Genomic DNA, 56,488 nt, shown 5'->3' on the forward strand with positions numbered 1-56,488 from the left:
GGAGGGGGTTGCGGGTGCCGTCGGGGCGTTCCTTGAGTACGCCGCGGTCGATGTAGTCCTGGACGGAGGCGACGTGGAGGCGCAGTCCATGTGCGCTCACCACATGGTCGCGGTAGTCGAGGACCTCGGGGAAGTTGTGTCCGGTGTCCACGTGGAGGAGGGAGAAGGGGATCGCGGCGGGGGTGAACGCCTTCAGTGCGAGGTGGAGCATGACGATGGAGTCCTTGCCGCCGGAGAAGAGGATCACCGGTCGTTCGAACTCGCCCGCCACCTCGCGGAAGATGTGGACCGCCTCGGACTCCAGCGCGTCCAGGTGCGACAGGGCGTACGGGGTGCCCGTGCCCTCCCCGTGCGCCGCCACGGTCGTCGTCATGCCAGTCCCTTCCCGCTCAGCAGGGCGTACACGGACGCCGCGGACTCCTGCACGCTCTGGTGCTGCGACTCGATCCGCAGATCGGGCGTCTCCGGCTCCTCGTACGGGTCGTCCACGCCGGTCAGCCCGGTCAGCTCACCCGCGGCCTGCTTGGCGTACAGACCCTTCACATCGCGTACGGAGCACACCTCGACCGGGGTCGCCACGTGCACCTCGACGTACGCGGTGCCGTTCTCCGCGTGGCGCTTGCGCACCGCGTCGCGGCTGTCCGCGTAGGGGGCGATCACCGGGACGAGCGCCTTGACGCCGTTGCGGGCCAGCAACTCGGCGACGAAGCCGATGCGCTGCACGTTGGTGTGCCGGTCCTCGCGGCTGAAGCCGAGGCCCGCCGAGATGAACTCGCGGATCTCGTCGCCGTCGAGCACCTCGACGCGGTGGCCCTCCTCGCGCAGCCGGCCGGCCAGCTCGTACGCGATGGTGGTCTTGCCGGCACTCGGCAGACCCGTGAGCCAGACGGTGGCTCCGGTCGTCACGTTGTTCTCCTGGTTCGTCGAAAGCCCGATGGCCGTCATCCGTGCAGTCCGCACTCGGTCTTGGCCCGCCCCGCCCAGCGGCCGGCGCGCGCGTCCTCGCCCTCCAGCACCCGGCGGGTGCAGGGGGCACAGCCGACGGAGGTGTAGCCGTCCATCAGCAGGGGGTTGGTCAGCACCCCGTGTTCGGCGACGTAGGCGTCCACGTCGTCCTGGGTCCAGCGGGCGATCGGGGAGATCTTGACCTTCTGCCGCTTCTCGTCCCAGCCGACGACCGGGGTTCCGGCCCGGGTCCTGGACTCGTCGCGGCGCAGCCCGGTCGCCCAGGCGGTGTAGTTCTTCAGGCCCCGCTCCAGCGGCAGCACCTTGCGGAGCCTGCAGCACAGGTCGGGGTCGCGGTCGTGCAGCCTGGGGCCGTACTCCGCGTCCTGCTCGGCGACCGTCTGGCGCGGGGTGAGGGTGATGACGTTGACGTCCATCACCGCCTCGACCGCGTCCCGGGTGCCGATGGTCTCCGGGAAGTGGTAGCCGGTGTCGAGGAAGACGACGTCCACGCCCTTCTGGACGCGGGACGCCAGATGGGCCACCACGGCGTCCTCCATGGAGGAGGTCACGCAGAAGCCCTTGCCGAAGGTGTCCACCGCCCACTGGAGGATCTCCAGGGCGGAGGCGTCTTCGAGGTCACGGCCGGCCTGCTCGGCCAGCGCCCTCAATTCGTCGGTGGTTCGCTCTTCCTGAGCGGTGGTCATATCTGTTCCCCTCCAGCTTCGGAGTGCTTCAGCCCCCGGGCGAGCAGCCCGAGGAACTTCAGCTGGAATGCGCGGTTGCAGGCGGCGCATTCCCAGGCGCCGTGGCCCTGCTCACCGGGACGCAGGTCCTCGTCACCGCAGTAGGGGCAGTAGAAGGGGGCGGCCCGCTCGCTCATGAGAGGGCCTCCTCGCCGGCGCGGGCGGCCCAGGCGGCGAACCGCTCGCCGTCCGCGCGCTCCGCCTGGAAGCGCCGCAGCACCCGCTCGACGTAGTCGGGCAGTTCGTCCGCGGTCACCTTGAGACCGCGCACCTTGCGGCCGAACCCGGCCTCCAGGCCGAGCGCGCCGCCCAGGTGCACCTGGTAGCCCTCGACCTGCTCGCCCTCGTCGTTGAGGACCAGCTGGCCCTTGAGACCGATGTCCGCGACCTGGATACGGGCGCAGGCGTTCGGGCAGCCGTTGAGGTTGATGGTGAGCGGCTCGTCGAACTCGGGCAGCCGGCGCTCCAGCTCGTCGATGAGCGAGCTGCCGCGCTGCTTGGTCTCGACGATGGCGAGCTTGCAGTACTCGATGCCGGTGCAGGCCATGGTGCCGCGCCGGAACGGGGACGGCTTGGCGGTCAGGTCCAGCGCCTCAAGGGCCTCGACCAGCGACTCGACCTGTGCCTCCACCACGTCGAGGATGATCATCTTCTGCTCGACGGTGGTCCGCACCCGGCCCGAGCCGTGCGCCTCGGCGAGGTCCGCGATCTTCGCCAGGGTGGCGCCGTCCACGCGGCCGACGCGCGGGGCGAACCCGACGTAGAAGTTGCCGTCCTGCTGCCGGTGCACGCCGACGTGGTCGCGCCAGCGCTGGACCGGCTCACCGGGGGCGGGGCCGTCCACGAGCTTCCGCTTGAGGTACTCGTCCTCCAGCACCTGGCGGAACTTCTCCGGGCCCCAGTCGGCGACCAGGAACTTCAGGCGGGCGCGGGTGCGCAGCCGCCGGTAGCCGTAGTCCCGGAAGATGCCGACGACGCCGGCCCAGACGTCCGGGACCTCGTTCAACGGCACCCAGGCGCCGAGCCGGACGCCGATCTTCGGGTTGGTGGACAGGCCGCCGCCGACCCACAGGTCGAAGCCGGGGCCGTGCTCGGGGTGCTCGACGCCGACGAACGCCACGTCGTTGATCTCGTGGACGACGTCCAGGAGCGGGGAGCCGGAGATCGCCGTCTTGAACTTGCGCGGCAGGTTGGAGAACTCCTTGCTCCCGATGTACCGCTCGTGGATCTCGTCGATCGCCCAGGTGCCGTCGATGATCTCGTCCTCGGCGATACCGGCCACCGGCGAGCCGATCACGACACGCGGGCAGTCGCCGCACGCCTCCGTGGTGGAGAGCCCGACCGCCTCAAGACGGTTCCAGATCTCGGGCACGTCCTCGATCCGGATCCAGTGCAGCTGGATGTTCTGCCGGTCGGTGATGTCCGCGCTGCCCCGCGCGAACTCCTGCGAGATCTCGCCGATCACCCGCAACTGCCGCGTGCTGAGCCGGCCGCCGTCGATCCGCACCCGCAGCATGAAGTACTTGTCGTCCAGCTCCTCCGGCTCCAGGACGGCGGTCTTGCCACCGTCGATGCCGGGCTTGCGCTGGGTGTACAGGCCCCACCAGCGCATACGTCCGCGCAGATCGTTGGGGTCGATCGAGTCGAAGCCGCGCTTGGAGTAGATCGTCTCAATGCGTGTCCGCACATTGAGACCGTCGTCGTCCTTCTTGAACTGTTCGTTGCCGTTGAGCGGGGTGTGGTGACCCATGGCCCACTGCCCCTCGCCGCGGTGACGGCTCACCTTGCGGCGCGGCGCGGAGGCAGCGGGGTTCTGAGGGGTGGCGGCCATGGCGATATACGTCCTTCGGACAGGTGGGAGGCTCTGACCTGCGCCTGCGGGCGCATACGGGCACAGGCGCGCAACATTGCGCGGGGAGAGGTCTGGACAGGGCGGCGCGGCGGTGCTGTGCTCTCAGCCCGCCGGACAGATGGCGCTGGACATGCGGCCGAGATCGACGTGGCGTCGACTCACCAAGGCAATTCCAGTTCCAGACATGACGGAAGCGTGTCACGCGGATCTCCGGGCAGTCCACCATCGTCCGCGATTCGGACTCATCTATTCCGAATAATGAGACGGAGTGTTGTGGGTCACGCCCCGTCTCACGCGGTGGTGTGCGCCCCGGGCCACGGTCCGGGCGCCGAGACGTCCGGTTCCTCCGCGACTTTGGTGTCGAACAGCCGGAAACCCCGCCGCTGATAGTTCGCCATCGCGTGCTCGCCGTCCAGACTGCACGTGTGCAGCCACACCCGCTTCGTCGGCGGCCGCTCCGCCCACCGCTCCGCCAGGTCCCAGGCGCGCGCGGCGCCGTACGAGAGCAGGTGACCGCCGATGCGGCGCCCCCGGAACGCCGGGATCAGACCGAAGTAGACGATCTCCACGACCCCGTCGTCCTGCGGGTCGAGCTCCACATAGCCCGCCGGGGTGCCCCGGTCGTACGCGACCCAGGTCTCCACGCCCGGCCGCGCCAGGTGCTGCTGCCAGCGGGCGTGGCTCCAGCCCAGCCGGTCGGTCCATCGGATGTCACCGCCGACCGAGGCGTACAGGAAGCGGCTGAACTCGGGGGAGGGGACCTCGGCGCGGACGATCCCGACCGTGTCGCCGTCCGGGACGGCGGCGGGCCGGAGGTCGGCCGGGGAGGTCTGCTCCAGGGACCAGGTGGTCACGACGATGCTGCTCATGGGGCCAGGCAATCATCCCGGTCCCGGACATGTCGACAGCCGTTATCCGAAGGACGCGTCGATCGAGCGCAGCGGGACCGAGAACAGCATGCGGTCGCTGACCGACCACACCTCTCCGGTGTCCGGCGCGTAGGAGAGCGATCCGGTGCCCTCGGCCCAGCAGCGGTGCGAGGCGTCCGAGCCGCAGTCGGCCGCCCGCGCGCCCTTGGCGTCCTGGCGCCACAGGCTGCCGTGCCCGTCCATGGCGCCGGGCAGGTGCCCGACGTACCACGCGGAGTCCGTCGCGCCCGGCGGCCGGTACGACAGGACACCCCGGATCTCCGAGGCCCCGGTCCGGTACGCCTCGACCGCGTCGGCCCGGCCGAAGGTGTCCGTGGCGAGCAGTCCGCCGCGCCCCGGATCCTTGTCGAACGCGTACCGCCACAGCCGGGCGTGCTGGTCACTGCCGGCGGACGTCCACTCGCCGAGGACCAGGCTGTCCGGGGCCGTCCCCCGGTCCACCGAGAGCGCGCTCGGACAGGGCGGCCCGGTCGGGGAGCAGGCCCCGTCGGTGAACCGGTACGAGCCGACGGCCGGCATCACGTACCGGAAGCCGTCGGCCGACCAGCCGCCGCGCACCCGGCCGATCGCCCCGGTCAGCACCGAGGTCCGCTGGATGCGGTTCAGGTCGTAGACGTAGAGCGCTTCGGCACTGCCCTGGACGGTGGTGACCAGGAGCTTGTCCTGGTACCAGGCCATGCCGGAGATCTGCGAGGTCAGGCCCCGGTAGGTGCTGCCGTCGGCGCTGGGCACGGTCAGCAGGACCCAGGAGTAGGAGGGGTGGGCGGGGGCGTTCGCGTTGATCACCGCGATCCTGGCCAGGCCCCGGGAGGCGGCGGGGCCGCTGCCGGTGCTGTGCGTCCAGCCGGCCAGGACGACGCGGTTGGCGCCCCACAGGCCGTCGTCGTCCGCCTCCGAGGAGGTGGTCACCGAGGCCGGCTGCCAGTCGTCGGTGAGGGTGTCGGCGGGGTCCCAGCAGTACGCCTCGGTGGCGGCCGGGGTGACCGGCAGCGAGTCCCGGTCGTCGGAGCCGCAGTCGGCCGCCTCGCGCAGGGTGTGGTCGGACTCGGCCAGCACGTCGGTGACCCCGACCGTGCCGCCCATCGCCGAGGCGAGCCGGTCCAGCGAGCGGCGCGGTACGAGGCGTTCCTGGAGCTGGAGCCGGGCGGTGTCGGCGGTGGAGGTCAGTGGCTTCAGCGCGCCGGGGTTCTCGGCGACGGTGGCCTGCGAGGCGCTGACGATCGTGGCCGTCGCGGTGAGCGCCAGCGCGGTCCCGGCCAGGGCGGCGCGCAGCGCCACACCCCGTCTGCGCCGCCGGTGTCTGCCGCGATGCTTCATGTGTCCTCCCGAGGCGGGCCAACTGCGCCTGATGGTCCCAGCGTTGATCAAGGAGCAGGTGGGGAGGCCCGTACTCGGATGCTACGGCAGCCGGAGTCGCCGTGCGTCGAAGTCCGCGCAAATATGCGGAAGATACCTCCTCGGATGACCCGGATGCCCGGATGCGTTGCATACGTTCGGGAACTGGGACGTTCAGCGGGGGCGAGGCGCCCGGCCCGCCGTCACGGCCGGGGCCGTCGAGTGCGGCAGCAGGTCGCTCGGGTCGTCGGGGAGCACCACCTCGATCTCGGCGTCCTCCCTGAAGCGGTACGGCCGGTGTTCGAGAAGTGCCCCGAGATACCGCCGTATCCTGGACATCTCAGCGCGTACGGTCACGGTCCGCGAGGCGTCCCCGAAGATGTCCTCGGCCAGCCCGGCCGCGCTGCGCCCGGCGCGCCCCACCGCCAGCAGGTACAGCAACTCGGCGTGCCGGGGACTGAGTTCACGGGACCACGAGCCCGTGCCGGCGCCGACCGTCACCGAGGGCCGGCGCGGCCGGGCCAGGTCGAGCACGAGCCGGCCCCCGCCCACCGGCGCCGGTTCGTCCACCGCCCGCAGCAGCCAGCCCCCGGCCAGCGGCTCCACCGCGCACAGCCCGAGCGCGGGCAGCCACCGGCGGCCCGGCGACAGCGACTTGGGCAGCGTGAGCCGCCGTGGATACGGCACGCCGGTGACCGCCGCGGTCCAGCCGTCGGCGTCCACCACCAGCGCCCGCCCGCCGAGCCGGGCCAGCACCGGGGCCGCGACCGCCCGCAGCGACTCCAGCGCGTCCAGATGCAGCTCCCGCAGCCGGGCCTCGGCGAGCTTCGCCACCGAGTTCACCCAGGCCAGGGTGGCCGGATGCATCGTCTCCAGCGGGCCGCTGACGTCCACCACACCGAGCAGGCTGCCGTCCCGGGGGTCGGTGATCGGGGCGCCGGAACACGTCCAGGCGACGTGTGAGCGCGCGAAGTGCTCGGCGGCGAACACCTGCACGGGCCTGCGCACCACCGCCGGGGTGCCGACCCCGTTGGTTCCGACGACGTCTTCGCGCCAGTCCGCGCCGAGTTCGAGGCCGAGCCCGTCCGCCTTGCGCAGCACCGGAGAGGATCCCTCCCGCCACAGCACCCGGCCGTCGGCATCGGCCACCACCATGATGTGCCGGCCGGTGTCCGCGACCGGAAGCAGCCCCTCGCGCAGCACCGGCAGTACGTCCTTGAGCGGTGACTCCTCGCGTCTGCGCCGGACTTCGTCGGCGGACAGCAGCCCCGAACGGAAGTCGTGGTCGGGGTCGACGCCGCTGCGCAGCATGCGCCCCCAGGACTGTTCGATCACCGGCCGGGGCGCCAGTCGCCCAGGCTGTCCGGAGAGTCTGGCCTCGCGTACCTCGTTCAGTACCCGCGCCGCCTGCGCCGCGTCCTTCGCGGCGAGTCGCGCCAGGTCCATCGGCGGGTTCCCCACTGAGGTCCTCCCGGATACGCCTCGAAAAGGCATCGATGAGTCGCTGTCAAGCCGTCCGGGCGGCGGGTTCCGGTCCGACTGCGCGTCTCATACTGCCGTTTTCCGGTGCCGGAGGCACACAGTCCGCACACAGCCGTCGATATGTTGCAACCCCTTGCAACCCTGGTGGACGGGCGGGGGGTGGCCGAAACTTGAGCGGACGCCGCGGCGTCAGCGGCCTGACATGGGCCGAAGGGGCGGGGGTGGTGCCGTGTCGGCGCAGCACCACCCCCGTCGGCCGGTGCGGGCCGGTCGCAGCAGGGGGCGCGTCACCAGGTGCCCCGGCGGCTCACGGTTGTGGTGGGTTGCTCGCGCCCACGCGGCGGAGCCGCATGTCAATACGGCCTCGCGCCCCTGGGGAGCTGCGGGGAGCGTCCTCAGCAGGCCCGGGCCCGGTCCACTACCGCCGTGAGGTCCAGGCCGCTCGGCAGGGTGCCGAACGTCGAGCCCCAGTCGTTGCCCAGCCTCGACGCGCAGAAGGCGTCCGCCACCTCCGGCGGCGCGAAGCGGACCAGGAGCGAACCCTGGAGGACCGTCGCCAGCCGTTCCACCAGCCGCCTGGCCCTGCCCTCCATGCCCTCCAGGTCGGCCAGTTCGGAGAAGAGGTCCTTGACCGCGCGGTCCAGGCGGTGGTCGGCGCCGTGGGCGCGGCCGATCTCCTGGAGGTAGGCGTCCAGCGCGCCCGGTTCGCGTTGCAGAGCCCGGAGCACGTCCAGGGCCTGGATGTTGCCGGCGCCCTCCCAGACCGAGTTGAGCGGGGACTCGCGGACCAGCCGGGGCAGGCCCGACTCCTCCACGTAGCCGTTGCCGCCCAGGCACTCGGCGGCCTCCACGACGAGCGGCGCGCAGCGCTTGGTCACCCAGTACTTGGCGGCCGGCAAGGCCAGCCGCAGCAGGGCCTGTTCGGACTCGCCGCCGTCGTCGTAGGCGGCGGCCAGCCGCAGCGCGAGGGCGGTCGCGGCCTCCGACTCGATCGCGAGGTCGGCCAGCACGTTGCGCATCAGCGGCTTGTCGGCCAGCCGCCCGCCGAACGCCTCGCGGTGCGTGGCGTGGTGCACGGCCTGCGCCACCGCCTGCCGCATCAGCCCCGCCGAGCCCAGCACGCAGTCGAGCCGGGTCGCGGCGACCATCTCGATGATGGTCCGCACCCCGCGCCCTTCCTCGCCCACGCGCCGCGCCCAGGTCCGGTCGAACTCGACCTCGGCGGACGCGTTCGACCGGTTGCCGAGCTTGTCCTTGAGCCGCTGGAGGAGGAAGACGTTGCGGGTGCCGTCCTCCAGTACCCGCGGGACGAGGAAACAGGTGAGCCCGGCGGACGCCTGGGCCAGCACCAGGAAGCCGTCCGACATCGGTGCCGAGCAGAACCACTTGTGGCCGGTGAGGGCGTACGCGCCGGCCTCGGCGAGCGGAGCGGCGGCGGTCGCGTTCGCCCGTACGTCGCTGCCGCCCTGCTTCTCCGTCATGCCCATGCCGAACAGGGCGCCGGCCTTCCGCGCGGCGGGCCGCAGCTCACGGTCGTAGATCACCGAGCTCAGCAGCGGCTCCCACGCGGCGGCCAGCTCCGGATCGGCGCGCAGCACGGGCACCGCCGCGTTGGTCATCGACAGCGGGCAGCAGGTGCCGGCCTCGACCTGGGTCCAGACCAGGAACGCGGCGGCGCGCCGGACGTGCCCGGACGGCCGGATCCAGCCGGTGGTCAGGCCCGCGCCGACGCCCTTGCCGAGCAGCCGGTGCCAGGCGGGATGGAACTCGACCTCGTCGATCCGGTGGCCGTAGCGGTCGTGGGTGCGCAGCCGCGGCGGGTGCTCGTTCGCCTGCGCCCCCCACTCCTGCAACTGCGCCGAGCCGGCCGAGGCGCCGAGCCCCGAGAGCTCTGCGCGCACCTCGTCGAGCAGCTCCGGGGCGGTGTGCCGCTCGACGGCCTCGACCAGGGCCCGGTCGGCTCCGAACAGGTCGTACCCGACCAGCGGGGGCGGCTGGTTGGTCACGGTGTGCGTGGTGTTGCCTGCCATGTCTGTGAACCTACCCGGGGCTGCGGCGGTGGTCTCCAGCCTGACACAACGGCCCCGCTCGACGAGTCCGCCCCGGCCCGGGCCCCGTGAGGTGAGGAGGGCCCCGGGCGGCGGATACCGTTAGGGCGTGCAGTCAGCAAGCGACACTCCCGAGCGGCCCTCCGGCCGGCTCCACCGGGCCAGAGCCCTCTACCGGAACGTCTCCAAGCGCAGGACGGCCTGGCTGCTGCTCAAGGACACCGTCAATTCCTGCATGGAGTACCGCATCCTCGGCCTGGCCGCCGAGGCCGCCTTCTTCACCCTGCTCTCCGTACCACCGCTGCTGCTCTCGCTCATCGGACTGCTCGGCTACGTCGACGACTGGACCGGCGCCCACACCATCGCCAGCCTGGAGGCCAACCTCCTGGAGGCCTCCCGCACGGTCCTGTCCGACAAGGGCGTCAAGGAGATCGCCGAGCCGATCCTGAACGACGTGATGAAGGGCGGCCGCCCCGACGTCATCTCCATCGGCTTCCTGTTCGCCCTGTGGTCGGGCTCCCGCGCGGTGAACGTCTTCATCGACACGATCACCGTGATGTACGGCCTGGACGGCGTCCGGGGCATCGTGAAGACCCGGATCGTCTCCTTCCTGCTCTTCATCGCCGCGCTGCTGATCGGCTCGGTCGCGCTGCCGCTGATGGTGGCCGGCCCGGACGCGGTGGTCGGGATCGTGCCCTGGTCGGAGACGCTCGTCCAGGTCCTGTACTGGCCGGTCGTGATCGTCCTGTCCATCGTCTTCCTGACCACGCTGTACCACGTCTCCGTGCCGGTGCGCTCGCCGTGGATCGAGGACGTGCCCGGCGCTCTGGTCGCCCTGGCCATGTGGGTCCTCGGCAGCTTCCTGCTGCGCATCTACCTGACCAGCACCATCGAGGGCGCGACGATCTACGGCTCCCTCGCCGCGTCCGTCGCCGTGCTCCTGTGGATCGGCGTCTCGGCCTTCGCCGTGCTGGTCGGCGCCGCCGTGAACGCCGCGATCGACCGGGTCTGGCCGGCCGCCGCGACGGCCGCGGCGCGCGCCGCCAACGAGCGGCTGCGGGAGGCCCAGGTCGCCGAGTACGTGGCCCGTGCGGCCGCGGCGCGGGAGGCCGATCCCGGGGATCCCGACGACCCCGACATGCCGTCGGAGTTCCCGGAGCGGTGGTCCCGGTTCCTGCCGCCGGAGGACGTCACGGCGCGGTTGCGCGCGCATGTGAAGAGCAGCCATCCGCCGCCGCGGAAGCCGGAGGCGTGAGGCCGGCGCCGGGTTCGTCGCGGGGGTTCGCGACGGGGCGGGGTGCGGGGTCGTCGTTGCTGGTCGCGCCCACGCGCCGGTGGCCGCATGTCGGACAAGGCCCCACGCCCCTTGGGGCGCGATCAGGCCGCCGCGTCGAACAGGGCCCCGCGTCCCTGACGGGGCGCGTCTAGGCTGGCGTCCGTGTACAGGGAACGGGCGTCTCGGATCTCCGGTGCGGTCGTCTGGGTGAACAGGACCGACGAGGGTGGCGCCGGGCGGGTGCTGCCCGACGGGTGTATGGATCTGCTCTGGCATGAGGGGCGGCTGCTGGTCGCCGGGCCTGATACGCGTGCGTACCTCACTGAGGGCGTCCCGGGTGTGTGGGTGGGCCTGCGCTTCTACCCGGGTACCGCGCCGGCCCTGCTCGGCGTGCCGGCGTACGCGCTGCTTGATCAGCGGGTCGAACTGAGTGACCTGTGGCCGGCTGCCGACGTGCGGCGGCTACGGGCCCGCGTCGGAGGGGCCGTCGATCCCGCCGCCGCGCTGGAGGAGATCGCCCTGGAACGAACCCCGCCTCCCGACCCGTCGCTGCGGCGGCTCGTCGAAGCCCTGGACGCCGGGCGGTCCGTGGCGGCCGCCGCCGACGAACTCGGTCTCGGCGCCCGCCGGCTGCACCGGCGCTGTCGTGCCGCCTTCGGCTACGGGCCCAAGACGCTCGCCCGGGTGCTGCGGATGCAGCGGGCGCTCGCGCTCGCCCGGGCCGGGGTGCCGCTCGCGGAGACGGCGGTCCGGTCAGGGTACGCGGATCAGCCGCACCTCTCCCGGGACGTACGGGAGCTGGCGGGTCTGCCGCTGACCGGGCTACTCGGCGGGTAGCGGGGCGAACAGGTCGACGCCGTTGCCGTCGGGGTCGTGCACCGTGGCGTACCGCTGGCCCCAGAACGCGTCCCAGGGTGTGAGCTCGCCGTGGTGGCCGGCGCCGACCAGGTCGTCGTAGAGCGCGTCGACCTCGGCGGGTGAGGCGCAGCGGAAGGAGAGTGACACCCGGCCGCCGCCGGACGGCGGGCGCCAGCCCGGGTGGAAGGAGCGGATCGTCTCCTCCGTGTCCAGCGCGAGGGTGAGCCCTCCGGGCAACTCGGCCTCGACGTGCGGCTGTTCCTCGGCACCGGGCGGGAACCGCAGGCCGAGGCGGCGGTAGAAGGCGAGGGAGGCGGTCAGGTCGGAGGTGACGAGGCCGAGCACGGCGAATCGTGGAGTCATGCCGTCACCGTAGGCGGGGGCCGGTCGCCGGTCTTGAAGGAATCGGACACCCGGCTCAGCCACCCGGCTCGGTGAGAGGTCACCGGGCCGTGCGAGCGCCGCCGGTGAAGGAGAGCGACACCGGGCCCTCGGCAGGGTCGGAGCTCTGCGGGGGCGAGGGCGGTCGCCGCCACCGCAGGCAGCGGGGTGACGGGCAGGCCGGCGGCGGTCGGGCGCGGCGAGGCGCCCCGGTCGACGGGGTGCGGGTCCCGAGGCCCGGACGGGCTCCGCCGGGGATGGGTCTCACCCCGGTCCGCCGGGTGAAGCCGGCGACGGCCGCGGCGAGATCGGGCGTCACCGGCATCGAGTGGTCGAGGAGTGGTCGAGGAGTGGGGGGAGGAGTGGGGGAGTGGGGGACCGGTGTCCGGTTCCGGCCGCGGCCATCCGCTCCCGGTGCGGTACGGGGGCTCGGCACGCGGGAAAACCGCTCCTCTGTGGAACACCTGTGCGGCACGATGGGCGCATGATCCGTGCCGTGCGCGTCCTGCCGCCCCTGCTCCTCGCGACCGCCCTGCTCACCGGCTGCGGCACCGAGAAGGCGGGCTCGCGAACTTCCGGGGATTCCAGTGCCCCCGCCGACCCGGCCGAACTGGCCTCCAGGGCAGCGGCGTCGGGGATGGCACCGGAGCTGGTCTACGTCACCGACGCGCCGGGCTTCACCCTCGCCCAGCAGTCCGTCGGCGTGCAGGGCGACGACGGCTTCTCCGCCGCGTACACGGACCGGACCGGCGCCGTCATCCACCTCTACACCGACCGGCCGCGCCATGCCGGGCACCACAAGTACGAGGTGGACAAGAAGGACTGCGTGGTGTGGCTGGAGGGCGAGGGCGGGGTCTCCGGCGCGGTGCTGGGCAAGGCGCTGCGCGCCGTGCACCGTCCCACCGCCGGCGAACTGGACACCCTGTTGCCCTCACCCGACCCGGCCTTCACCGACGACCAGCCGGTGCGGCGCGGTGACCTGCCGACCGACGGCGACGGCGGCCCGCCCGACAACAGCGTGCCGACGCCGGGTCTTTGAGCCGCCCCGGCTCTGGGTGATCATGCGGACATGGCCCCTCGACTGCTCGTCCACACCCGCACCACCGGCTACCGCCACGACTCCATCCCCGACGCCGTCGCCGCCGTACGGGAGTCCACCGGGTTCGACGTCGACGCCACCGAGGACCCGGCCGCCCTCGAACAGCCCCTGGACGGATACGCGGCCGTCGTCTTCCTCTCCACCAGCGGCGAGATCCTGACGCCGGCCGGGCGTGCGCGGCTCGCTGCCTACGTGGCGGCCGGCGGCGGCTTCGCCGGAGTGCACGCGGCGGCCTGCACCGAGTACGACTGGCCGCACTACGGCGAGCTCCTCGGCGCCCGCTTCGACCGCCACCCGGCGTACCAGCCGGGCCGGGCGCTCGTCGAGGACCGCGACCACCCCGCGACCCGGCACCTGCCCGCCGTCTGGGACTTCACCGACGAGTGGTACGACTTCCGCGACAGCCCGCGCGGCCGGGTGCGGGTGCTGCTGAGTGCCGACGAGACCTCGTACGACGGAGGCGGGATGGGGGACGACCATCCGCTGGCCTGGTGCCGGGAGCAGGGGGCCGGACGGGTGTTCTACACAGCCCTCGGGCACGCCCGGGAGGCCTACCGGGATCCGGCCTTCCTGGCCCACGTGCACGGGGGCCTCGCCTGGACCGCCCGGCTCGGCCAGTGACGTTTCTCCGGTGAAACCGATCCGCCATTGGAGTGAGTAAAGGTCGCGCACGGAGATGGTCACGTGTGTATCTAGAGATGCTCTTGTCTTGGCAAAGGGCTGTAGAGACGCGGCGGCCGCTCGTGCTGTCGCGCCACCCACCCACCGGAGGAGCCGGACCTTGACTTACGGGAAGAAGCTGCGCGAGCAGATCGCCAGGCCGGGGACCACCCCGCTGATCGGCGTGTACGACATGTACTCGGCGTCGATCGCGGCCAAACACTACGACGGGATGTTCGTGTCGGGCTTCGGCTTCGCCGCCTCGTACTACGGCCTGCCGGACATCGGGTTCATCGCCTGGCCCGACATGGTGGCCTTCGTCCAGCGGCTGCGGGGCGCGTTCCCGCACCACCATCTCCTCGTCGACATCGACGACGGCTACGTCGACCCCGAGGTCGCCTGCCACGTCGTGGAGGGGCTGGAGCGGATCGGTGCCTCCGGGGTGATCCTGGAGGACCAGAAGCGGCCGCGCCGCTGCGGGCACGCCGACGGCAAACAGGTGCTGCCCCTGGAGGAGTACCTGGACAAGCTGGAGAAGGTCCTGGAGACCCGCCAGGACCTGGTCGTCGTGGCCCGTACGGACGCCACCGACGAGCACGACATCCTGCACCGCGCGGAGCGGCTCGCCGCCACCGACGCCGACGTGATCCTCGTCGACGGGGTGCGCAGCGAGGAGTGGATCCGCCGCATCCGAGGGGTCGTCGGCGACAAACCGCTGCTCTTCAACCAGATCGCCGGCGGCAAGTCACCCCGTCTCTCGCTCAGCGAGCTGGACGACCTCGGCGTCGACGTCGCGATCTACTCCACGCCCTGTCTGTTCGCCGCGCACGAGGCGGTGGACTCGGCGCTGAGCGAGTTGAAGTCCGCGGACGGCAGGCTGCCGGTGGTCGACGCGGCCGGCGGCGTCGGCGTCAAGGCGTCCACCACCCTGCTGGAGCGCAACATCGCCCGGGAACGGCGCCACGAGCCCGCCCCCGCCCCCGCGTCCGAGGGCGTGGGCGTGTGACGCGGCTGCGAACCGCCGCGGCCGTCACGGCGACCACGGCGGCACTGCTCGCAGGGGCCACGGCACCCGTGCACGCGGCAGGCGGTCTGATCACGGTGATCGACAACTCCCACGCGGACTCCATCCTGGAGGTGGACCGCACGGCGAACGTCCAGGCCGGCCGGGGCACGGCCGGCAGCGATCACGACGGCAGCGCCGTGGACGCGATCCAGGCCATGCTCGGGAAGCCGCGTCAGAGCGGCGACGACTGAGAGACCGGCCGGTGGGGCACCGTGCGGCCGTCGGGGCCGACCCGTGCGGCGCCCCGCGCCCCTGACGGGGGCGCTCCCGCTCAGTCCTCGCCGAGGTCCGGGCGGCCGTTCTCGTCCAGCTCCACGTCCTCCTTCGGGTCGTGCTCGTCGGCCGGGACGGCCACCGTGGCGTGGTGGCGGCCCGGGGCGAGGGTCAGGGTCGTGGCCCGGGCGGTGCCCAGGACCGTGGCCGCGGCGGCTGCGGCCAGGGCGCAGGCCACCGCGGTGCGCAGGGTGAGTTTCATGCCCTGGAAACGATCTTGATGAGGGCGCGGTCACCGTCGTACGGCCGAACGGGCAGGCGGAGGCGCCGTACTGGCCCGCTCCACCAGCCTGGTCGACAGCTCCGTCCGGGTGCTCTCCGGACGGTCCCCGTGCATCAGCCGCACCAGCAGCCGCAGCGCCGTCGCCGCCATCTCCGCCAGAGGCTGGCGGACCGTGGTCAGCGCCGGGGTACCCCAGCGTGCCTCGGGCAGATCGTCGAAGCCGACCACGCTGACGTCCTCCGGCACCCGCAGCCCGCGTTCGGCCAGCGCCGCGTACGCCCCGAGCGCCATCCGGTCCGAGCAGGCGAACACGGCGGACGGCGGCTCCGGCAGGTCGAGCAGTTCGTGCATACGGTGCCGGGCCGTGCCCCCGTCGAAGCCCGCGTGCCGGACGTACTCGCCCCGATGGCGCACCCCCGCCGAGGCGAGCGCCGAGCGGTAGCCGGCCACCCGGGCGGCACTGCACATCCGGCGCCGGTTTCCGGCGATCACCGCGATCCGCTCATGGCCGAGCGCGAGCAGGTGCTCGGTCGCGGTGACCCCGCCCTGCCAGTTCGCCGCCCCGACGGAGACCACGCCCGCCGGGGGTTCGTGGACCGGGTCGATCAGCACGTACGGGATGCGGTGGTGGTCCAGCCAGGCGTACTGCGCCTGGGTCAGCTCGGCCAGGTTGAACAGCACCCCGGAGGAACCGCGTGCGGTGAGCTTGTCCAGCCAGCCGCGCTCCGGCCGGCCGGCCCGGCTGCGGGCCAGCCCCGCCGACACGACGATCTCCAGCCCCGCCTCGTGCGCGGCCTCCTCGACACCGTGCAGCACCGCCCCCGACCAGGAGCTGTCCAGCGCGTGCACGACCAGGTCGATCAGGGTGGGGGCCTTCGTCGCGTCGAACCGCGGCCGGCGGACGTAGCCGAGCCGTTCGAGGGCCTCGGTGACCCGGCGGCGGGTCTCGGGCGCCACGTCGTCGCGCCCGTTCACCACCTTCGAGGCGGTCGGCACGGAGACACCCGCCTCGCGGGCCACCACCGCCAGCGTCGGACCGGCCGCCGCCATGCTCGTACCCCCGGCACGGACCATGGGGAACCCGCCTCTCCGGCCCGCCCTTGGGCCAACGAAAGTAACGAAAGTTGCGACCAACGCTGCTTCCGCGGTCTGTGTGCAAGCCGTCCAGTAAGCGCTTCCTACGATAGGTGCGCGTCAACACGGCGTGAAGACCTGGGAAATCACGGGATCTTCGCGGGCGCGACTTTCGAAACTTCGAACAAGGCGGCCGGGGTTATGCGGGGGTGCAGGTCACTCGGAAATCGGTGAAGTCAGCGGTGAAGGAGGCGTCGACGAGGTCTACGGCGTGGAGCACCACCGCAGACCGCGGTCTCCGGCTCCGCCGGACCTGAGTCTGCGACGCTCCGCGTCGCCACTGCCAGATTCGCCTCACCCTCGGCCTGAAGGCCGATGCACTGCGAATGAATCCGGTAGCGGCCCGTAGCCGCCCGTATCCGCCCGGCCACGTGTGTGCCGGAATACCGGGAGCAGATGTGATGCTCTTGTCATACCGGCGTACTGGCGCACGCGGCGGGAGGAGCTGGTGGGCGGATGACGGCAGAGCGGACGGACCCGAAGGATCCCGAGGGCCCTGTGGAGCCTGTGGCCGGCACCCCGTACGGGGCGGTGCGCGGCAGGTGGGAGCACGGAGTCGCCGTGTTCCGCGGTATCCCGTACGCGGCCCCGCCCTTCGGAAGACACCGGTTCCGTCCGCCCGTGCCTCCCGAGCCCTGGGACGGCGTCCGGGACGCGGGCGCGTTCGGGCCGACGGCGCCCAAGCCGCCGTACTCGGAGGCCTTCGCGCAGTACCTGTCCGACCCGGTGATCCCCGGCGACGACTGCCTCAACCTCAACGTGTGGACCCCGGAGCCCGGCCCCGGAGCCCGGCTCCCGGTCCTGGTCTGGCTGCACGGCGGCGCCCTGACCAGGGGCTCCTCGGCCGTACCGGTGTACGACGGGCACGCCTTCGCCCGGGACGGGGTCGTCTTCGTCTCGGTGAACTACCGGCTGGGCGTGGAGGGCTACGGCCTGTTCCCGGACACCCCGCCCAACCCCGGCCTGCGCGACCAGCTCGCCGCCCTGCGCTGGGTCCACGACACCATCGCGGCCTTCGGCGGCGACCCGGCCCGCATCACCCTCTGCGGCCAGTCCGCCGGCGCCATCAGCACCGGCGCCCTGCTCGCCGCGCCCCAGGCCCAGGGCCTGATCCGCCGGGCCGTCCTGCAGAGCGGCCCGCCCGAGGCCGCGGAGCGGGACAGGGTACGGCGCATGGTCCGCCGGATGGCGAACCGCCTGCGGATCCCCGCGACCGCCCAGGCCTTCGCCGAGGTCGACCGTGACCTGCTGCTGCGCGCCCAGGCCGAGGCGGGCAGGCTGAGCAGCCCCGTCCTCGGCGGCCCCGCCTTCGGGATCGTCGTCGACGGCGACCTCGTTCCCCGCGACCCCTTCCAGGCCCTCCTCGACGGCGAGGCGGCCAGGGGCGTCGACCTGCTGATGGGCTGGACCCGCGACGAGTACCGGCTCTGGCTGGTCCCCGGCGGTCTCGTCGACCACGTCGAACGGCTCGGCCCGGTCGCCTTCGCCGGCGCCATGGCCCGCTGCCGCGTCGGCCCCGAGGTGCCGCGCGGCTACCGCGCCCTGCGTCCCGACGCCGGCCCCGCCGAGATCGTCGGCCAGCTGGTCACCGACCACCTGCTCCGCCTCCCGCTGCACCGGCTGGCCGAGGCCCGCGCCGGCGCCGCCCACCTCTACGAGTTCGCCTGGCCCTCCAACCGCCCGGGCCTCGGCGCCTGCCACGCCCTGGAACTGGGCTTCGTCTTCGACACCGGGGAGGACCCCCACTCGGCCCGGCTGGCCGGCGAGGGCGCCCCGCAGGAACTGGCGGACGCCATGCACGGCGCCTGGGTCCGCTTCGCCACCACCGGCGACCCCGGCTGGCAGCCCTGGGACGACACCCACCCGGTCCGCGTCCTCGGCGACGGCGAACCCCGCACGGTGTCCGGCCCCCGGGACGCGGAGTTCGCCCTCTGGACCCGCCAGGCACCGTCGGCCCGCCCCGAGCGATCAGCCGAACTGACCCGCGGCGTACGCCGGCTGCGCCGCTCAGTGGCCGCCGTGCGCCGCCACTGAGTCCCGTACGACCACGTGCGTGCCGAGCAGCAGGTGTTCGTCGGCCGACTCGGCGCCGTGTCCGAGCGCGGTCCGCACGGCGAGCCGCCCCAGCTCCTCGTAGGGCACGTGCACGGTGGTCAGGGCGGGGTGCAGATCGCGGGCGAACGGTATGTCGTCGTACCCGGCCAGCGACACGTTGCGCGAAGGACGGCCCGGTGATGTCCTCCGGCACGAAGGCGAGCGTGGGCGTACCGGCCCCGGCCACGGCCTTGGCCCGCGCGTCGGCGACATAGTCCATCTCCCGGACGGCACGCAGCACACGGGTACGGGTGGCCGCACTGACGGGGTAGTCACCGCCCAGCACCCGGGACACGGTGGACGCGGACACCCCGGCCCGAGCGGCGACGTCGCGTATCGTGCTCCGCCCGGCCTCTTCACTCTTCCTGGTCAACCCCACCCCCGCCAACCGGTTCCCACGGGGACCTCAGCGCCCCAGGGGACGCGGACAGTGTGCCTGCGCGGCTCCGCCGCGTGGGCGCGACCAGCCCAGGTCGGCCCGCACCCGCCCACGGTCAGCCCCCCGCCGTGAACAGGCGCCCCTCAGACCACCCGGGCAATCCCGGCGATCGCCTCCGGCCCCACCCGGCAGCACCCCCCGATCAACCGGGCCCCCGCCTTTCGCCACCCCTCCACCTGCTCGGTGTCGAACAACGACCGCCCGGTCCACGCCCGTGCCTGCGCGTCCCACACCTCCCCGCTGTTGGGATAGACGACCACCGGCTTCCCGGTCACCCTCGCCGCCACCTCGACCGCGTCCGCCACGTCCTCGGGCGCACAGCAGTTCACCCCCACGGCGATCACCTCGTCCGCCTCGGCGGCCAGGCCGAACGCCTCCTCCAGCGGCTGCCCCGCCCGGGTCCGCCCGCCCGCCACGCTGTACGACAGCCAGGCCGGCACCCCCAGCCCCCGCACCGCCCGCAGCAGCGCCGCCGCCTCGTCCGCGTCCGGCACGGTCTCCAGCGCCAGCACATCCGGCGCCGCCCCGGCCAGCACCTCGAGCCGCGGCCGGTGGAACCGCTCCAGCTCGTCGACGCTCAGCCCGTACCGCCCCCGGTACTCGGAGCCGTCCGCGAGCATCGCCCCGTACGGCCCGACCGAGGCGGCCACCCACAACGGCCGTACGATCCCCTCCGCCCGCGCCCGTCGTACCGCGTCGCGCCCCAGCTCCACGCTCAGCGCGAGCAGCCGGGCGGCCTCCTCCTGCGGGATCCCGCGCCTGCCGAAGCCCTCGAAGGTGGCCTGGTAGCTGGCGGTGATCGCGACATCGGCGCCCGCCCTGAAGTACGCGAGGTGGGCGTCGCTCACCGCGTCGGGCCGATCGGCCAGCAGTCGTGCCGACCACAGCTCGTCGCTCAGGTCGTGCCCGGCGGACGCCAGCTGGTTGGACATGCCGCCGTCGAGCACGACCGTCCCGGCGGTGAGGGCGTCGGCGAGGCTGGGGGAGGGGTCGCTGGTCATGCCCCGACGCTAGTCGACCCGGCACCGGACGACCGACTGTGTCCACTTCGTGAACAGATCGCCCATGATGCGGACCTCGGAGTGCGGTCGCCGACCCCCCTGCCCCTTGGGGAGCCGCCCGTCCCAGAAATCGCTTTCCCCCTTGTCTCGTCAGACCCGTTGACCTCCTCGTAACACGCCCGTACCTTTTCGGCGATCACAACGTCCGGCATGACAAATGCCGTTCGGAGTCCCGAACGACCGGGTCGAACCATCCCCCAAGGAGCGTGTCTGACATGAGACGTGCGTACGCGATCCTGCTGTCCCTCTGTCTGGCGGTGATCGGCGCCCTGGCCACCGCGGGACCGGCCGCGGCCGCCTCCCAGACCGTCACCAACGGCACCCAGTTCACCGACACTTCGGGGAACATCGTCCACGCCCACGGCGGCGGGGTCATCAAAGTCGGCAGCTACTACTACTGGTTCGGCGAGGACCGCAACTCCGACAACACCTTCAAGTACGTGGACGCCTACCGCTCCACCGACCTGAAGACCTGGGAGTTCCGCAACCACGTCCTCACCCAGTCCTCCGCCTCCGAGCTCGGCACCGCCTACATCGAGCGCCCGAAGGTCATCTACAACGCCGCCACCGGCAAGTTCGTGATGTGGATGCACAAGGAGAACGGCGTCGACTACAGCGAGGCCAGGGCCGCGGTCGCCGTCTCCGGCACCGTCGACGGGACCTACACCTACCAGGGCAGCTTCCAGCCGCTCGGCCAGTACATGTCCCGGGACCTCACCACCTTCGTCGACACCGACGGCACCGCCTACATGGTCTCGGCCGCCAACGAGAACGCCGACCTGCACATCTACAGACTCACCGCCGACTACACCGCCATCGACAGCCTGGTCGCCAACCCCTGGGCCGGCGCCAGCCGCGAGGCCCCGGCCCTCTTCAAGCGGGGCGGCGTCTACTTCATGCTGACGTCGGCGGCCACCGGCTGGAGCCCCAACCAGCAGAAGTACGCCACCGCCACCTCCCTGGCCGGTCCCTGGACCTCCTGGACCAACGTCGGCGACGCCACGGCGTACGGTTCCCAGACCGCGTACGTCCTTCCGGTCAGCGGCACTTCGGGCACCTCGTACCTCTACATGGGCGACCGCTGGGGCAACTCCTTCGGCGGCACGGTCAACGACTCCCGCTACGTCTGGCTGCCGTTGACCTTCCCGACCGACACCTCGATGTCGATGTCCTGGTACCCCGAGGTCTCCGTCGACACGGCCGCCGGCACGGTCAGCGGCACCGGCGCCACCTACAACACCCTGATCGCGCGGCACAGCGGCAAGTGCGCCGACGTCCCCAGCCAGTCTCTCTGGGAGGCCGTCGCGATCAGCCAGTACACCTGCAACAGCGGCACCAACCAGAAGTGGTGGTTCAAGGACCTGGGCACCGGCTACTACGAACTGATGGGCCGCGGCAGCTCGCTCTGCCTCCAGGAGAACGCGAACGACGTCACCCAGCAGGACTGCACCGGCGCCACCGCCCAGCAGTGGTCGGTCGTCACCTCGGGGTCGTACGTGAACATCAAGGCCCGTACGACGGGTGAGTGCCTGGACGTGTCCGGCGCGTCCACCGCCAACTCCGCCGCCGTCATCACGTACACGTGCAACGGCGGCACGAACCAGCAGTGGACACGCGGAACATGATGAGACCTCAGCTCATGCCAGCAGGTCGATCGCGTCGATCGCGGTGCCGGCGCTGAGGTAGGACGTCGTCCCCGAGCCGCTCGCCACGTAGATCTTCAGCGTGTTGTAGGCGCTGGTGTCCGTCAGCCAGGCGGACGCCGGAACGCTGTAGGTGAACGTGTGGTTGTTGCCCCGGTACGAGCCCACGGTCAGCGACCGGGTGCTCGGCTGGGTGGGCGGGGAGGGGACGGCGGAGGTCCAGGTGTCGTTGACGACGACCTGCGGCCGGCCGTTCGCGTAGGCCGTCGTCACGCCGATCCTCAGGGTGTGCGCGGCGGCGGCCTGGGCGGCCGTGAGCCTGAAGTAGACGATGATCCCGCTGTTGACGTCCTTCCACAGGTAGCAGGGGAAGCCCGAGGTCTCGGTGCCGCTGCCGATGACCACGTTCCCGGTCCAGGACGCGGCCCGTACGTCCGACGGGTGCATGTACGTCATCAGGTCGGCGTTCTTGAACCCGCCCGGCGTGCCGTCCCAGTTGTTGATGCGCCAGATCGCGGAGGCGTTGCTCGGATCGTTGGAGGACGGGATCGCGAGGGTGTTCAGGGTGGTGGTCGAACCCGCCGAGACGCTCACCGAGCCGGTGTAGACGGCCAGTTCGCCCTTGAAGACGGTGAGGGTGTACGTCCCGGGCAGCACCCCCGCGATCGAGAAGTAGCCGTCCGACGAGCGCGCCGAACCCCAGTACTGCGCGGCCGAGTTGGCCAGCCCCACGGTGTAGGCGTACGCCGTGTCCCGCCCCGAGATGCCGACGCCGGCCACCCGCCCGCGCCCGCCGGCCGCCACGTACCCGGAGATGCCGAGCGAGTCCGCCCACGACGTGGTGAGGGTGCCCGGGTACAGGGACGAGGAGGGCGCGCCGCCGTCCGTGAAGGCGATGACGTACGGGCCCTGGAGGCCGTAGCGCTCCGACTCCGTCTGGTTCTCGCCGTAGTACAGGATCTCGTACAGGCCACCGCCGTCGGCGCTCTGGTGGCGCAGCAGCGAGCGGTAGAACGGGCCGCCGGAGGCCTTCTCGTGGTTGCTGCGCACCATCCACAGGCCGACGCTGCCGGTCGTCCAGCCGATGCAGTCGTAGTCCATCACCCGCAGCCTGGAGTAGTGCTTGGCGCGGGTCTGGCCGTCGGACTTCTCGAAGACGTCCGCGGACTCGATGACGGTGGGCGCGTAGGTGTAGGAATCCGGCTCGTCGTTCAGGAACAGGCCGGCCTTCACGCGCACGATGTACCGGGTGGCGGTGACCGACGAGTCGGCCTTGTTGGTCCACAGGTAGACGTTGTTCTCGCCGCTGCGGGCCGCGTAGTAGTGCTTCAGCGTGCCGTACGCGACGGCGACCAGGATCGTCGAACCCGACTGGGCGATGGTCACCGTCGAGGTGCCGAGGCCCGACTCGACGTGCGAGTTCTTGCCGCCGTAGCCCTGGTACTCGGTGCCCTTGTAGACCAGCGAGGTCAGGTCGCCGTTGGTCTTGCTGACCTTGAAGACCAGGCTGGCGCCGGTGTCCACGACGTAGTTGGAACCGTCGTCCGACCAGCCGAAGCCCGCCGCCGAGGCGGTGGCGGCCAGCGGGCCGGTCAGGGCGGCGGTACCGGCGGCGGCCGCGCTGCCGAGGACGAAGGTGCGGCGTCCGAGCGGTCTCCCGGTGGATCCGGACATGGGGGTGCCTCCTTCGGTGGGGCGGGGGTGCGGGTGAGTGTGAGAGTGGCAGTTGAATCGATTTCGCGAAAGGGCTTTCGCAGTCATGGAGTTGGCAGTTTGCAGAAATCGGTCCATGGGCTAGAAAGCGCTTGTTGATTGGCGGTACGGTCCGCGCCAGGCCATGTCGCCACGACGGAGGAGTCCCGGGTGAGACGTTTCAGCAGTGTTCGCGTCGCCGCGCTCGCGGCGGTCGTCCTCGGTGCCTGCCTGACGGCCGCGCCCGCCGCCCAGGCCCATGACCGGCAGCCGCCCCTCGGCAGGGAGAACTGCACGGAGACCGCCTGCCACTTCGACGTCCCGCCGGGCGACTACGACGTGACGGTGCGGCTCGGCGGCCCGGCCGCGTCCAGTACGAGCATCAGCGGGGAGACCCGGCGCTCGCTCCTCCCCGAGACGGCCACGGCCGCGGGCCGGCGCGTCACCCGCAGTTTCACCGTGAACGTCCGCACCCCCGAGGGCGAGCCGACGGGCCCCGACGGAACTCCGGGGCTGGACCTCACCGTCGGCGGCTCGGCCCCCGCACTCGCCGACATCCGCGTCACCCCCTCCTCCCGCCATGTCCGGCAGATCTTCCTGGTCGGCGACTCCACCGTCTGCGACCAGCCCGCCGACCCCTACTCCGGCTGGGGCCAGCAACTCCCGCAGTACCTGCGCAAGGGCGTCGCCGTCGCCAACTACGCCGACTCCGGCGAAAGTACGGTCACCTACCTCCAGAACCCCCGGCTCTGGGGTACCGTCCAGCCGTTGATCCGCCCGGGTGACCTGGTCCTGATCCAGCTGGCGCACAACGACAAGACGACCGACGAGGCGACCTACCGCGCGAACCTGGAGACCCTGGTGGCCGGCGTACGGGAGCAGGGCGGCAGGCCGGTCCTGGTCACGCCGATCGTGCGCCGCTGGTTCAATGCCGACGGCACGCTGAACAACGACATCGCGCTTCTGGTCAACGGGCTCGGCGTCAATCATCCTGAGGTGATCCGCTCGGTCGCCGCCGCCGAGGACGTTCCGCTGATCGACCTCACGGCGAAGACCAAGGCGCTCGTGGAGTCCCTCGGTGTGGCGGGCTCCAAGGCGCTGTACCTGTACGACGAGAAGAAGGACAACACGCACACCTCCGCCCACGGCGCCACCGTCTACGCGGGCCTGGTGCGCGACGAGCTTCTCGCCCAGCACCTGGTGCCCCACGGCACCGTGCGGGTGGGATGAGCCCCTGGGGCGCCCCGACCGGAACCGGGGCGCCCCAGGTTCCAACGGCACGAGGCCCGGTACGAGGTTCGGAACGAGCGAGAAAGAGCACCGATGCAGCTGCCTCCCGAGGACCGCGGCCCGAGCCCGCGCACCGGCTACACACGCGCCCACTGGGAGGCCGCGGCCGACGCGCTGCTCGCCGCCGTGGAGCCGTACGCCACCGCGGACCGCGCCCTCTATCACCTCCCCGGCGACCACCAGAGCTGGTCCGGGCGCCTCTCCGACGGCCTGGAGGGCTACGCCCGCACCCTGCTCCTCGCCGCCTTCCGCCGCGACGAGACCGCGCTCCAGCGGTACGCGGACGGACTCGCGGCCGGGGTGTCGGGCGCCTGGCCGCGCATCGAGGACCGCAGCCAGCCGCTCGTCGAGGCCGCCTCGATCGCCCTCGCCCTGCGCCTGACCCGGCCCCTGCTGTGGGACCGGCTCGACGACGCCGTACGGCAGCGCGCCGCGGCCTGGCTCGCCGACGCGCTGACCGCCGAACCCTGGCCCTGCAACTGGGAGTTGTTCCCGGTGACGGTCGGCGGCTTCCTGGCCGAGATCGGCCACGAGCCACAGGCGGCGCACCGGGCGGTCGACCACGGCCTGGCCCGCATCGAGGACTGGTACGCCGGCGACGGCTGGTACACGGACGGCGACGGCCGCAAGTTCGACTACTACAACGGCTGGGCGATGCACCTCTACCCGGTGCTGCACGCCTGGCTCGCCGGTGACGAGAAGCTGCTCGACCTGTACGGCCGCCGCCTGGAACGCCATCTTCGCGACTACGCCCGCCTGTTCGGCGGCGACGGCGCCCCGATGCACCAGGGCCGCTCCCTGACGTACCGCTTCGCGACCGCGGCCCCGCTGTGGCTGGGCGCGCTCACGGGGCGTACGCCCCTGTCCGCCGGCCAGACCCGCCGACTCGCCTCCGGGGCGCTGAAGTACTTCCTCGACCGTGGCGCGGTGGACGCCCACGGCCTGCTGACCCTCGGCTGGCACGGCCCCGACACCGCGCTGCTGCAAGGCTATTCGGGCCCGGCGTCCCCCTACTGGGCGAGCAAGGGCTTCATCGGCCTGCTGCTCCCGCCGGACCACGAGGTGTGGACGGCACCGGAGGAGGCGGCCCCGGTCGAACGAGCCGACGCGGTCACCCCGATCGGCCCGCCCAACTGGCTCCTCCAGTCCACGAGTTCCGACGGCGTGGTCCGCCTCCACAACCACGGCAGCGAGGACGTCCGCTACGACCCCTACTACACCCGGCTCGGCTACTCGACGGCGACCGGGCCCTCGGCGTCGTACGACAACAGCGTGATCGTCGGCGGCGACCCGAGCCGCACGGGCATCGAGCCGCTGGGCGTGGGGGACGGATGGGCGGCGTCGCTGCACGCGGCCGGTGCGGGCGCCCGGGTGACGAGCGCCGTGCTCGTGCGGGGGGCGGTGGAGGTGCGGGCCTTCCGGGTGACGGGAGCGGAGCCCGGCACACCAGTACGGGTCACCGGCTGGGCCGCGCCGAAGGCGCTGCGGTCCGAACTGCTTCCCGTCGTGGGCCTCGATGACGCGCTGACCGGGGTCACGGGGGCGGGCCCGACCCTGTTCGTGGCGCTGAGCCGCCTCACCGGCGCGGCGGACGCCGTAGCGCTGGAGGAGACGGTGACCGTATGCGCGCAAGACGACCGGGAACTGACCGTCCTGTGGCACGACGGTCCCGGACTCCGCGTCCGGTGGCAGGACTCCGGCGTGGACGTGGAACACACCGCGCGGGCCTGAGCCCCGTCCGGCAGTGTGCGGATCACGGGTCTGCCCGCAGCCGCGCGGTGACGGCGGCGGACAGTCGTTCGGCCGTGGCCCGATGGTGTCACCTGGCGGGTGGTGCAGACGGTGCCTGCCCGGCCGCGAGCAGCGTCTCCCCGAGCCGGGCCGCGAACGTGGCGGGGTGCTCAAGGGTTCCCAGATGGCCGCCTGGGAACTCGGCGAACGCGGCTCCGGTGTGCTCGGCGGTGAACTCGGCCGTGCGGTGCAGGAGTTGACCGCGTGAGTCGAGGCCGGCGGCCAGGGTGAGGCGGGGCAGGCCGGTCGGTGGGCGGTACGCGGTGAACGGGCGCAGGACGTGGGCGAGGAAGACCGAGTACGGGGTCGGTTCGCCGGATTCCGGGTGCCCGCCGCCGAGTTGCTCGATCAGTTCGGCCCGCAGGCGTTCGCCGTCCGGCAGCAGGGTGACGCAGGGCGGCTCGTGCGCGATGACGTGCCGGAGCCGGTCCGGGTGGCGGGCCAGCAGGTCGAGGGCGGCGATGCCGCCGGCACTGGTGCCGAAGACGTACGCCGGCTCGCCGTCCGCCACCACCTCCCCGAGCACCCGGTACGCGCCCTCGCTCCAGTGCGGTACGGCCTGGTCGGCGACCGGGTCCCCGAGGTGGCCGTGGGCGAGGCCCAGTGGGTCGTACGTCACGACCGTGAAGTGCGGGGCGAGCCGTTCCGTGAGCGGGCCCAGGCCCATGGGGTGCCCGGCTCCGCCGGGGAGCACGAGCAGCACGGGGCCGCTGCCGGTGACGTCGTAGTGCAGGTCTGACATGGTGGTCGGTCTCCTCGCGGGGCCAGTTCTCCAGTGCGGTGTGCGGGGCGTCGATCGCCCGGTCCCAGGACGCGCGGACGTCGCGCGGGGCGTTGTGCGCACCCCGATCCGTGGCGCGGGGCGTACCTGGCGGACGCGGGGCACCTCAGCCGTTCACCCCCGTGTAGTGCCCCAGCGCCCACCGCCACAGCCACCGGGCGGCCAGGTAGGCGAGCAGGCCGAGGAGCGGGGAGGCGGCCGCCAGCCAGTAGGGGACGCCGGTCGAGTGGCCGTGGCCGGTGAGGACGGCCGCCGGGAAGTAGGCGACGAAGGCGAGCGGGAGGCCGAAGGTGAGGAAGCCGCCGACCGCCCTCGGAAGGACGTTCAGGGGGTAGCTGCCGAAGGTGCCGAGGAGTTCCTCCAGCCACCGGCCCCAGTAGTCGGCGGCCGGGAAGCGCAGGGAGGCCGAGGCCACGACGGTGAACAGGGCGGCCTCCAGGAGCATGCCGCCGAGGACCGCGGCGACCAGGTACGTGATCCGGCCCGCCGACCAGTCCAGGTGGCTGCGGCCGAGCGCGCCCGCCATCAGACCCGCCGCCACGGTCAGGTCGCCGATCGCGTTGGTCGGGAAGAACTCCAGCTGGACCTGGCGGTAGACCGGCAGGGGGCGCAGCAGATAGGCGTCGATCTTGCCCTCCTGGATGTGCCGGCCGAGACCGTGCACCCGGCCCAGGAGGAGCACGAACAGGCCGTGCGCGAGCATGCGGGTCGCCGGGATGAGCAGCACGTCCGAGCTGTCCCACCCGCCCATCCCGGCGAACCGGGTCAGCAGCACGGTCGCGAACACGATCACCGACACCTGCCAGACCGCGCCGATCGCGATCATCATCAGGAACTCGGTGCGGTACTCCAGCTGGGCACGGAAGTTGAGCTGCGTGACCCGCCAGATGATCCGTACGGCGTTCATGGCCTCAGCCTCCCTGGGAGACGACTCGACGGGCGGCGCGCCGCCACAGGAACCGGGTGAGGAAGCGCAGCGCCACCAGCCAGGCCGCCTGGACGCCGAGCTGGAAGCCCGCGTCGGAGAGCGGGATGCGGCCCACGTACAGCGACAGCGGCACGTTGAGCGTGGCCTGGAAGGGCAGGAAGGAGCTGAGGACCAGGAACCAGTGCGGGAAGAACCACAGGGGCGCGTAGACCCCGGACATCAGGTTCTGCGCGAAGATCAGGATCAGCAGGGCGGCCGTGTTGCGCAGCGTCCAGAAGCACAACTGGTCGATGAGCAGCATGACGTAGTGCAGGACCCACTGTCCGAGGAGCAGGCTGAGCGCGAAGACCGCGGCCACGGCCGCGGATGCGGGCGGCACCACGACACCGGCCGCCAGGCAGATCGCGTATCCGGTCAACGCCCAGGCGAATCCGTAGAGTTGCTCGCCAAGGGCGCGCAGCGCGTAGTAGCGGTGCGGGGACAGCGGGCGCAGGTACCAGTAGACGATCGTGCCGTAGTACATGTGCTGCACGACCGTGTCCCGGGCCGCGTACTGGTCCAGCTCCCGCAGCCGGGAGGCGAGTACGGCCAGCACGGCGAAGGTGACCGCCTGGTCGCGGGAGAGCCCGGCGGTCGTACCGGTCTGGGCGTACAGGCCGTGCCACAGGGACGCGACCAGCACCACCTGCACGGTCAGCCGCAGCAGCGCGGCGGTGACCCGGGGCGGGGTGTACAGCTCGCCGAGCGGGGTGACCCGGGCGGCGCGCCAGGCATAGGTCAGGGTCGTCATCACGCCGCCTCGGCCCTGGCCCTGGCCTCGGCGTAGGCCGCCCGCATCACGTCCTCCAGGTCCGCCTCGTCCACCGCCACACCGGTCACCTCGTACCGCTCGATGACCAGCTTCAGCGCCTGGTGGACGGTGGGCGCGGCCGGACCGTCCGGGCCGAACACCACCTGGGGCCCGTCATGGCTCACCAGCGCGATGCCCGGCAGCGCCCCGACCGGGGTGTGCGGGTCGGCGAGCGTCGCCCGCACCTGCCAGGTCGAGCCGAAGTCCCGGCGGACCTCGTCCAGGGTGCCGTCGAGCACCAGCCGCCCGTGGTTGACCAGCACCACCCGCTCGGCGAGCCGCTCGACCTCGGTCATGTCGTGCGTGGTGAGCAGCACGGTACGGCCGCGCTCGGCCACCTGGTACCGCAGGAACTCGCGGACCTGCTCCTTCACCACCACGTCCATGCCGATGGTCGGCTCGTCGAGGAAGACGACCGGCGGATCGTGGAGCAGGGCGGCGGCCAGGTCGCAGCGGACGCGCTGGCCGAGCGAGAGGTGCCTGACCCGGGTGTCCCAGAAGGCGGAGAGTTCGAGGAGTTCGTCGAACTCGCGCAGCCGCGCGGCGTGTTCGGCCTTCGGTACCTCGTAGATGTCCCGCAGGATCGCGAACGACTCCCGCACCGGCAGGTCCCACCACAGCTGGGTCCGCTGCCCGAACACCGCGCCGATGTTCCGGGCGTTGCGCTCCCGCTCCCGGTACGGCACCACGCCCGCGACCCGGGCCTCGCCGGAGGTCGGGGTGAGGATGCCGGTGAGCATCTTGATGGTGGTCGACTTGCCCGCGCCGTTCGGGCCGAGCAGGGCGAGGAGTTCGCCCGGGGCGACGTCGAAGGAGATGTCGGAGACCGCCTGCTTCTCGACGCGCTCGGGGTTCACCAGGGATCGCAGGGCGCCCGCGAGACCCGGGCGCCGGACAGTGGTGTGGAAGGTGCGGGACAGACCGCGGACCTCGATGTTTCCGGCCACGCTGGGTACTCCCTCGTTCCGTGCACGAAGTGCGGCCGGTCGGCTTGAGAGGCCGACCGGCCGCGGATACGCCACGACGGTCGCAGAGTGCCGAGGAGCCCGGCAATGGATTAATCGAGCCGCGATTTGGACTGTTCGATCACCGGGAGGCGGGCGCGGTGCGGCCCGTGCGGACGCCGCCCCGCAGGCCCACCGACCGCAGGGCGCCCTCCAGCGCGAACGTGGCCGCGCCCAGGCAGACCGGGTCGGTGGGGATGGGGGAGAGGACGATCTCGGTGGCGGCGAACGGCCGTGCGAGCGCGTGCCGCCGGACGGCCTCCCGCACCTCCGTGAGCAGCGGCTCGCCGAGCCGGCGGGCCACCCAGCTACTGAGCACGACCAGTTCGGGGTTGAGCAGGTTGACCAGGTTGGCGATACCGGCGCCGATGTAACGGGCCGTGTCCCGGACGACCTTGACCGCGACGGGATCACCGTCCGCCACGCCGCGGGCCAGGGCGTCGATGGTCGCAGTCTGGTCCTCGGGGTGCAGCAGCGGGCTCTGCGGGCTGAGTTCGCGCAGGTTGAGCATGATGCCGGGGGCGCCGACGTACGTCTCGACGCAGCCGTGGTTGCCGCAGTGGCACAGCCGCCCGTCCAGCACCAGCGTCGTGTGACCCCACTCCCCGGCGCTGTTGCTCACCCCCCGGTGCAGCCTGCCGCCCAGCGCGAGCCCGGCGCCGACCCCGGTGCCGAGGTTCACCACCACGGTGTCCCCGCGCCCGCGCGCCGCCCCGAACCACTGCTCGGCCACCGCGCACGCCCGCAGCGGGTTGTCCAGGTGGAGCGGGTAGGCGATGTGCTCGGCGAGCAGGTCCAGCAGCGGCACGTCGTGCCAGTCCCAGTTGGGCGCGTACTCGGCGATGCCGGTGGCCCGGTCCACCTGCCCCGGCACGCTCACCCCGACCCCCAGCACCCGCGCGCCCTCGACGCCGGCCTGCGTCACCACCGCGCCGACGGCCGCGGCCACCTGGCCCACCACCTGCTCGGGGCGGTTCTCGCCGGGGCGCATGTCCTCCTCGGCGCGGGCCAGCACGTTCAGGGCGAGGTCGAACAGCTCGACGTGGACGTAGGTCTCCGCGATGTCGACGCCGATCAGCGCGCCCCCCGAGGCGTTGACCGCGACGAGGCCCCGGGGGCGGCCGCCCGCGGAGTCCTCGAAGCCCACCTCCGTGATCATCCGCAGTTCCAGCAGCTCCCCGACGAGGGTGGCGACCGTGGCCAGGCTCAGCCCGGTGACGGCCGCCAGCTCCTGCCGGGAGGTGGGGGACTCGGCGATGATGTGCCGTAGCACCTCATAACGATTGGCGGTGCGTATGTCACGTGATGTGTGCTTCACACGGCGCAACGCTATGGCCTGGGAAGCGCTTTCGACAAGCCATTACCTTAAGGGTTGGATTAAGTCCGTCAGCCGTGCAGGACATCCGCCACGAAAGGGTTCGTGAACTTTCCGTCCGGGTCGAGGTCCCGGGCCAGGGCGCGGAAGTCGCCGAGGCGCGGGTACCGCCGCCGGACCTGCTCCGCCGGAACGGCGAAGACCTTGCCCCAGTGCGGCCGCGGATCGAACGGCTCCAGCGCCTCCTCCAGCCGGCGCACCACCGGCAGTACGGCCGTCAGGTCGTCCACCCAGGTGAAGTGCAGCGCCACCGAGTCCCGGCCGTGGGCGGGGCTCAGCCACTGCTCATCGGCCGCCACCGTCCGCACCTCGCAGGTCTGTAGGACGGGGGCGACCGTCCGCCGGATGCCGTCGACCGCGTGCAGCGCGTCCAGGGCCGCCGGCCTCGGCAGCAGGTACTCCGACTGCAACTCGTCACCGCTGCTCGGCGTGAACTCCGCCCGGAAGTGCGGTAGCCGCTCGTGCCAGGGCCCCGGCACCCCGAACTGCTGCGTGCAGTTGCCCGCCGGCATGCCCGGCACCGGGTGCATCGCCTCCGTCGCGGGCGCGGCCCACGTGAAGTCCACGGCCGGCTGGTCGGTGCGCCGCTTCACCCACACCTGCCTGAAGCCCGGCTCCCGCCAGTCGGTGAACAGGCTCACGCTGTGGGCGGCGCCGGACACCGCGGCGAAGTCCAGTCCGTCCAGGGGCAGTTCGGTGTACACCGTCTGCGCCATGTCGTACGCCGGCTCCAGGTCCAGGGTAAGCGCGGTGACGGCGCCCAGTGCGCCCAGCGACGTCACCGCCCCGTCGAAGCCCGCGTCCCCCCGCGCGAACGTCGCCGTCGAGCCGTCGGCGAGGACCAGCTCCACCTCCCGGACGGGCGCCGCGAGCGACCCGTTGGCCACGCCCGAGCCGTGGGTGCCGGTGGCGACCGAGCCGGCCACCGAGATGTGCGGCAGCGAGGCCATGTTGGGCAGCGCCAGGCCGTGCGCGTGGACCGCGCGGGCGAGCTCGGCGTACCGGACGCCGCCCGCGACCCGGACCGTACGGGCCGTGGTGTCCACCTCGATGACCGGCGGCAGCTCGGCGATCGAGACCAGGACCCCCTGCGGGCCGGGGTCGGCGATGCGGTTGAAGGAGTGCCCGCTGCCCAGCACCCGTACCCGCGCACTGCCGGCCACCAGCGACCGGAGCGCGTCGAGGGAGTGCGGGCGGTGGAACTCCTTGGCGGTGTACGTGATGTTGCGCGCCCAGTTGGTGACCGTCTGCGCCGGGTCCGTCATCTCTGCTGTCCCATCCCTGTCGTCCTCCGGGGAGTGTCCGTCGTTCTCCGGGGTGTCCGTCGTTCACCGGGCAGTCTCCGTCCTCTTCGGGGAGTGCCTGTCCATTGACCCTCTCATTCGCCGAGACCTACGGTAGAGACCGGTTGCTATCCGCGCGTCACTGAGCCGGAAGGTCACTTCCTTGCCCGAGCGTCCTCAGGCATTGTTCGCCATGACAGCCCAGAACGTGCCGCAGATCTTTCCGCCGGAGGTGCTCGCGCGGCTGCGCGAGTACGTAGAAATCGATCCCACTCTGGTGGCGCACGACTTCACCGACCCCCGGGTACGGGACACGCTCGCCCGCACCGAGGTCCTGGTCACCGGCTGGGGCTGCCCGGTCCTGGACGCGGCCGTCCTGGACGCGGCGCCGAGACTGCGGGCGGTGCTGCACGCGGCCGGCTCGGTCAAGGGCTTCACCACGCCCGAGGTCTGGCGCCGCGGCATCGTCGTCTCCTCGGCCGCCGCCGCCAACGCGCTCCCGGTCGCCGAGTACACCCTCGCGATGATCCTGCTCGCCGGGAAGGACGTCTTCGCCTTCCGCGACCTGCTGCGTACCCGCCGCACCTTCCCGTACGGCGACATCGTGCCCGGCATCGGCAACTTCCACCGCCGGGTCGGCATCGTCGGCGCCTCCCGCATCGGCCGCCGGCTCCTGGAGCTCCTGCGCCCCCACGACCTGGCGGTCGCCCTCGCCGACCCCTACGTGGACGAGGCGGAGGCCGCCCGGCTCGGTGTCCCCCTGCTGCCGCTGGACGAACTGCTGCGCACCTCGGACATCGTCACCGTGCACGCGCCCCAGACCCCGGAGACCCGGCATCTCCTCGGCGCCCGCGAACTCGCCCTGATGCCGGCCGGATCGGTGCTGATCAACACCGCGCGCGGCTCCCTCGTCGACCACGACGCCCTGGTCGAGGAGCTGCGCGCCGGCCGCCTGACCGCGATCCTCGACGTCACCGACCCCGAGCCGCTGCCCGCCGACTCCCCGCTCTTCGACCTCCCCAACGCCTTCCTCACCCCGCACCTGGCCGGTTCGCAGGGCAACGAGGTGGCGAGGCTCGGCCTCACCGTCGTGGCGGAAGCCGGCCGGCTGCTGACCGGGGACGGCCTCCTGCACGCCATCGACCACTCGGCCCTTGGGCGGGCCGCGTGACAGCCCGTCCGCCGGGTGCCCGCGGGCGTCTCGTAGGGTGCGGCCGTCTCGTAGGGTGACCGGAACACATGGCGAAGGGGGAGTCGAGCGGTGGCGAAGCGGACGCAGCCGGCGCCCAACGGGGACGCCTCGACGGTACGGGACGTGGCCGCGCGGGCCGGTGTCTCCGCGTCGACCGTCTCCCGGGTCCTCGGCGGCACCTACCCGGTGGCCGCCGCCACCCGCGCCAAGGTCCTCAAAGCCATGCGCGAGCTGGACTACGTGGTCAACGCGCACGCCCGCGCCCTCGGCGGCGCCACCAACAAGACCGTCGCCTTCGTCGTGGACGACGTCACCGGCCCCTTCTACGCGCACATCGCCCGCGGGGTCGAGGAGCAGGCCTCGGCGGAGGGCCGGCTGTGCATGCTCTGCACCACGCACGGCGACCCGCGGCGCGTCCTCGCCGTCGTGGAGACCATGCGGGAGCAGCGGGCGGACGCGGTGATCGTGGTGGGCGGCGCCCTTGAGGACAAGGCCTACCACGACCGCATGACCCACTTCGCGCACGCCCTGGACCGGTCCGGCTCCCGGCTGGTCCTCGTCGGCCGCCCGCCGCTCGGCCCCGGCGTCCCGGCCACGGTCGTCGACTACGACAACGAGGGCGGCGCCTTCGCCCTCACCAGCCACCTGCTCTCCGGCGGCCACCGCCGCATCGCCTACCTGGGCCGGGTCCCGGGCCTGTCCACCAGCGCCCAGCGCATCGCCGGCTTCACCCGCGCCCACGAACTCCTCGGCCTCGCCCCCGACCCCGACCTCGTCCTCGACGGCGTCTTCTCCCGCTCGTACGGCTACCAGGCGACCCGCGAACTCCTCGCCTCCGGACGGAGTCTCACCGCGGTCTTCGCCGCCACCGACATGGTCGCCACCGGCGTGATCCAGGCCCTGCGGGAGTCCGGCCGCCGCATCCCCGACGACATCGCCGTGGCCGGCTACGACGACATCCCGGTCGCCCGGGACGTCCACCCCACGCTCACCACCGTCCACGTACCCCAGGAAGAACTGGGCCGCGCCGCCGTCCGCCTCGCCCTGCACCGCGACGAGCTGCCCGACGGGCAGCATCTGGTGCTGGGGACGCACGTGGTGCTGCGGGAGTCGACCCGGCGACCGCCGCAGGGCAGCTGATCCGGTCGCCGTGCAGCGACTTCCACGGCGCCGCCGCCCAGGCCGGTGACGCCATGACGGTCCGGCCCGGCCGAGCCCGCGCCGCGCCGCAGCCGCCCCCCGCTCTCACCTCCGCCGACGATGAGGCATAACGTGAGGAGTCGAACGCCTGAGCCGGGAGGAGACACGGGATGGGCAGCCGTACCGCGCTGGTCGAGGATCTGATGGAGAGGTTTCCGCATGTACCGCGGGAAGCCGTCTTCAAGGAGGACCTGCTCCGGGGCGGTGTGGCCTTCGACCCCTCCGCGCTGAGCGACAACGAGAGCGGCGAGGTCAAGCCGAAGTCGTACTTCATCTTCTCCTTCGACCACGGCACCCTGCCCGAACTGGGCGAGGCGGCGCTGCGCCGGCCCCCGGAGGAGATCATCCTCACCGGCGGGCCGTACGACCTGCGGCGGACCGTGGTGTCGGTGCGGGTGAACCCGGCCTCGCCGTACCGGGTGGCCGCCGACGACGAGGGCGTGCTCGGGCTCTACCTCGACGGGAAGCGGATCGCCGACGTCGGCGTGCCGCCGATGCCGGAGTACTACCGGCACAAGCTCACCAGCGGCAAGTCCGTGATGGAGGTCGCCCCGACCATCCAGTGGGGTTATCTCATCTACCTCACCGTCTTCCGGGTCTGCCAGTACTTCGGTGCCAAGGAGGAGTGCCAGTACTGCGACATCAACCACAACTGGCGCCAGCACAAGGCGGCCGGGCGGCCGTACACCGGTGTGAAGGACGTCGAGGAGGTCCTCGAAGCCCTGGAGATCATCGACCGGTACGACACCGCGAAGACCTCCACCGCCTACACGCTGACCGGCGGTGCGATCACCAAGACCGTCGCCGGGCGGGATGAAGCGGACTTCTACGGGCACTACGCCAAGGCGATCGAGGAGCGGTTCCCGGGGCGGTGGATCGGCAAGGTCGTCGCGCAGGCGCTGCCGCGGGACGACGTGCAGCGGTTCAAGGACTACGGGGTGCAGATCTACCACCCCAACTACGAGGTGTGGGACGAGTACCTCTTCAAGATGTACTGCCCGGGCAAGGAGCGGTACGTCGGCCGGGACGAGTGGCACAAGCGGATCCTGGACTCGGCCGAGATCTTCGGTGCCCGGAACGTGATCCCCAACTTCGTGGCCGGCGTGGAGATGGCCGAGCCGTTCGGGTTCAAGACCGTCGACGAGGCGATCGAGTCGACCACCGAGGGGCTGCGCTTCTTCATGTCGCACGGCATCACGCCCCGCTTCACCACCTGGTGCCCCGAGCCGACCACCCCGCTCGGCAAGGCCAACCCCCAGGGCGCCCCGCTGGAGTACCACATCCGGCTGCTGCAGGCCTACCGGCAGACGATGGAGGACTTCGGGCTCTCCTCCCCGCCCGGCTACGGGCCGCCCGGACCCGGCCGCGCCGTCTTCTCCGTCAGCTCCTTCATGGACAGTCTGCCCGCGGTGGAGCCGGCGGAGGCGTGACGCCGGGGCGGGCCCAAGAGACTCGCCGGAACGGTGAGTCGAAACGCGGTCGCTGTCCGTACTAGTGGCCGGAGTTGTGGGCCACGACGGGCACGAGGGTGTTCTCCGGGCGGCCGGCACAGCGGTTGACGTGACACCGGGGACCGGTGGTATGGGTGACGGGGAGGATCCGTGGCACGACCACCGGTAACCGGTATTGAATATGCCGCTTGTCAGTTGTGCAGGTGACGTGAAAAGCTCGGTCCCGCCGTGAGGTTCCCCCCAACTCCGTCGCCGATACGGTGAGTTGACCTCGCTTTGGATGCAGGAGACCCATGCCCGACCTGCCGACCCCTCAGGACGCCGCCGAGGCAGCGCTGTTCTCCGAATGCTGGGACGCGGTGCTCTCCTACGCCGACCTGTGCACGTCCGGCTCGCTGACGGCCAACCAACTGGCCACCGAGGCTTTCACGCTCGGCATGCGCGAGGCCCGTGACGCGGACTTCACCCCCGTCCGCAGCTCAGGACGGCGCGCCGCCCGCCTGCCGATGATCCCGCTGCTGCTCACCGCGGTACGCAACACGGCCGCGGCCTGGGAGGCCGGAGGGCTCGGGCACAAGCTCGACCCGGACCTCCGGCTCTGGCTCAACTCCGAGAAGGCGGAGCGCTATACGGGTCCGCCGTTGCAGCGACCCGTCGCGCTGCGCGGCATACGTGACATGCAGGACGCGGACGCCTCACTGCTGTGGCTGGCCGAGGTGGAGGCGCTGCCACTGCCCTCCGTGGCGCGCCGGCTCGGCCTCGACCCGGCCGTCGCCGCCCAGGAGCTGGAGCAGGTGCGCGGTCTCTTCCGGGACCGCTGCCACCGCGCCCACCTCGACACGCCGATGGCCGCCGAGTGCCGCAGCTACGCCCGGCTGCTGGACGCGGTCACCCGGTCCTCGGCGGCCGACACGCCCGAGGACCTCTCCCGGCACCTCGCCACCTGTGTGCAGTGCGCCGAGGCCGCCGCCTGTCTGCGGCTGCACGGCGGCGGACTGCCCGCGGCGCTGGCCGGCGGGGTCATCGGCTGGGGCGGCCTCGCCTACCTGGAGCGGCGCCGCCGCGCCGCCGAGGTGCGGCTCGGCCCGGTCCGCCCGGCCACCGCCGACAACGACGGCGACCCCAGGGAGGGCGGCGGCCGGGGCAAGGTGCTGCGGCACGGTCTGCTCGGCGCGGCGGTGCTGATCTCGCTGGTGGCGCTCGGCGTGTCGATGATGCCGATGGGCGGCGGCTCCGGTGACGACACGGCCACCGCCTCCCACGACGACCGCCAGCCGGTCGCCGACCCCACCGCCGACATCCCGTCGGCCGACCAGACCGCCGGGCACACCGCCTCCGCGGCCCCCTCCGCCTCGTCCTCGGCCACCGCCGGGAAGCCGGCCCACAAGAACCCCGACCCGGAGCCCCAGGGCACCTCGGCGGCCACGGCGGGCACCGGCGGCCCTCACGCCACCGCCTCCGCCGACCCCACCGACCCCGCGGCGGCCACCTGCCAGGTCTCCTACGACCTGGTCAACCAGTGGACCGACGGCTTCCAGTCCACCGTCACCGTCACCACCGGCCAGGCCCTGTCGGGCTGGCGGGTCCAGTGGTCCTTCCGGGACGGCCAGAAGGTCACCCAGATGTGGGACGCGACGGTCAGCCAGAACGGCGGCCTGGTCACCGCCGACGCCGCCGACTACAACCGGTCGGTCGCCGCGAACGGCACCCTGTCCTTCGGCTTCCTCGGCACCTGGAGCGGCCGGAACTCGGCGCCGTACGCCTTCTCGCTGAACGGCGAGTCCTGCTCGCTGAACTGAGCCGGGCCGCCCGCACGACCAGCGGCCGGGCGGACCCAAGAGGGTGGGTCCGCCCGGCCGCTGACCGTAAACCTGCGCTCAGCACTGCGACTTGTAGAAGTACTTGCTGACCGACGGGTCGTTCATGTTGTCCTTGGTGATCGCCACCATGTCGGTCCCGATCGACTTGGTCACCGACTTGCCCTCGAAGGCGTCGGCGAGCTGGTCCACCGCCTGCCGGCCGATCGCCGCCGGGTCCTGGGCGACCAGCACCTGGAGGGTGCCCGACTTCAGCGAGGCGACCTCGTCCGGCTCCGCGTCGAACGCGGCCACCTTCACCGCGCCCTGCTTGCCGGCCTGCTTCAGCCCGGTGGCGATGCCCTGACCGGTGTTGGTGTTGCCCGCGAACACCCCGCCGAGGTCCGGGTGGGCGGCGAGCGTCGACTGGATCTGGGAGGCCGCCGTGGCCGGCAGGTCGTTGTCGTAGAGCGTGGGCAGCACCTTGATGCCGGGGTACTTGCCCATCTCCTCGGTGAAGCCCTTGATCCGCGCGTCGGTGGTCGAGACACCGGGCTTGACGCTGATGACGATGACCGAGCCCTTCTCCTTCATCAGCTTGGCCAGCGCGTCGGCGGCGACGCGGCCGCCCTTCTCGTTGTCCGACGAGATCCGGGTGATGCCGATCGACGCGTCCGTCACCGTCGTGTCCACCAGCGCCACCTTGGTGCCGGACGACTGGATCTGCTTGAGCGACGGCGTCAGCGCGCTGGTGTCGACCGGCGAGATCAGCAGCCCGTCGGGCCGGGAGGCGGCCACCGAGTCGAGCAGCGGCCGTTGCACGGAGACGTCCCACTGCGCGGAGCCGTCGGCCGTGAAGTCCATCCCCTTGGCCTTGGCCTCCTCCTGCGCGGCACAGGTCATGGTGATGTAGAAGGGGTCGCTCTTCACTCCGGTGATCAGCCGGACCTTCTTGCCCTTGGCACTGCCCGAACTCCCCGAGCCGCCACTGTCGTTCGACGATCCGCACGCCGAGGCCCCCGCGCCGAGGGCCAGGACCGTGCCCACCGCGACCAGCAACCGGCGCCTGCTGCGAATGCTCCTCATCACAGAGTCCTCCTTCGTCACGAGCGATTCAGCGGTCATGAGTGATTCAGCGGTCATGAGTGATTCAGTGGTCATGAGCGGTCCGGTCATGCGCGTTCCCGGGTCTTCCTGCGCAACTGGTCGATGTAGACGGCCACGACCAGCACCACACCCACCGCCACGTCCTGCCAGTACTGCTGGACGCCGATCACGATCAGCCCGGTGGTGAGCACCGCCGGGATGAACACGCCGATCACCGTGCCCAGCACCGAACCCCGCCCGCCGAACAGGCTGGTACCGCCGAGGACCACCGCGGTGATCACCTTGAGGTTGTCGGTGGAGTGCCCGGCGATCGACGTCGTGCCGTACGAGGCCAGCCACATCACCGCACCGAGCCCGGCCAGCAGCCCCATCAGGCCGTACACCTTCACCAGTTGGCGGCCCACCGGAACGCCCGCCCGCCGTACGGCCGTCGGGTTCGACCCGATCGCGAGGGTGTGCTCACCGAACCGGGTGCCGCCCAGCACCGCGCCGAAGACCGCGGTCACCACGGCCGCCAGGATCACCATCCAGGGGATGCCGAGCACTTTGCCGAAACCGAGGCTGTCCTGCAGATGGGTGGAGGCCGCCCCGGCCGGGTCCTGGCCGCCGGTGGCGAGTTCGGCGATGCCCAGCGCCGCGCCCAGCCCGCCGAGCGTCACGATCAGCGGCGGCACCTTGCCGGTCGCCACCACCGCGCCCTGCAACGCGCCCCACGCCGTGCCCACCGCCAGCGCGATGACGACACAGAACGCCACCGTGCCCCAGCCCGAGGTCGCCCCGCCGTGGTGGATGTTGTACTCACCCGCCGCCACCGCGGCCAGCACCAGCACCGAGCCGATCGACAGATCGATGCCCGCCGTGATGATCACGAAGGTCATGCCGACGCCGAGCACCAGGTAGATGGCCGCGTTCACGGCGATCTGGGTGATGTCGTACGTGGTGAAGAACTTGCCCGGCGCCGCGACGGTGAAGAACAGGACCAGCGCCACCAGGATGACAAAGGTCCACAGCTCGTTGAGGGCTGCCGCGCGGCGCACCCAGTCGGGCACCGCGGCCCGGCCGCCCACGGCCGCCGCGGCCTTCTCGCTCTGCGCCGTCATCGTGCGCCCTCCGCTTCCCCGGTCCGGTTCGGCTCGTCCAGCGAGCCGGTCATCGCCCCGACCAGCTCCTCGATCGTCGTGTCGGCGGCGGTGTACGACGCGACGCGCCGCCCCAGCCGCAGCACCTCGACGCGGTCCGCGACCGACAGCACCTCGGGCATGTTGTGGCTGATCAGTACGACGCAGATGCCCCGGTCGGCGACCCGCCGGACGGTCTCCAGGACCCGGGCGCGCTGGACGACGCCCAGCGCGGCGGTCGGCTCGTCCATGAAGATGACCTTGTGGGCGAAGGCGACCGCACGGGCAACCGCGACGGACTGCCGCTGCCCGCCCGACAACGTTGTCACAGCGGCCGTCACATCCTTCAGTTCCACACCGAGTTCGGCGAAGGCCTTGACCGCCTCCCGGCGCATCGCGGGCCGGTCGAGGACGCCGAGGCGCCCGAGCAGCCCCCCGCGCACGATCTCCCGGCCGAGGTAGAGGTTGGCCGCCGCGTCCAGGTCGGGAGCGAGCGACAGGTCCTGGTACACGGTCTCCACGCCGTGCCGCTGCGCGTCCATCGGACCGGAGAACCGCACCGGCGCGCCGTCCAGGCGGACTTCGCCGGCGTCGGGGGCGAGCACGCCCGACAGGACGTTCACCAGAGTGGACTTGCCGGCACCGTTGTCACCGATGAGGGCGACGACCTCGCCGGGGTATGCCGTGAAATCGGCGCCCGAGAGCGCCTGGACGTGGCCGAAACGTTTGACCACTCCATGTGCGGTGAGCAGTGGTTCCCTTGCAGAGGCCATGTTGTGCCTTCTGGTTGGTATCGTTAACAGCTTGGCTGATTCTTGGGGCGCCCGCAGCGGGGTGTCAAGGGTGGTGCAGCGGTCGCCGCGCGTGCCGGTCGCACCCGCATCTCCCGTTGTGTGCAAGGCCGTTGACATGCACACGAGTTGGTAACGTTAACGAGTCGACGCTCAAACGTGACGCAGCTGGAGGACGTGGCGTGGCAGCCACCCGGCCGACCATGAAGGACGTTGCCGCGGAAGCGGGCGTCAGCACGATGACGGTGTCCCGGGTCGTCAACGGTGATTCGGCCGTCGCCCCGCGGACCGCGGCGCGGGTGGAGGCCGCCGTCCGCAAACTCGGCTACCAACGCGACGACGTGGCACGCCAGTTGCGCCGCACCCATGAACTGAGCCAGATCATCGGCCTGTTGGTCGACGATGTGACCGATCCCTTCATGGCCGCGGTCGCCTCCGCCGCCGAGCACGTCGCCCGGCAGCGCGGCAGCATCATGCTCATCGGCTCCAGCCGCGCCGACCTGCGCCGCGAACGCGAGGTGATCGCCGCGTTCACCGCCCGCCGCGTCGACGGCCTGATCCTCACCCCGGCCGCCGGCAACCACCGCTTCCTGCGCCCCGCACAGGCACAGGGCACGAAGATCGTCTGCGTGGACCGGGCGGCACCCGGCCTGGACGTGGACGCCGTGGTGGTCGACAACTTCGGCGCGGTGCGCGAGGCCGTGCAGCAGCTGGTGGCACGCGGGCACCGCAGGATCGGCTACCTCGGCGACACACCGAAGATCTGGACATTCGGCGAACGCCGGCGCGGCTATCTGGCGGCGCTCGGGGCCGCGGGCATCATGGCCGACCCGGCGCTGGTCAGGGACGGTGTGCGCACCGGCCCGGAGGCGGCCGCTGCCGTCACCGGGATGCTGGCGCTGCCCGACCCGCCGACGGCTTTACTCGCCGGCAACGAACTGCTGGCCCTGGGCGCCCTGACCGCGGCACCCCGCGATCTCGCCTTCGTCGCCTTCGACGACTTCGCGCTCGCCGCCCGGCTGACCCCGCCCGTCACGGTGATCGCCCAGGACCCGGTGGCCCTCGCGACCAGCGCGGCCCACCTGCTGTTCGCCCGGATCCACGGCGACGCCTCCCCGTCGCGCACCGTGGTCATGCCGACCCGGCTGATCCGGCGCGGGTCGGGGGAGTTGCCCGGGCCGTTCGCCGCGTAGGGCGGGCCCGCCGTCACGCGGCGGCGGTGCGGCGGTGGCGGTGCGGCGGTGGCGGTGCGGCGGTGGCGAGGGGGCCGAGCCGCCTCCCGTCGGAGAGGGAGGGGCCGGATGCGGCGCCGGCCGGCCGGATGTCGGGTGCGAGTGGGCGGGGGCTGGGCGCGCCGTTCCCCGCGCCCCTGACGGGGCGCTTCGCCGCCGCGTCGCCGTCGGTCGCCGAATCACGCCCCGCCCACCGGCTCCGAGGACAGGCCTCGGTCGGCCGCGCAGACGGGGTGAAGTGCGCTCCTGATCGGCAGCGCCCCGAAGGGGCGCGGGGAACTGCGTGACCAGCCACGGCGGTGCCGCGGGGAATGACAAACGCGCCCGCGGCACTTCCAGCCGAGCGATCAGGTGGCCGAGGTGCGGCGGCCGCCCCGGCGGCCCGAGCCGCGGCCGCCGGCGCCCCCGGCGCCGCTCGCGGTTCCGCCGGCCGGTGTCCGCGGGCGGGATCTGCGGTCGTCCTTCCCGGCCGCGGTCCCGGCGGCCGCACCGGCCGCGCCCCGGCGGTCGGAGCCACGACCGCCCGCGCCGCCGGCCCCGCCGGCGGTGGTCCCGGCGGTGCCGGTACGGCGGGAGGAGCCGCGCCCGCCGGCCGCGGACGTGCCGTCGGCCGCCGCCCTCCCGGTGGCGGCGCGGGAGCCTGCCCCCTGGCCACCTGTCCCGGTGGCGGCGCGGGAGCCCGAGCCGCGGGCACCCCGTCCGGTGGCCGTACCCGTCGCCGTACCCGTCGCCGCTCCCGGGCCGTCGCCGTTTCGGCGTCGGCGGCCGGACCGCCTGCCCGGCTTGGCGCCGGGCTCGCGGTCCGCGCGGGACGCGGTGGCCGGCGCCGGCTGGGGGATCTCGATGACGACGGGCACACCGGAGGGCTCGCGGGCGCCGGTGATGGTGGTCAGCTCCGCGTCTGCCGAGGTGACGCGAGCCGTGCGGGGGCGGATGCCGGCGTCCGACATGAGCCGGGTGACGTCCCGCTTCTGGTCGGGCAGGACCAGCGTGACCACGCTGCCGGAGCCGCCGGCGCGGGCCGTGCGGCCGCCCCGGTGGACGTAGTCCTTGTGGTCGGTGGGGGGATCGACGTTCACGACGAGGTCGAGGTCGTCGATGTGTATGCCCCGGGCCGCGACGTTCGTCGCCACCAGCGCGGTGACGTGGCCGTTCTTGAACTGCTCCAGGGTGCGGTTGCGCTGCGGCTGGGAGCGGCCTCCGTGCAGTGCCGCCGCGCGGACGCCGACGGCCAGGAGCCGCTTGGCCAGCCGGTCGGCGGACCGCTTGGTGTCGAGGAAGAGGATGACCCGGCCGTCACGGGCCGCGATGCGCGTGGTGACGGCCTTCTTGTCGGTCTCGTCCTGGACGTGGAGCACGTGGTGCTCCATGGTGGTGACCGCGCCCGCCGACGGGTCCACGGAGTGCACCACGGGGTCGGTCAGGAACCGCTGCACCAGGCGGTCGATGTTGCGGTCGAGGGTGGCCGAGAAGAGCAGGCGCTGTCCGTCGGGCCGTACCTTCTCGATCAGCTTGGTGATCTGCGGCAGGAAGCCCATGTCGGTCATCTGGTCGGCTTCGTCCAGCACCGTGACGCGTACGTCGCCGAGCACGCAGTCCCCGCGTTCCACCAGGTCGTTGAGCCTGCCGGGACTGGCCACGACCACCTCGGCGCCACGCCGGAGGGCGGCCGCCTGCTTGGTGATCGACAGCCCGCCCACCACGGTGGCCAGCCGGAGGTTCACCGCCGTCGCGTACGGGGTCAGCGCGTCCGTCACCTGCTGGGCGAGCTCACGGGTGGGCACCAGCACGAGTGCGAGGGGCGCCCTGGGCTCGGCGCGCAGTCCTGCCGTACGGGCCAGCAGCGCCAGCCCGAACGCGAGGGTCTTGCCGGAGCCGGTGCGCCCGCGCCCCAGCAGGTCACGGCCGGCCAGCGAGTTGGGCAGCGTGGCGGCCTGGATGGGGAACGGGGTGGTCACGCCCTGCGCGGTCAGGGTCTTCAGCAGCGCCGCGGGCATGTCCAGGGCGGCGAAGTCGTCGACGGCGGGAAGCGCGGGGGTCGTGTTTTCCGGCAGCCGGAACTCACGCGGTGCCGACCCGGACGGCGGGGCCGACGGGGCCGACGAGGTGCGTCTGTTCGGCTTCTGGGGCCTGCGGGACATGCGGTGATCTGCCTTCCTGGAAACAGCACAAACCGGGGTCCGCACCAGTGACGGTGCGGACCCCGGTGAGCGGATACGCGTCCGGCGATCAGGCGGGGACGATGTTCTCCGCCTGCGGGCCCTTCTGGCCCTGCGTCACGTCGAAGGAGACCCGCTGGCCCTCCTGGAGCTCACGGAAACCCTGGGACTGGATGTTCGAGTAGTGGGCGAAGACGTCGGGGCCGCCGCCGTCCTGCTGGATGAAGCCGAAACCCTTTTCGGCGTTGAACCACTTCACGGTTCCCTGTGCCATGACCTTCTCCTTCTGTAGGCAGAGGCCCCATCCGGAGACGCCGGAAAAACAAATAATGCGCCTGCAGGAGAAAACATTCCCGTCAGGCGCACATAGGTTCATGGGTACCACAACTGCAACTGAGCCAACTGTAGCACAGACTCACGCCCGGTCCGCGGCGCGAGTGGCCCCGGGCCGCTCCAGCCGGTCCGCCGCCGTCCTCCGCGGGGGCGTCACCAGCACCAGTGCGATGCCCAGCGCCAGGCCCAGCGCGGGCAGCACCGGGAACCGGCCGCCCGGCGCGAAGCCCTGCACGGCCAGCCGGCTCAGAGCGGCGACGCTCAGGGCCAGGCCGAGCCACAGCGGCCAGGCGCGGCGCAGGCCGGCGTCCGGGACGGTCCCGGACGGGACCGTCCCGGACGGCATGGTCCGCCCGTACAGCACGCCCAGTCCGCGGTCCAACGGCTTCAGTGCGGACACGACGCAGGCCAGGACGGCGCCGAGCACCAGCAGCCACGGCACGCGCAGCGCCCACCACGCCGCGGACCCGAGCGTCGGCTCGGGCGCGAGGCCGGTCAGGTAGAACGCGGCGGCGACGGCCAGCACCGGCAGCATGTGCCACAGATACAGCGTCATGCTCGCCGCGCCCACGGGGCGCACCAGGCGCCACACCCGCTCGCGGTCCAGCAGCCGCCGCAGCGGCGGCGCGACGAGGAGGCAGAGGCCGACCTGGGCGACCACCCAGGCCAGCATCGCGGCCGACGGCGGGTTGGTGTTGCCGGGGCTCTGCCCGGTCACCAGGATCAGGCTGACCGGGAACGGCCCGAGGGCCACGAGCGCGGCGAAGGCGAGCCCGCCGCCCGCCGCCATCGCGAGCGGCACCGGCAGGCGACCGGTCAGCAGACCGTCGCGCCAGCAGAAGCCCAGCTGATAGGCGACGCCCCACACGAGCACGTAGTCGAGCAGTCCGACCCAGGGGACGTGCGCCGTCACCACGAGCGCGTCGGCCACCAGAGCGACCGCCCCCAGCGCCGCCGGCACGCGCGGCCCCCAGCGCCGGTGCGCCGCGTACAGCGGCGGCGTCAGGGCGCTGAGCAGCAGATACACCGGAAGGAACCAGAACTGCATCCCCATCGCCCAGCCCACCAGCGCCAGCGTGTCCGCGTCCACACCGGCCGTCGTACACACACCGACGGCGAGCAGCACCGCAGCGCTGTAGACGCCCACCGGAACAAGCAGCCGCAGCGCCCGCCGCCCCAGCCACCCCGCGGGCGTACCCCCGGCCGACCGGGCCCGCGCCCAGGAACCGCCCGCGGCATGGCCCCCGGCCAGGAAGAACAGCGGCATGATCTGGAACCCGAGGGTCAGCCACTGGGTCCAGGGAACGGCCGCCAGCAGCTCGGGGGCGATGATCCGCCCGTCGGGCTCCCGGACCAGGGCGGTGATCAGCCAGTGGCCCAGCACCACCAGTACGATCGCCCAGGCGCGCAGGAAGTCGACGTAGCGGTCTCTGCTCATGGCCGTCATGCTCCCGCAGCCCCGGCGCCACGGCGGCACCACGCCCGGGCCGCAACCATTCCGTGCCCGGTACGACACCGTCCGTCGGCGAACTGCGCCCGCACGCCGACGAGTTCGGGATCGCGCCGAGCAACTCGTGGGCCCACCGGGCCCGACGCCCGCGGGCCCCTCGGGCCCCTCGGGCCGGTTCCGGCCGGGACGCCGCCGGGTGCGCCGAGCACCTGATCAACAGGCCCGAGGCCTGGCGAGGCGTCGCCACCCGCCACGACAGGACCCCGGACGGCTGCCTCGCGGGCCTGGACCCGCGTCGGTCGGTTCGGCATCGTCGAGCAGGATCGCCGGGTCGTTCCCGCCGAGTTCCAGGGTGACCCGGGCCGGCGAAATTCCGTGGTGCCGCGGAGCGCGTCTCTCTAGGGTGGGGCTTGCTCCTCGCGGTGGCCGTCGGCCGCCGCGGTCAGTCGTGTGCGGAACGGGAGGTGTGACCGATGGCTGTCTCTGTGACGGGCGCTGCCCGCAACCAGAAGTTCATCCATTCCACCTCCGTGGCCTCCGGCTGATCCTTCCTGTCCTCTGCGCGCCTGTGAGCGCGCGCGGCCGGGGCCGCCCTTGTGAAGGGTTCCCCTTGAATCGCTCTTCTCTTTCGGCTTCTTCCGCTTCGTCGCACCCTCTGGCCCCCTACGGCTGGGACGGGGGATGGGAAGCGGAGTTCGCTCCGTACGCCGAGCAGGGTCTCCTGCCCGGCCGTGTCGTACGGGTCGACCGCGGTCAGTGCGACGTCGTCACCCCGTCCGGCACCGTCCGGGCCGACACCGAGTTCGTCGTCCCCCGTGACCCGATGAAGGTGGTGTGCACGGGAGACTGGGTCGCCGTCGACCCCGAAGGCAGCGACCCGCTGTATGTGCGGACACTGCTGCCGCGCCGCACCGCTTTCGTGCGGTCGACGTCGTCCAAGCGTTCCGAGGGCCAGGTGCTGGCCACCAACATCGATCACGTCGTCATCTGTGTGTCGCTCGCGGTCGAACTGGACCTCGGGCGGATCGAGCGGTTCCTCGCGCTCGCGATGTCCTGCTCGAGCGGTGAGGCCCTGCTGCACGAGTCGGCACCCGCCCGGGAGTCCGGGGCGCAGCCGGTCGTGGTCCTCACCAAGGCCGACCTGGTGCCGGAGCCGGCGACCCTCGCGTACCTGGTCCAGGACGTCGAGGCGACGGCCCCGGGCGTGCCGGTCCTGACTCTCAGCGCGCACGCGGGCGACGGCCTGGACGTGCTGGTCGCCCTCCTCGGCTCCGGCACGTCGGTGCTGCTCGGCCAGTCCGGCGCCGGCAAGTCCACCCTCGCCAACGCGCTCCTCGGGGAGGACGTGATGGACGTCCGGGCCGCCCGGGACGTCGACGGCAAGGGCCGGCACACCACCACCACCCGCAACCTCCTCGCGCTCCCGGGCGGCGGCGTGCTGATCGACACGCCCGGACTGCGGGGTGTCGGGCTGTTCGACGCCGAGACCGGGGTCGGGCAGGTGTTCGCCGAGATCGAGGAACTGGCGGAGGGCTGCCGGTTCTCCGACTGCGGGCACGAGAGCGAGCCGGGCTGCGCGGTGCGCCTCGCCGTGGAGACCGGCGAACTGTCCGTCCGCCGGCTGGAGAGCTACCGCAAGCTGATGCGGGAGAACCAGTGGATCGTCGCGAAGACCGATGCCCGGCTCAGGGCCGAGATCAAGAAGGACTGGAAGCGGAAGGGCGCGGAGGGGAAGGCGGCGATGGAGGCGAAGCGGGGGCGGTGGCGGTAGCCGTAGCTGTAGCCGTGGCTGTAGCCGTCTGACCGTGGGCTGGGGGCTGGGGGCTGGGGGCTGGGGGCTGGGGGCTGGGGGCAGGGGGCAGGGGCTGGGGCTGGGGCGTCACGTCCGATTTCCGCCAGCCCCGCCCCCGGCCCTCACCCACACTTGAGGGGTGATGGACGAAGACACCAGGTACGAGGCGGTCCGCAGCCGTGACGGCCGGTTCGACGGCGCGTTCTTCTTCGCCGTCCGGACCACCGGCATCTACTGCCGCCCCAGCTGCCCCGCCGTCACCCCGAAGCGGCGCAACGTCCGCTTCTTCCCCACTGCGGCCGCCGCCCAGGGCTCCGGTTTCCGGGCCTGCCGGCGGTGCCGCCCGGACGCGGTTCCCGGCTCCGCGGAGTGGAACGTCCGCGCCGACGTCGTGGGCCGGGCCATGCGGCTGATCGGTGACGGCGTGGTGGACCGGGAGGGCGTCGGCGGGCTCGCCGGCCGGCTCGGCTACAGCGCACGCCAGGTACAGCGGCAGCTCACCGCCGAACTGGGCGCCGGGCCGGTCGCGCTCGCCCGGGCCCAGCGGGCGCACACCGCCCGGACGCTGTTGCAGACCACCGAACTGCCGATCACCGAGATCGCGTTCGCGAGCGGCTTCGCCAGTGTGCGGCAGTTCAACGACACCGTCCGTGCCGTGTACGCCACCACCCCGAGCGGGCTGCGCGAGGCCACGCCCGGCGGCCGGGGCGCACGGCGCGGATCCCCGGCCGCCGGGATCCCACTGCGGCTCGCCCACCGCGGCCCGTACCAGGCCGGCCCGGTCTTCGACCTGCTGGAGCGGGAGTCCGTGCCCGGCGTGGAGGAGGTCACCGGTGTCGCCGGGGCGCGCACCTACCGCCGTACCCTGCGACTCCCGTACGGCCACGCCGTCGTCGCCGTCGAGGAGCGGACCGGTGCGACTCGCGCGACCGGTACGGGCCTCGGCGCCCGTCCCGGCGGCTGGCTCGACGCCCGGCTGCACCTGACCGACCCGCGCGATCTGACCACCGCCGTACAGCGGCTGCGCCGGCTGTTCGACCTCGACGCCGATCCGTACGCCGTCGACGAGCGGCTCGCCGAGGACGCGCGGCTCGCTCCGCTGGTCGCGGCCCGGCCGGGGCTGCGGTCTCCCGGCGCCGCGGACCCCGCGGAGGCCGCCGTACGGGCCCTCGTCGGGACCGCCGGCGCCGAGCGGCTGGTCCGGAGGTACGGGACGGCGCTGGACGCCCCGTCCGGTGGCCTCACCCACCTCTTCCCCGAGCCCGCGGTGCTCGCGGGGGCGGAGCCCGACGGCACCCTCGGCGCGCTTGCCGCGGCGCTCGCCGACGGGACGGTACGGCTGGATCCGGGCGCCGACCGGGACGAGGCGGAGGCGGCGCTGCGGGCGCTGCCGGGGATGGACCCGGCGGTCGTCGCCACCGTGCGCGTCCGCGCCCTCGCCGACCCCGACGTCCCTCTGGCCGGGCTGGACGTACCGGACGAGTGGCGGCCCTGGCGGTCGTACGCCGTCCGGCATCTGCTGGTGGAAGGAAAGGCGGGGCACTGACCGCCGGCCTCGCTGTCCGTCCCCGGGCGGCGGGGCGGTCGGAGCGTGGCGGCGGGGTGACGGTTCGACCCCGGCCCGTTCCGGGCCGCCACCCTCCCCACGCCCGGCCCGCTCCGCCCCCGGCGCTCCGCCACCCGAGTGGTCTCGTGGTCCGGTTGCTGTTCGGGCCGACCCCCGTATGTCACCTTCCCCTCCAGTGGGCCTTCGAGAGGGCAGGTGTGGATGGGCAGGGTCGGGCGCGTGCTTGCGGTGGTGTTGTTGCTGGTGATGGGGGTGGCCGGGCGGGCCGGTGCCGACGCCGGGCCCGCGCTGTGGACCGGGAGCTGGGAGGCCGCGCCCTCCGGTACCGACCCGGCCGTGCCCGGCGCCGCGTTCCGCAACGTCGTGCACCTGAGCGTCGGGGGGAGCGCGGTGCGCGTGCGGGTCAGCAACCGGCTCGGCAGCGCCGCGCTGCGGCTCGGAGCGGTCACCGTCGCCCTGCGGCAGGGCGACGGACCGGACGCCGTACCCGGCTCGATGCGCGCCGCCACCTTCGCGGGCGCCGGCACCGCCGTCGTACCCGTCGGGCAGGACCTGGTCAGCGACCCCGTGCCGCTCGCCGTCGCGGCCGCCGCCGATCTGCTGGTGACCGTCGAGACCCCGGGCGACTCCGGGCCCGCCACCTTCCACCGGGTCGCGCTCCAGACCAGCTACCTCGCACAGGACGGCGCCGGCCGGGCCGCCGACGAGGACGGGGACGCGTACACCCGGACCACCGGTCACTGGTACTACGTCACCGGCGTCGACGTGCGGGCCGTGTCCCGCGGCAGTGTGGTCGCCTTCGGCGACTCCCTCACCGACGGCAACGGCACCAGCATGGACGCCAACCACCGCTGGCCCGACCGCCTCGCGGACCGGCTGCGGCCCTTGCGGACCGGCGTCCTCAACGCCGGGATCTCCGGCAACCGGCTCATGCGCGACAGCACCGGCGGACCGGGAGCCCTCGGACGCCTGGACGCCGACGGGCTCGACCGGAGCGGTGTGCGGACCCTGGTCGTCCTCGAAGGCATCAACGACATCAAGGGCACCCCGGAGGCCACGGACCCCGCCGACTTCGTGCGGGCCTACCGGACCATCGTCGCCCGCGCCCACCTCAGAGGGATCCGGGTGATCGGCGCGACGCTCACGCCTTACGCCGGGTACAGCGGCTACACCGACGCCCGGGAGGCCGTACGGCAGGAGGTGAACGCCCTGATCCGCACCCAGCACGTGTTCGACGCGTACGTCGACTTCGACGCCGTCGTACGGGATCCGCAGCGGCCCGGCCGCATCCTGCCCGCCTACGACCCCGGCGACCACCTGCACTTCAACGACGCCGGCACGCGCGCCCTGGCCGACGCCGTCCCGCTCGCCGACCTGCTCTGAGCTCAACCCCGGGCCCTTCGGCGGCGCCCGCGGACACCAGTGCCCGGTACGCCGGCTCGTCCCGTTCGTCCAGCCCCGGCGCGAACCCGGCGTGGCACATCACCGCCGTACCGCGGGCCGTTCTGCCGAGATCACCTCAATTCCAGCACTCCGCACGGGAAACCGGTCCGCCATGCACAGCTGACCACCAGGAAGTCCCGTCACAATCTGCCCTTCCGGCCGGCGCGGTGGCGTCCGGCCGCGCGAACGGTGACCCGGCCCCATGACGCGCACGCGCGGGGGATCCGGGGCCGGGTCACTCCGGTGTCGCCGGGCGGTCCTCCCGTGGGGGGTGGGACCACCCGGCGGCTCACACGTGTCAGCCTTCGTCATCCCCCTCACTCCCGGCTCCCTCGGTACTCCGGTCGGCCCCCGTCAGCCGCGCCTCTTCCGTGTCCGGCACGCCGTCAGTCCCGCGCGTGTCACCGATCCCCTTCCCTCGCACGGGTGTTCAGGATGTCCCTCGTCACGCCCCGCGGGACGAGGTCGGGTACGGGATTTTCCGGATGCCCCGTTTTCATCCGGCCCGCGCGGTGGACAATTAGGGGCATGAGCCAGCCAGGGGGTAGGTCCGCCCGTCATGAGGACGACTGGTGGGGGCAGTTGTACGAAGACTCCACCGACGACACCGGACCCACGGCCGCACCCGATTCCCTGGACGACCGCTTCGCCTCGGCGGAGAAGACGGTGGGGGGACGGCGGGGCGTCACCGCGGAACCGGGCGGCGAGCAGGCACCGCCGACGGTACCGGCCCAGCGGGCGCCCGCCGCCCCCGCTCCGAAGGCCTGGCCGTGGGACGAGGAGGACCAGGAGCCGCTGGCGGCGGACGACGACGCCCCGGCCGCCGCCGCCCACCCCGCGACCTGGCCCGACCTGACCGCCCTGCCCCCACGTGCCGCCCCGGAAGCCCCGGAAGCCCCGGAAGCCCCGGAAGCCCTGGAGGACCTGGAGCCCTTGGCGGCCCCACCGGTGCCACCGGCCCCACCGGCGCCGCAAGCCCCGCGAGAAGCCCCTTCGGCCTCCTCCGTCGACTACGTCGGCTCCGGACCGCCCACCTACGACGCCGAGCCCACCGCCCTGCCCGCCGCCGACCCCGACGAACTCGACGACCTGGTCGCCGACACCGTCCTGGAAGGCGCCCGGTACGGCACCTGCACCCTGCGGGCCGTCTCGCAGCGCGGCGACTCCGCCCGGTACCGCGGCGAGCCGCGCCGCGACGCCCTGCTCGTCGCCCGGTTCGGGGCCGGCGAACAGGCCCTGGTCCTGGTCGCGATGGCCACCGGCGCCCGGGCCACCCCCGGCGCGCACCGGGCCGCCGCCGAGGTGTGCGAGTGGATCGCCGGGGCCGTCGGCCGCAGCCACCAGCGGCTCACCGAGGACATCCAGGCCGCCCGGCGCGGCGACCTGAAGTCCGGGCTGCACCGGCTCACCGACCGCAGCCTCGGCAAGCTCCGCGCCGGCGCCGCCGAACGGGGCATCGCCCCCGAGGAGTACGCGGCCAGCCTGCGCTGCCTCCTCGTCCCGGCCCACCCCCAGTGCCGTACCCGCGTCTTCTTCGGAGTCGGCGAGGGCGGGCTGTTCCGGCTCCGCGACGGTAAGTGGCAGGACATCGAACCGCGCGTCGACACCGACGGCGTCGGCGAACCCGTGCTCGGCTTCGGCTCGCTGCCCTCCGAGACCCCGGCGGGCGACCGGCTCACCATGGACCTCGGCATCCCGACCCCGCCGAGCCCCTACGAACCGGCCCCCGAGCCGCCCCGTGACCCGTTCCTGTTCCGGGCCTCGGTAGCCCGCCCGGGTGATGCTCTCGTGATGTGCACGGGCGGCCTCGCCGACCCGCTGCGCGGCGAACCCGCCCTCTGCGCCTACCTGGCCCGACGCTGGTCCGGCCGCACCCCGCCGGGCCTCGCCGCGTTCCTCGCGGACGCCCAGGTACGGGTCAAGGGGTACGCCGACGACCGTACCGCGGCGGCCGTCTGGGAGGCGTGAGCGCGGTCTGTGTGGATACATGGAAGGGCGTCGCGGGGGGAAGCCGGAGATCCGCGCAGCCGAAGGGTGCCCGACCGCCATGGCCAAGCAGAACGTCGCCGAGCAGTTCGTCGACATCCTCGTCCGCGCCGGAGTGCGCCGCCTCTACGGCGTCGTCGGCGACAGCCTCAACCCGGTCGTGGACGCCGTCCGCCGCAACTCCGCCATCGACTGGATCCACGTCCGCCACGAGGAGACCGCCGCCTTCGCGGCCGGCGCCGAGGCCCAGATCACCGGCACGCTGGCGGCCTGCGCGGGCTCCTGCGGCCCGGGCAACCTGCACCTGATCAACGGCCTGTACGACGCCCACCGCTCGATGGCCCCGGTCCTCGCCCTCGCCTCGCACATCCCCTCCGGCGAGATCGGCCTCGGCTACTTCCAGGAGACCCACCCCGACCGGCTCTTCCAGGAGTGCAGCCACTACAGCGAGTTGATCTCCAGCCCGCGGCAGATGCCCCGGCTGCTCCAGAGCGCCATCCAGCACGCGGTCGGCCGCAGCGGGGTGAGCGTGGTGAGCCTGCCCGGTGACATCGCCGACCAGCCCGCCCCCGAGCAGTCCGCCTCGGCCGCCGTCGTCACCTCACGGCCCACCGTCCGCCCCGGGGACGAGGAACTCGACAAACTGGTCGCGATGATCGACGCGGCGGACAAGGTGACCCTGTTCTGCGGCAGCGGCACGGCGGGCGCCCACGCGGAGGTCATGGAGCTGGCGGAGAAGATCAAGTCCCCGGTCGGCCACGCCCTGCGCGGCAAGGAGTGGATCCAGTACGACAACCCGTACGACGTCGGCATGAGCGGGCTGCTCGGCTACGGCGCCGCCTACGAGGCCACCCACGAGTGCGACCTGCTGATCCTGCTCGGCACCGACTTCCCGTACCACGCCTTCCTCCCCGACGACGTGCGGATCGTCCAGGTCGACGTCCGGCCCGAGGTGCTGGGCCGCCGCTCCCGGCTGGATCTCGCGGTGTGGGGCGATGTGCGCGAGACCCTGCGCTGTCTCGTTCCGCGCGTGCGGGCCAAGACCAACCGGCGGTTCCTCGACCGAATGCTGAAGAAGCACGCGGACGCGCTGGAGGGGGTGGTGCAGGCGTACACGAGGAGGGTCGACAGACATCTCCCGATCCATCCGGAGTACGTGGCCTCGGTCCTCGACGAAATCGCCGCCGACGACGCGGTGTTCACCGTCGACACCGGCATGTGCAACGTGTGGGCGGCCCGCTACATCTCGCCCAACGGCCGCCGCCGGGTCATCGGTTCCTTCTCGCACGGCTCGATGGCCAACGCGCTGCCGATGGCGATCGGCGCCCAGTTCACCGACCGGCGGCGGCAGGTCGTCTCGATGTCAGGGGACGGCGGATTCGCCATGCTGATGGGCGACTTCCTCACCCTCGTCCAGCACGACCTGCCGGTGAAGGTGGTCCTGTTCAACAACTCCGTACTGAGCATGGTCGAGTTGGAGATGCTGGTCGGGGGGCTGCCCGCGTACGGTACCGCCAACACCAATCCCAACTTCGCCGCTGTGGCGCTGGCCTGCGGCGCCTACGGGGTGCGGGTCGAGAAGCCCAAGCAGCTCGCGGGCGTGCTGAAAGACGCCTTCAAGCACAAGGGGCCGGCCCTGGTCGACGTGGTCACCGACCCCAACGCGCTGTCCATCCCGCCGAAGATCAAGGCGGAGATGGTCACCGGGTTCGCGCTCTCCGCGTCCAAGATGGTCCTCGACGGCGGCGTGGGCCGGATGCTCCAGATGGCCCGCTCCAATCTGCGCAACGTGCCGCGGCCGTGACGGGGGCCGGGGCTCAGACCGTGACTCAGCCGGTGGGCACCCACTGGCGGACGCCGTCGACGAAGCCGTACCAGTAGTGCGGCAGGCCCTTGACGGAGCTGGTGCGGAACGGCCTGCCGTGGTCGTCGATCCGGACCGTGCCGCTGCGGCCCTGTGACGACCAGTCCAGTTCGAGGTACCAGCGGCAGTCGCAGCCCGTGGTGCTCGCCTTGACGCGCAGCACCTCGGGGTCCGTGGCGGAGACCCGGTAGGGCAGGCGCATCGTCGAGACGGTCCGCCCGTCGGGGCCCTCACCGGCCACCGGGCGGGCGATGGGGCGGTCCTTGTCCAGGTCCACGGCGAAGTAACGGGGCGTGAGCCCGCCGCCGCAGCCGTCGGCCATCGAGTACGCGATGCCGGGCGCGGGAGCCGTACGGCCGACGACGCGCACCCGCAGGTCCTCCAGGACGACGGCGGTGGACGAACGGCCCTGCACGGAGACGTCCACGATCGTGTTGCCGCCGTGCACCGCGCCCTGGGTGGCCGCCCAGGTGCCGGCGTCCTGCGGGGCGGGCGGCGGCGGGACCTGGGCCGGCTGCTTGTCGATGACGTAGTCGTGGTCGCAGCCCAGCTCCCACAGTTGCGAGTTCGCCGTCCAGGTGAGGGGGACGGTGGTCGGGGCCGGGGTGGTGGACGTGCCGTGGCCGGCGGGGGAGGACGAGGCGGCTGCGGACGACCCGGACGACCCGGACGACCTGGATAACGACGACGGGGTGGCCGAGGCGGGGTCCGGCGCCGTGCCGGTGGCGCCGCTGCGGTGGCGCTCGGCGTCGCCGGCGGCGGTAGTGGTGGTGGCGGCGGAACCGGTGTGCCGGGCCGCGGTGCCGCCGGCCTCCCGGTCGCCCGGCAGAGCGGCCAGGCTGCCCAACGTCGCCAGGAGCACGGTGACCGCCGCCGAGGCGACCAGCGTGCTGCGCCGCCGGTACCAGGGGCGGGCGACGGGGGACGCTTCCGACGCTTCCGCCAGGGGTTCGGCGGCGGCCCCGGGGCTCTCCACCGGTTCGGAGGCGCCGGCCGGCGCGGGGGCGCGGGGCGTCGGCTCGACGTTCTCCGCGGGCCCCGCGCTCTCGGTGGCGCTCGGTCGCCGGCGGGCCGCCACCGCGCACAGCCAGCGCTCGTGGAGATCGAGCCGTTCCTGCGGTGTCGCCCCGCAGAACGCGGCGAGGCGTTCCACCGGAGCGAAGTCCAGCGGCACCGCCTCGCCCGCGCAGTAGCGGTGCAGGGTGGAGGTGTTCATGTTCAGGCGGCGGGCCAGGGAGCCGTAGCTCCGGTCCGTACGGTCCTTCAACTGCCGCAGCAGCGCCGCGAACTCCTCGACGTCGTCGCGCACAGGCACCTTCCCCCGCTCGTCCGTATCCCAGGCACTCACATACCTGCACGTCAGCGGGGCTGGGATGGTTCCAGGCCGGTGAAACGGGCGGTGGCCGTTGCGGTTCGCCGAGGTGACGGCCGATGCTTCTGGGGTCGCACCGACCAGGGCCGGACCGACC

49 protein-coding genes and 1 pseudogene are annotated in these 56,488 nt (G+C 72.6%); 20 read left to right on the forward strand and 30 right to left on the reverse strand.

Annotated elements, in window-relative coordinates:
* The 10 genes from AB0P24_RS33770 to AB0P24_RS33815 all read right to left on the reverse strand — a co-directional run.
* The coding region (locus AB0P24_RS33770; protein ID WP_365800758.1) for a phosphoadenosine phosphosulfate reductase family protein at window positions 1-373 on the reverse strand (373 nt) is incomplete at its 3' end.
* On the reverse strand, window positions 370-945 hold the full coding sequence (gene cysC / locus AB0P24_RS33775; RefSeq protein WP_365800760.1) for an adenylyl-sulfate kinase: 576 nt from the start codon (window positions 943-945) through the stop codon (window positions 370-372). The genes AB0P24_RS33770 and cysC, both read right to left, overlap by 4 nt.
* Complete coding sequence (locus AB0P24_RS33780) at window positions 942-1,652, reverse strand: phosphoadenylyl-sulfate reductase (RefSeq protein ID WP_365800762.1); 711 nt, start codon at window positions 1,650-1,652, stop codon at window positions 942-944. The genes cysC and AB0P24_RS33780 overlap by 4 nt, the downstream gene beginning before the upstream one ends.
* Window positions 1,649-1,828 (reverse strand): hypothetical protein, encoded by a 180-nt coding sequence (locus AB0P24_RS33785; RefSeq protein ID WP_365800764.1) that lies wholly within the window; start codon window positions 1,826-1,828, stop codon window positions 1,649-1,651. Before AB0P24_RS33785 ends, AB0P24_RS33780 begins: the two co-directional genes overlap by 4 nt.
* Complete coding sequence (locus AB0P24_RS33790; RefSeq protein ID WP_365800766.1) at window positions 1,825-3,522, reverse strand: nitrite/sulfite reductase; 1,698 nt, start codon at window positions 3,520-3,522, stop codon at window positions 1,825-1,827. The genes AB0P24_RS33785 and AB0P24_RS33790 overlap by 4 nt, the downstream gene beginning before the upstream one ends.
* A gap of 123 nt (window positions 3,523-3,645) precedes the next feature.
* The gene (locus AB0P24_RS33795; RefSeq protein WP_309500612.1) at window positions 3,646-3,729 is read right to left on the reverse strand and encodes a putative leader peptide; all 84 of its coding nucleotides are present in this window, start codon (window positions 3,727-3,729) and stop codon (window positions 3,646-3,648) included.
* Window positions 3,730-3,833: 104 nt separating this feature from the next.
* The gene (locus AB0P24_RS33800) at window positions 3,834-4,412 is read right to left on the reverse strand and encodes a GNAT family N-acetyltransferase (RefSeq protein ID WP_365800768.1); all 579 of its coding nucleotides are present in this window, start codon (window positions 4,410-4,412) and stop codon (window positions 3,834-3,836) included.
* A 42-nt stretch (window positions 4,413-4,454) separates the two neighbouring features.
* Window positions 4,455-5,789: a hypothetical protein gene (locus AB0P24_RS33805; RefSeq protein WP_365800770.1), complete on the reverse strand. Its 1,335-nt coding sequence runs from the start codon at window positions 5,787-5,789 to the stop codon at window positions 4,455-4,457.
* 192 nt (window positions 5,790-5,981) lie between these two features.
* Window positions 5,982-7,253 (reverse strand): GAF domain-containing protein, encoded by a 1,272-nt coding sequence (locus AB0P24_RS33810; protein WP_365800772.1) that lies wholly within the window; start codon window positions 7,251-7,253, stop codon window positions 5,982-5,984.
* Window positions 7,254-7,684: 431 nt separating this feature from the next.
* Window positions 7,685-9,319: an acyl-CoA dehydrogenase family protein gene (locus tag AB0P24_RS33815; RefSeq protein WP_365800774.1), complete on the reverse strand. Its 1,635-nt coding sequence runs from the start codon at window positions 9,317-9,319 to the stop codon at window positions 7,685-7,687.
* A 127-nt stretch (window positions 9,320-9,446) separates the two neighbouring features.
* Here AB0P24_RS33815 and AB0P24_RS33820 point away from each other — a divergent pair, with 127 nt between their 5' ends.
* Both AB0P24_RS33820 and AB0P24_RS33825 read left to right on the forward strand, forming a co-directional pair.
* Entirely contained in the window at window positions 9,447-10,592 is a 1,146-nt protein-coding gene (locus AB0P24_RS33820) for a YihY/virulence factor BrkB family protein (RefSeq protein ID WP_365800776.1), read from the forward strand.
* Window positions 10,593-10,775: 183 nt separating this feature from the next.
* The gene (locus AB0P24_RS33825; protein WP_365800778.1) at window positions 10,776-11,450 is read left to right on the forward strand and encodes a helix-turn-helix transcriptional regulator; all 675 of its coding nucleotides are present in this window, start codon (window positions 10,776-10,778) and stop codon (window positions 11,448-11,450) included.
* Here AB0P24_RS33825 and AB0P24_RS33830 read toward each other — a convergent pair.
* The gene (locus AB0P24_RS33830; RefSeq protein ID WP_365800780.1) at window positions 11,436-11,834 is read right to left on the reverse strand and encodes a VOC family protein; all 399 of its coding nucleotides are present in this window, start codon (window positions 11,832-11,834) and stop codon (window positions 11,436-11,438) included. The genes AB0P24_RS33825 and AB0P24_RS33830 overlap by 15 nt on opposite strands.
* 502 nt (window positions 11,835-12,336) lie before the next feature.
* On the opposite strand from AB0P24_RS33830, the gene AB0P24_RS33835 reads away from it, so the two are divergent.
* The 4 genes from AB0P24_RS33835 (at window position 12,337) to AB0P24_RS33850 (ending at window position 14,868) form a co-directional block, all read left to right on the forward strand.
* Window positions 12,337-12,891 carry a membrane lipoprotein gene (locus AB0P24_RS33835; protein WP_365800782.1) on the forward strand — a complete coding sequence of 185 codons (555 nt, stop codon included), beginning with the start codon at window positions 12,337-12,339 and terminating at the stop codon, window positions 12,889-12,891.
* A gap of 30 nt (window positions 12,892-12,921) precedes the next feature.
* Window positions 12,922-13,572 (forward strand): ThuA domain-containing protein, encoded by a 651-nt coding sequence (locus AB0P24_RS33840; protein WP_365800784.1) that lies wholly within the window; start codon window positions 12,922-12,924, stop codon window positions 13,570-13,572.
* A 160-nt stretch (window positions 13,573-13,732) separates the two neighbouring features.
* Window positions 13,733-14,617 (forward strand): isocitrate lyase/PEP mutase family protein, encoded by an 885-nt coding sequence (locus AB0P24_RS33845; protein ID WP_365800786.1) that lies wholly within the window; start codon window positions 13,733-13,735, stop codon window positions 14,615-14,617.
* Complete coding sequence (locus AB0P24_RS33850; protein ID WP_365800788.1) at window positions 14,614-14,868, forward strand: hypothetical protein; 255 nt, start codon at window positions 14,614-14,616, stop codon at window positions 14,866-14,868. Before AB0P24_RS33845 ends, AB0P24_RS33850 begins: the two co-directional genes overlap by 4 nt.
* An 80-nt stretch (window positions 14,869-14,948) precedes the next feature.
* Here AB0P24_RS33850 and AB0P24_RS33855 read toward each other — a convergent pair whose 3' ends face one another.
* The gene (locus tag AB0P24_RS33855; protein ID WP_365800790.1) at window positions 14,949-15,152 is read right to left on the reverse strand and encodes a hypothetical protein; all 204 of its coding nucleotides are present in this window, start codon (window positions 15,150-15,152) and stop codon (window positions 14,949-14,951) included.
* Window positions 15,153-15,182: 30 nt separating this feature from the next.
* The gene (locus tag AB0P24_RS33860) at window positions 15,183-16,247 is read right to left on the reverse strand and encodes a substrate-binding domain-containing protein (RefSeq protein ID WP_365800792.1); all 1,065 of its coding nucleotides are present in this window, start codon (window positions 16,245-16,247) and stop codon (window positions 15,183-15,185) included.
* A gap of 516 nt (window positions 16,248-16,763) precedes the next feature.
* On the opposite strand from AB0P24_RS33860, the gene AB0P24_RS33865 reads away from it, so the two are divergent.
* Entirely contained in the window at window positions 16,764-18,341 is a 1,578-nt protein-coding gene (locus AB0P24_RS33865) for a carboxylesterase family protein (protein ID WP_365800794.1), read from the forward strand.
* Here the strand turns inward: AB0P24_RS33865 and AB0P24_RS33870 are convergent.
* From AB0P24_RS33870 to mmuM, 3 genes and pseudogenes are all read right to left on the reverse strand, one after another.
* Window positions 18,315-18,518, reverse strand: a complete 204-nt coding sequence (locus AB0P24_RS33870; protein ID WP_365800796.1) for a substrate-binding domain-containing protein — start codon at window positions 18,516-18,518, stop codon at window positions 18,315-18,317. The two genes, AB0P24_RS33865 and AB0P24_RS33870, sit on opposite strands and share 27 nt — an antisense overlap.
* Before the next feature lie 55 nt (window positions 18,519-18,573).
* Window positions 18,574-18,774 (reverse strand): annotated as a pseudogene (locus AB0P24_RS33875) (LacI family DNA-binding transcriptional regulator); the annotation flags it as partial.
* Between the two features lie 149 nt (window positions 18,775-18,923).
* A complete protein-coding gene (mmuM, locus tag AB0P24_RS33880) occupies window positions 18,924-19,841 on the reverse strand; it encodes a homocysteine S-methyltransferase (RefSeq protein WP_365800798.1) in 918 nt (305 codons plus the stop codon).
* A 275-nt stretch (window positions 19,842-20,116) separates the two neighbouring features.
* Between mmuM and AB0P24_RS33885 the strand changes: the two genes are divergently transcribed.
* Window positions 20,117-21,526, forward strand: coding sequence for an RICIN domain-containing protein (locus AB0P24_RS33885; protein WP_365800800.1), 1,410 nt, complete (start codon window positions 20,117-20,119; stop codon window positions 21,524-21,526).
* A 12-nt stretch (window positions 21,527-21,538) separates the two neighbouring features.
* On the opposite strand, the gene AB0P24_RS33890 is transcribed toward AB0P24_RS33885, so the two are convergent.
* The gene (locus AB0P24_RS33890; protein ID WP_365800802.1) at window positions 21,539-23,218 is read right to left on the reverse strand and encodes a rhamnogalacturonan lyase B N-terminal domain-containing protein; all 1,680 of its coding nucleotides are present in this window, start codon (window positions 23,216-23,218) and stop codon (window positions 21,539-21,541) included.
* A gap of 189 nt (window positions 23,219-23,407) precedes the next feature.
* Between AB0P24_RS33890 and AB0P24_RS33895 the strand changes: the two genes are divergently transcribed.
* Window positions 23,408-24,466 carry a rhamnogalacturonan acetylesterase gene (locus AB0P24_RS33895; RefSeq protein ID WP_365800804.1) on the forward strand — a complete coding sequence of 353 codons (1,059 nt, stop codon included), beginning with the start codon at window positions 23,408-23,410 and terminating at the stop codon, window positions 24,464-24,466.
* Between the two features lie 93 nt (window positions 24,467-24,559).
* Window positions 24,560-26,257: a DUF2264 domain-containing protein gene (locus tag AB0P24_RS33900; protein ID WP_365800806.1), complete on the forward strand. Its 1,698-nt coding sequence runs from the start codon at window positions 24,560-24,562 to the stop codon at window positions 26,255-26,257.
* A gap of 88 nt (window positions 26,258-26,345) precedes the next feature.
* On the opposite strand, the gene AB0P24_RS33905 is transcribed toward AB0P24_RS33900, so the two are convergent.
* The 6 genes from AB0P24_RS33905 to AB0P24_RS33930 form a co-directional block, all read right to left on the reverse strand.
* Complete coding sequence (locus AB0P24_RS33905) at window positions 26,346-27,059, reverse strand: alpha/beta hydrolase (protein WP_365800808.1); 714 nt, start codon at window positions 27,057-27,059, stop codon at window positions 26,346-26,348.
* A gap of 145 nt (window positions 27,060-27,204) precedes the next feature.
* Window positions 27,205-28,005: an ABC-2 family transporter protein gene (locus AB0P24_RS33910; RefSeq protein WP_365800810.1), complete on the reverse strand. Its 801-nt coding sequence runs from the start codon at window positions 28,003-28,005 to the stop codon at window positions 27,205-27,207.
* A 4-nt stretch (window positions 28,006-28,009) separates the two neighbouring features.
* On the reverse strand, window positions 28,010-28,816 hold the full coding sequence (locus tag AB0P24_RS33915) for an ABC-2 family transporter protein (RefSeq protein WP_365800812.1): 807 nt from the start codon (window positions 28,814-28,816) through the stop codon (window positions 28,010-28,012).
* Window positions 28,816-29,823, reverse strand: coding sequence for an ATP-binding cassette domain-containing protein (locus AB0P24_RS33920; RefSeq protein ID WP_181804648.1), 1,008 nt, complete (start codon window positions 29,821-29,823; stop codon window positions 28,816-28,818). Before AB0P24_RS33920 ends, AB0P24_RS33915 begins: the two co-directional genes overlap by 1 nt.
* Before the next feature lie 139 nt (window positions 29,824-29,962).
* Window positions 29,963-31,198 (reverse strand): ROK family transcriptional regulator, encoded by a 1,236-nt coding sequence (locus AB0P24_RS33925; protein WP_365800814.1) that lies wholly within the window; start codon window positions 31,196-31,198, stop codon window positions 29,963-29,965.
* Between the two features lie 68 nt (window positions 31,199-31,266).
* The gene (locus AB0P24_RS33930) at window positions 31,267-32,520 is read right to left on the reverse strand and encodes an FAD-binding protein (protein ID WP_365800816.1); all 1,254 of its coding nucleotides are present in this window, start codon (window positions 32,518-32,520) and stop codon (window positions 31,267-31,269) included.
* Window positions 32,521-32,701: 181 nt separating this feature from the next.
* On the opposite strand from AB0P24_RS33930, the gene AB0P24_RS33935 reads away from it, so the two are divergent.
* The 4 genes from AB0P24_RS33935 to AB0P24_RS33950 all read left to right on the forward strand — a co-directional run bounded on the left by AB0P24_RS33935 (window position 32,702) and on the right by AB0P24_RS33950 (window position 38,180).
* A complete protein-coding gene (locus tag AB0P24_RS33935; RefSeq protein WP_365800818.1) occupies window positions 32,702-33,709 on the forward strand; it encodes a hydroxyacid dehydrogenase in 1,008 nt (335 codons plus the stop codon).
* Window positions 33,710-33,799: 90 nt separating this feature from the next.
* A complete protein-coding gene (locus tag AB0P24_RS33940; protein ID WP_365800820.1) occupies window positions 33,800-34,870 on the forward strand; it encodes a LacI family DNA-binding transcriptional regulator in 1,071 nt (356 codons plus the stop codon).
* A 170-nt stretch (window positions 34,871-35,040) separates the two neighbouring features.
* Entirely contained in the window at window positions 35,041-36,360 is a 1,320-nt protein-coding gene (locus AB0P24_RS33945; RefSeq protein ID WP_365800822.1) for a radical SAM protein, read from the forward strand.
* A gap of 314 nt (window positions 36,361-36,674) precedes the next feature.
* Window positions 36,675-38,180, forward strand: coding sequence for a cellulose-binding domain-containing protein (locus AB0P24_RS33950; RefSeq protein ID WP_365800824.1), 1,506 nt, complete (start codon window positions 36,675-36,677; stop codon window positions 38,178-38,180).
* Window positions 38,181-38,258: 78 nt separating this feature from the next.
* Here AB0P24_RS33950 and AB0P24_RS33955 read toward each other — a convergent pair whose 3' ends face one another.
* From AB0P24_RS33955 to AB0P24_RS33965, 3 genes are all read right to left on the reverse strand, one after another.
* Window positions 38,259-39,263, reverse strand: a complete 1,005-nt coding sequence (locus AB0P24_RS33955; RefSeq protein WP_365800826.1) for an ABC transporter substrate-binding protein — start codon at window positions 39,261-39,263, stop codon at window positions 38,259-38,261.
* An 86-nt stretch (window positions 39,264-39,349) separates the two neighbouring features.
* Complete coding sequence (locus AB0P24_RS33960) at window positions 39,350-40,384, reverse strand: ABC transporter permease (RefSeq protein WP_365800828.1); 1,035 nt, start codon at window positions 40,382-40,384, stop codon at window positions 39,350-39,352.
* Window positions 40,381-41,175, reverse strand: a complete 795-nt coding sequence (locus tag AB0P24_RS33965; RefSeq protein WP_365800830.1) for an ATP-binding cassette domain-containing protein — start codon at window positions 41,173-41,175, stop codon at window positions 40,381-40,383. Before AB0P24_RS33965 ends, AB0P24_RS33960 begins: the two co-directional genes overlap by 4 nt.
* Before the next feature lie 200 nt (window positions 41,176-41,375).
* Between AB0P24_RS33965 and AB0P24_RS33970 the strand changes: the two genes are divergently transcribed.
* A complete protein-coding gene (locus AB0P24_RS33970; RefSeq protein ID WP_365800832.1) occupies window positions 41,376-42,386 on the forward strand; it encodes a LacI family DNA-binding transcriptional regulator in 1,011 nt (336 codons plus the stop codon).
* A gap of 386 nt (window positions 42,387-42,772) precedes the next feature.
* Here the strand turns inward: AB0P24_RS33970 and AB0P24_RS33975 are convergent, their stop codons facing one another.
* The 3 genes from AB0P24_RS33975 to AB0P24_RS33985 form a co-directional block, all read right to left on the reverse strand.
* A complete protein-coding gene (locus tag AB0P24_RS33975; RefSeq protein ID WP_365800834.1) occupies window positions 42,773-44,566 on the reverse strand; it encodes a DEAD/DEAH box helicase in 1,794 nt (597 codons plus the stop codon).
* An 88-nt stretch (window positions 44,567-44,654) separates the two neighbouring features.
* The gene (locus tag AB0P24_RS33980) at window positions 44,655-44,858 is read right to left on the reverse strand and encodes a cold-shock protein (protein WP_016578941.1); all 204 of its coding nucleotides are present in this window, start codon (window positions 44,856-44,858) and stop codon (window positions 44,655-44,657) included.
* 141 nt (window positions 44,859-44,999) lie between these two features.
* A complete protein-coding gene (locus AB0P24_RS33985) occupies window positions 45,000-46,355 on the reverse strand; it encodes an acyltransferase family protein (protein WP_365800837.1) in 1,356 nt (451 codons plus the stop codon).
* A gap of 622 nt (window positions 46,356-46,977) precedes the next feature.
* Between AB0P24_RS33985 and rsgA the strand changes: the two genes are divergently transcribed.
* The 5 genes from rsgA to AB0P24_RS34010 all read left to right on the forward strand — a co-directional run bounded on the left by rsgA (window position 46,978) and on the right by AB0P24_RS34010 (window position 54,959).
* Window positions 46,978-48,138 carry a ribosome small subunit-dependent GTPase A gene (rsgA, locus tag AB0P24_RS33990; protein WP_365800839.1) on the forward strand — a complete coding sequence of 387 codons (1,161 nt, stop codon included), beginning with the start codon at window positions 46,978-46,980 and terminating at the stop codon, window positions 48,136-48,138.
* A 163-nt stretch (window positions 48,139-48,301) separates the two neighbouring features.
* Complete coding sequence (locus tag AB0P24_RS33995; protein ID WP_365800877.1) at window positions 48,302-49,705, forward strand: AlkA N-terminal domain-containing protein; 1,404 nt, start codon at window positions 48,302-48,304, stop codon at window positions 49,703-49,705.
* Between the two features lie 222 nt (window positions 49,706-49,927).
* On the forward strand, window positions 49,928-51,109 hold the full coding sequence (locus AB0P24_RS34000; RefSeq protein ID WP_365800841.1) for an SGNH/GDSL hydrolase family protein: 1,182 nt from the start codon (window positions 49,928-49,930) through the stop codon (window positions 51,107-51,109).
* A 588-nt stretch (window positions 51,110-51,697) separates the two neighbouring features.
* Entirely contained in the window at window positions 51,698-53,137 is a 1,440-nt protein-coding gene (locus tag AB0P24_RS34005; RefSeq protein WP_365800843.1) for a protein phosphatase 2C domain-containing protein, read from the forward strand.
* Between the two features lie 79 nt (window positions 53,138-53,216).
* Window positions 53,217-54,959: a pyruvate dehydrogenase gene (locus AB0P24_RS34010; RefSeq protein WP_365800845.1), complete on the forward strand. Its 1,743-nt coding sequence runs from the start codon at window positions 53,217-53,219 to the stop codon at window positions 54,957-54,959.
* Between the two features lie 25 nt (window positions 54,960-54,984).
* Here AB0P24_RS34010 and AB0P24_RS34015 read toward each other — a convergent pair whose 3' ends face one another.
* Complete coding sequence (locus AB0P24_RS34015; RefSeq protein WP_365800847.1) at window positions 54,985-56,334, reverse strand: helix-turn-helix domain-containing protein; 1,350 nt, start codon at window positions 56,332-56,334, stop codon at window positions 54,985-54,987.
* Between the last annotated feature and the right edge of the window lie 154 nt (window positions 56,335-56,488).

The organism is Streptomyces sp. NPDC086519, from assembly GCF_040686075.1.
GTDB lineage: Bacteria > Actinomycetota > Actinomycetes > Streptomycetales > Streptomycetaceae > Streptomyces > Streptomyces shenzhenensis.

Excerpts from the sequence above, each read along its gene's own strand:
- AB0P24_RS34010 (WP_365800845.1), top strand. The coding sequence starts at position 53,217 with ATGGCCAAGCAGAACGTCGCCGAGCAGTTCGTCGACATCCTCGTCCGC.
- AB0P24_RS33985 (WP_365800837.1), bottom strand. The coding sequence starts at position 46,355 with ATGAGCAGAGACCGCTACGTCGACTTCCTGCGCGCCTGGGCGATCGTA.
- AB0P24_RS33830 (WP_365800780.1), bottom strand. The coding sequence starts at position 11,834 with ATGACTCCACGATTCGCCGTGCTCGGCCTCGTCACCTCCGACCTGACC.
- AB0P24_RS33885 (WP_365800800.1), top strand. The coding sequence starts at position 20,117 with ATGAGACGTGCGTACGCGATCCTGCTGTCCCTCTGTCTGGCGGTGATC.
- AB0P24_RS33965 (WP_365800830.1), bottom strand. The coding sequence starts at position 41,175 with ATGGCCTCTGCAAGGGAACCACTGCTCACCGCACATGGAGTGGTCAAA.
- AB0P24_RS34005 (WP_365800843.1), top strand. The coding sequence starts at position 51,698 with ATGAGCCAGCCAGGGGGTAGGTCCGCCCGTCATGAGGACGACTGGTGG.
- AB0P24_RS33840 (WP_365800784.1), top strand. The coding sequence starts at position 12,922 with ATGGCCCCTCGACTGCTCGTCCACACCCGCACCACCGGCTACCGCCAC.
- AB0P24_RS33800 (WP_365800768.1), bottom strand. The coding sequence starts at position 4,412 with ATGAGCAGCATCGTCGTGACCACCTGGTCCCTGGAGCAGACCTCCCCG.
- AB0P24_RS33950 (WP_365800824.1), top strand. The coding sequence starts at position 36,675 with ATGCCCGACCTGCCGACCCCTCAGGACGCCGCCGAGGCAGCGCTGTTC.
- AB0P24_RS33955 (WP_365800826.1), bottom strand. The coding sequence starts at position 39,263 with ATGAGGAGCATTCGCAGCAGGCGCCGGTTGCTGGTCGCGGTGGGCACG.
- AB0P24_RS33790 (WP_365800766.1), bottom strand. The coding sequence starts at position 3,522 with ATGGCCGCCACCCCTCAGAACCCCGCTGCCTCCGCGCCGCGCCGCAAG.
- AB0P24_RS33910 (WP_365800810.1), bottom strand. The coding sequence starts at position 28,005 with ATGAACGCCGTACGGATCATCTGGCGGGTCACGCAGCTCAACTTCCGT.
- AB0P24_RS33995 (WP_365800877.1), top strand. The coding sequence starts at position 48,302 with ATGGACGAAGACACCAGGTACGAGGCGGTCCGCAGCCGTGACGGCCGG.
- AB0P24_RS33975 (WP_365800834.1), bottom strand. The coding sequence starts at position 44,566 with ATGTCCCGCAGGCCCCAGAAGCCGAACAGACGCACCTCGTCGGCCCCG.
- AB0P24_RS33890 (WP_365800802.1), bottom strand. The coding sequence starts at position 23,218 with ATGTCCGGATCCACCGGGAGACCGCTCGGACGCCGCACCTTCGTCCTC.
- AB0P24_RS33945 (WP_365800822.1), top strand. The coding sequence starts at position 35,041 with ATGGGCAGCCGTACCGCGCTGGTCGAGGATCTGATGGAGAGGTTTCCG.
- AB0P24_RS33780 (WP_365800762.1), bottom strand. The coding sequence starts at position 1,652 with ATGACCACCGCTCAGGAAGAGCGAACCACCGACGAATTGAGGGCGCTG.
- AB0P24_RS33915 (WP_365800812.1), bottom strand. The coding sequence starts at position 28,816 with ATGACGACCCTGACCTATGCCTGGCGCGCCGCCCGGGTCACCCCGCTC.
- AB0P24_RS33960 (WP_365800828.1), bottom strand. The coding sequence starts at position 40,384 with ATGACGGCGCAGAGCGAGAAGGCCGCGGCGGCCGTGGGCGGCCGGGCC.
- AB0P24_RS33785 (WP_365800764.1), bottom strand. The coding sequence starts at position 1,828 with ATGAGCGAGCGGGCCGCCCCCTTCTACTGCCCCTACTGCGGTGACGAG.
- AB0P24_RS33860 (WP_365800792.1), bottom strand. The coding sequence starts at position 16,247 with ATGGTCCGTGCCGGGGGTACGAGCATGGCGGCGGCCGGTCCGACGCTG.
- mmuM (WP_365800798.1), bottom strand. The coding sequence starts at position 19,841 with ATGACCAGCGACCCCTCCCCCAGCCTCGCCGACGCCCTCACCGCCGGG.
- AB0P24_RS33865 (WP_365800794.1), top strand. The coding sequence starts at position 16,764 with ATGACGGCAGAGCGGACGGACCCGAAGGATCCCGAGGGCCCTGTGGAG.
- AB0P24_RS33810 (WP_365800772.1), bottom strand. The coding sequence starts at position 7,253 with ATGGACCTGGCGCGACTCGCCGCGAAGGACGCGGCGCAGGCGGCGCGG.
- AB0P24_RS33905 (WP_365800808.1), bottom strand. The coding sequence starts at position 27,059 with ATGTCAGACCTGCACTACGACGTCACCGGCAGCGGCCCCGTGCTGCTC.
- AB0P24_RS33795 (WP_309500612.1), bottom strand. The coding sequence starts at position 3,729 with ATGTCTGGAACTGGAATTGCCTTGGTGAGTCGACGCCACGTCGATCTC.
- AB0P24_RS33855 (WP_365800790.1), bottom strand. The coding sequence starts at position 15,152 with ATGAAACTCACCCTGCGCACCGCGGTGGCCTGCGCCCTGGCCGCAGCC.
- AB0P24_RS33930 (WP_365800816.1), bottom strand. The coding sequence starts at position 32,520 with ATGACGGACCCGGCGCAGACGGTCACCAACTGGGCGCGCAACATCACG.
- AB0P24_RS33900 (WP_365800806.1), top strand. The coding sequence starts at position 24,560 with ATGCAGCTGCCTCCCGAGGACCGCGGCCCGAGCCCGCGCACCGGCTAC.
- cysC (WP_365800760.1), bottom strand. The coding sequence starts at position 945 with ATGACGGCCATCGGGCTTTCGACGAACCAGGAGAACAACGTGACGACC.
- AB0P24_RS33835 (WP_365800782.1), top strand. The coding sequence starts at position 12,337 with ATGATCCGTGCCGTGCGCGTCCTGCCGCCCCTGCTCCTCGCGACCGCC.
- AB0P24_RS34000 (WP_365800841.1), top strand. The coding sequence starts at position 49,928 with ATGGGCAGGGTCGGGCGCGTGCTTGCGGTGGTGTTGTTGCTGGTGATG.
- AB0P24_RS33980 (WP_016578941.1), bottom strand. The coding sequence starts at position 44,858 with ATGGCACAGGGAACCGTGAAGTGGTTCAACGCCGAAAAGGGTTTCGGC.
- AB0P24_RS33805 (WP_365800770.1), bottom strand. The coding sequence starts at position 5,789 with ATGAAGCATCGCGGCAGACACCGGCGGCGCAGACGGGGTGTGGCGCTG.
- AB0P24_RS33815 (WP_365800774.1), bottom strand. The coding sequence starts at position 9,319 with ATGGCAGGCAACACCACGCACACCGTGACCAACCAGCCGCCCCCGCTG.